This is a genomic window from Mycolicibacterium sp. XJ879, from assembly GCF_053483935.1.
Window position 1 is genome coordinate 399623 of sequence record NZ_JBEFTH010000001.1, and the last position, 54064, is coordinate 453686.

At 66.5% G+C, this 54064-nt stretch carries 63 protein-coding genes (1 of these 63 only partly in view); 28 read left to right on the forward strand and 35 right to left on the reverse strand.

The features are described 5' to 3' along the window. The 3 genes in view from ABQF13_RS01975 to bla are tightly spaced (at most 49 nt apart) and all read left to right on the forward strand, a layout consistent with a single transcriptional unit that may run on beyond the window. Nucleotides 1-312: the 3' end of an MCE family protein gene (locus ABQF13_RS01975; protein ID WP_448390999.1), read on the forward strand. The gene continues 828 nt to the left of window position 1, outside the view; 312 of the gene's 1140 nt are visible here — the last part of the coding sequence; its start codon lies beyond the left edge, outside the window; it ends in the stop codon at nt 310-312. Between the two features lies 1 nt (nt 313). Further along, nucleotides 314-1735 carry an MCE family protein gene (locus tag ABQF13_RS01980; RefSeq protein ID WP_448391000.1) on the forward strand — a complete coding sequence of 474 codons (1422 nt, stop codon included), beginning with the start codon at nt 314-316 and terminating at the stop codon, nt 1733-1735. A gap of 49 nt (nt 1736-1784) precedes the next feature. Continuing rightward, nucleotides 1785-2669: a class A beta-lactamase gene (bla, locus tag ABQF13_RS01985; RefSeq protein WP_448391001.1), complete on the forward strand. Its 885-nt coding sequence runs from the start codon at nt 1785-1787 to the stop codon at nt 2667-2669. Between the two features lie 228 nt (nt 2670-2897). On the opposite strand, the gene ABQF13_RS01990 is transcribed toward bla, so the two are convergent. Further along, nucleotides 2898-3803 carry an NAD-dependent epimerase/dehydratase family protein gene (locus ABQF13_RS01990; protein ID WP_448391003.1) on the reverse strand — a complete coding sequence of 302 codons (906 nt, stop codon included), beginning with the start codon at nt 3801-3803 and terminating at the stop codon, nt 2898-2900. A gap of 58 nt (nt 3804-3861) precedes the next feature. Further along, nucleotides 3862-5313, reverse strand: coding sequence for a PE family protein (locus ABQF13_RS01995; RefSeq protein WP_448391004.1), 1452 nt, complete (start codon nt 5311-5313; stop codon nt 3862-3864). Nucleotides 5314-5679: 366 nt separating this feature from the next. On the opposite strand from ABQF13_RS01995, the gene dapB reads away from it, so the two are divergent. The 4 genes from dapB to ABQF13_RS02015 are packed head-to-tail and all read left to right on the forward strand — an operon-like array spanning nt 5680 to nt 7811. Further along, the gene (gene dapB, locus ABQF13_RS02000; protein WP_448391005.1) at nt 5680-6417 is read left to right on the forward strand and encodes a 4-hydroxy-tetrahydrodipicolinate reductase; all 738 of its coding nucleotides are present in this window, start codon (nt 5680-5682) and stop codon (nt 6415-6417) included. Beyond that, nucleotides 6414-6881, forward strand: coding sequence for a tetratricopeptide repeat protein (locus ABQF13_RS02005; protein ID WP_448391006.1), 468 nt, complete (start codon nt 6414-6416; stop codon nt 6879-6881). Before dapB ends, ABQF13_RS02005 begins: the two co-directional genes overlap by 4 nt. Continuing rightward, nucleotides 6878-7333: a flavodoxin family protein gene (locus ABQF13_RS02010; protein WP_448391007.1), complete on the forward strand. Its 456-nt coding sequence runs from the start codon at nt 6878-6880 to the stop codon at nt 7331-7333. The genes ABQF13_RS02005 and ABQF13_RS02010 overlap by 4 nt, the downstream gene beginning before the upstream one ends. A gap of 16 nt (nt 7334-7349) precedes the next feature. Beyond that, nucleotides 7350-7811 carry a hypothetical protein gene (locus ABQF13_RS02015; protein ID WP_448391008.1) on the forward strand — a complete coding sequence of 154 codons (462 nt, stop codon included), beginning with the start codon at nt 7350-7352 and terminating at the stop codon, nt 7809-7811. Here the strand turns inward: ABQF13_RS02015 and ABQF13_RS02020 are convergent. Both ABQF13_RS02020 and ABQF13_RS02025 read right to left on the reverse strand, forming a co-directional pair. Beyond that, a complete protein-coding gene (locus ABQF13_RS02020; RefSeq protein ID WP_448391010.1) occupies nt 7808-8731 on the reverse strand; it encodes an HpcH/HpaI aldolase/citrate lyase family protein in 924 nt (307 codons plus the stop codon). The genes ABQF13_RS02015 and ABQF13_RS02020 overlap by 4 nt on opposite strands. Before the next feature lie 43 nt (nt 8732-8774). After that, nucleotides 8775-9515: a dienelactone hydrolase family protein gene (locus tag ABQF13_RS02025; RefSeq protein WP_448391011.1), complete on the reverse strand. Its 741-nt coding sequence runs from the start codon at nt 9513-9515 to the stop codon at nt 8775-8777. Nucleotides 9516-9558: 43 nt separating this feature from the next. On the opposite strand from ABQF13_RS02025, the gene ABQF13_RS02030 reads away from it, so the two are divergent. The 3 genes from ABQF13_RS02030 to ABQF13_RS02040 all read left to right on the forward strand — a co-directional run bounded on the left by ABQF13_RS02030 (nt 9559) and on the right by ABQF13_RS02040 (nt 12213). After that, the gene (locus tag ABQF13_RS02030) at nt 9559-10359 is read left to right on the forward strand and encodes a thymidylate synthase (protein ID WP_448391012.1); all 801 of its coding nucleotides are present in this window, start codon (nt 9559-9561) and stop codon (nt 10357-10359) included. A 22-nt stretch (nt 10360-10381) separates the two neighbouring features. Beyond that, nucleotides 10382-10873 (forward strand): dihydrofolate reductase, encoded by a 492-nt coding sequence (locus ABQF13_RS02035; protein WP_448391013.1) that lies wholly within the window; start codon nt 10382-10384, stop codon nt 10871-10873. Between the two features lie 110 nt (nt 10874-10983). Next, nucleotides 10984-12213, forward strand: coding sequence for a winged helix-turn-helix domain-containing protein (locus ABQF13_RS02040; RefSeq protein ID WP_448391014.1), 1230 nt, complete (start codon nt 10984-10986; stop codon nt 12211-12213). Between the two features lie 3 nt (nt 12214-12216). Here the strand turns inward: ABQF13_RS02040 and ABQF13_RS02045 are convergent, their stop codons facing one another. Continuing rightward, on the reverse strand, nt 12217-12516 hold the full coding sequence (locus ABQF13_RS02045; RefSeq protein WP_448391015.1) for a DUF4193 domain-containing protein: 300 nt from the start codon (nt 12514-12516) through the stop codon (nt 12217-12219). A 144-nt stretch (nt 12517-12660) separates the two neighbouring features. Between ABQF13_RS02045 and thyX the strand changes: the two genes are divergently transcribed. From thyX to ABQF13_RS02060, 3 genes are read left to right on the forward strand one after another with little or no spacing between them, the layout of a single operon-like run. Beyond that, nucleotides 12661-13425 (forward strand): FAD-dependent thymidylate synthase, encoded by a 765-nt coding sequence (gene thyX, locus ABQF13_RS02050; protein ID WP_448391016.1) that lies wholly within the window; start codon nt 12661-12663, stop codon nt 13423-13425. Nucleotides 13426-13449: 24 nt separating this feature from the next. After that, the gene (dapA, locus tag ABQF13_RS02055) at nt 13450-14352 is read left to right on the forward strand and encodes a 4-hydroxy-tetrahydrodipicolinate synthase (RefSeq protein WP_448391017.1); all 903 of its coding nucleotides are present in this window, start codon (nt 13450-13452) and stop codon (nt 14350-14352) included. Beyond that, nucleotides 14352-16031 (forward strand): ribonuclease J, encoded by a 1680-nt coding sequence (locus tag ABQF13_RS02060; RefSeq protein ID WP_448391019.1) that lies wholly within the window; start codon nt 14352-14354, stop codon nt 16029-16031. The genes dapA and ABQF13_RS02060 overlap by 1 nt, the downstream gene beginning before the upstream one ends. A gap of 85 nt (nt 16032-16116) precedes the next feature. Here the strand turns inward: ABQF13_RS02060 and ABQF13_RS02065 are convergent, their stop codons facing one another. Together ABQF13_RS02065 and ABQF13_RS02070 are read right to left on the reverse strand one after the other, a co-directional pair. Next, nucleotides 16117-16929, reverse strand: a complete 813-nt coding sequence (locus ABQF13_RS02065; RefSeq protein WP_448391021.1) for a mycofactocin-coupled SDR family oxidoreductase — start codon at nt 16927-16929, stop codon at nt 16117-16119. Further along, complete coding sequence (locus tag ABQF13_RS02070) at nt 16929-17243, reverse strand: putative quinol monooxygenase (protein ID WP_448391022.1); 315 nt, start codon at nt 17241-17243, stop codon at nt 16929-16931. The genes ABQF13_RS02065 and ABQF13_RS02070 overlap by 1 nt, the downstream gene beginning before the upstream one ends. Before the next feature lie 228 nt (nt 17244-17471). Between ABQF13_RS02070 and ABQF13_RS02075 the strand changes: the two genes are divergently transcribed. Then, on the forward strand, nt 17472-19955 hold the full coding sequence (locus ABQF13_RS02075; RefSeq protein ID WP_448391023.1) for an FtsK/SpoIIIE family DNA translocase: 2484 nt from the start codon (nt 17472-17474) through the stop codon (nt 19953-19955). Nucleotides 19956-19991: 36 nt separating this feature from the next. Here the strand turns inward: ABQF13_RS02075 and ABQF13_RS02080 are convergent, their stop codons facing one another. Next, nucleotides 19992-20507 carry an amino-acid N-acetyltransferase gene (locus ABQF13_RS02080; protein WP_448391377.1) on the reverse strand — a complete coding sequence of 172 codons (516 nt, stop codon included), beginning with the start codon at nt 20505-20507 and terminating at the stop codon, nt 19992-19994. A 68-nt stretch (nt 20508-20575) separates the two neighbouring features. Between ABQF13_RS02080 and pgsA the strand changes: the two genes are divergently transcribed. The 4 genes from pgsA (at nt 20576) to pspM (ending at nt 23361) form a co-directional block, all read left to right on the forward strand. Further along, entirely contained in the window at nt 20576-21163 is a 588-nt protein-coding gene (gene pgsA / locus ABQF13_RS02085) for a CDP-diacylglycerol--glycerol-3-phosphate 3-phosphatidyltransferase (RefSeq protein WP_448391024.1), read from the forward strand. Nucleotides 21164-21264: 101 nt separating this feature from the next. Then, nucleotides 21265-21591, forward strand: a complete 327-nt coding sequence (gene clgR / locus ABQF13_RS02090) for a transcriptional regulator ClgR (protein ID WP_448391025.1) — start codon at nt 21265-21267, stop codon at nt 21589-21591. 108 nt (nt 21592-21699) lie between these two features. Next, complete coding sequence (pspA, locus tag ABQF13_RS02095; protein ID WP_448391026.1) at nt 21700-22512, forward strand: phage shock protein PspA; 813 nt, start codon at nt 21700-21702, stop codon at nt 22510-22512. A gap of 18 nt (nt 22513-22530) precedes the next feature. Continuing rightward, the gene (gene pspM, locus ABQF13_RS02100) at nt 22531-23361 is read left to right on the forward strand and encodes a phage shock envelope stress response protein PspM (protein WP_448391027.1); all 831 of its coding nucleotides are present in this window, start codon (nt 22531-22533) and stop codon (nt 23359-23361) included. 2 nt (nt 23362-23363) lie between these two features. On the opposite strand, the gene ABQF13_RS02105 is transcribed toward pspM, so the two are convergent. After that, nucleotides 23364-23780 (reverse strand): DUF5313 domain-containing protein, encoded by a 417-nt coding sequence (locus tag ABQF13_RS02105; RefSeq protein WP_448391028.1) that lies wholly within the window; start codon nt 23778-23780, stop codon nt 23364-23366. A 28-nt stretch (nt 23781-23808) separates the two neighbouring features. After that, the gene (locus ABQF13_RS02110) at nt 23809-24249 is read right to left on the reverse strand and encodes a limonene-1,2-epoxide hydrolase family protein (RefSeq protein ID WP_448391029.1); all 441 of its coding nucleotides are present in this window, start codon (nt 24247-24249) and stop codon (nt 23809-23811) included. A gap of 42 nt (nt 24250-24291) precedes the next feature. On the opposite strand from ABQF13_RS02110, the gene ABQF13_RS02115 reads away from it, so the two are divergent. Both ABQF13_RS02115 and ABQF13_RS02120 read left to right on the forward strand, forming a co-directional pair. Continuing rightward, nucleotides 24292-25455 carry a glycosyltransferase gene (locus ABQF13_RS02115; RefSeq protein WP_448391030.1) on the forward strand — a complete coding sequence of 388 codons (1164 nt, stop codon included), beginning with the start codon at nt 24292-24294 and terminating at the stop codon, nt 25453-25455. 9 nt (nt 25456-25464) lie between these two features. Beyond that, nucleotides 25465-25659 (forward strand): DUF3046 domain-containing protein, encoded by a 195-nt coding sequence (locus ABQF13_RS02120; RefSeq protein WP_448391031.1) that lies wholly within the window; start codon nt 25465-25467, stop codon nt 25657-25659. A gap of 1 nt (nt 25660) precedes the next feature. On the opposite strand, the gene ABQF13_RS02125 is transcribed toward ABQF13_RS02120, so the two are convergent. The 19 genes from ABQF13_RS02125 to ABQF13_RS02215 all read right to left on the reverse strand — a co-directional run bounded on the left by ABQF13_RS02125 (nt 25661) and on the right by ABQF13_RS02215 (nt 41420). Beyond that, nucleotides 25661-25906 (reverse strand): hypothetical protein, encoded by a 246-nt coding sequence (locus ABQF13_RS02125; RefSeq protein WP_448391032.1) that lies wholly within the window; start codon nt 25904-25906, stop codon nt 25661-25663. Between the two features lie 26 nt (nt 25907-25932). Next, nucleotides 25933-27060 (reverse strand): hydrogenase formation protein HypD, encoded by a 1128-nt coding sequence (gene hypD, locus ABQF13_RS02130; protein WP_448391034.1) that lies wholly within the window; start codon nt 27058-27060, stop codon nt 25933-25935. Between the two features lies 1 nt (nt 27061). Then, entirely contained in the window at nt 27062-27343 is a 282-nt protein-coding gene (locus tag ABQF13_RS02135) for a HypC/HybG/HupF family hydrogenase formation chaperone (protein WP_448391036.1), read from the reverse strand. Between the two features lie 24 nt (nt 27344-27367). Further along, nucleotides 27368-28474, reverse strand: coding sequence for a hydrogenase expression/formation protein HypE (gene hypE, locus ABQF13_RS02140; protein ID WP_448391038.1), 1107 nt, complete (start codon nt 28472-28474; stop codon nt 27368-27370). Next, the gene (locus ABQF13_RS02145) at nt 28471-29145 is read right to left on the reverse strand and encodes a D-sedoheptulose-7-phosphate isomerase (protein ID WP_448391040.1); all 675 of its coding nucleotides are present in this window, start codon (nt 29143-29145) and stop codon (nt 28471-28473) included. The genes hypE and ABQF13_RS02145 overlap by 4 nt, the downstream gene beginning before the upstream one ends. After that, entirely contained in the window at nt 29142-29885 is a 744-nt protein-coding gene (locus ABQF13_RS02150) for a hydrogenase assembly protein HupF (RefSeq protein WP_448391041.1), read from the reverse strand. Before ABQF13_RS02150 ends, ABQF13_RS02145 begins: the two co-directional genes overlap by 4 nt. Next, a complete protein-coding gene (locus ABQF13_RS02155; protein WP_448391042.1) occupies nt 29882-30601 on the reverse strand; it encodes a DUF6390 family protein in 720 nt (239 codons plus the stop codon). Before ABQF13_RS02155 ends, ABQF13_RS02150 begins: the two co-directional genes overlap by 4 nt. Next, nucleotides 30598-32874, reverse strand: coding sequence for a carbamoyltransferase HypF (gene hypF, locus ABQF13_RS02160; RefSeq protein ID WP_448391044.1), 2277 nt, complete (start codon nt 32872-32874; stop codon nt 30598-30600). Before hypF ends, ABQF13_RS02155 begins: the two co-directional genes overlap by 4 nt. Next, nucleotides 32871-33125, reverse strand: coding sequence for a HypC/HybG/HupF family hydrogenase formation chaperone (locus ABQF13_RS02165; protein ID WP_448391045.1), 255 nt, complete (start codon nt 33123-33125; stop codon nt 32871-32873). Before ABQF13_RS02165 ends, hypF begins: the two co-directional genes overlap by 4 nt. A 4-nt stretch (nt 33126-33129) precedes the next feature. Then, nucleotides 33130-33624, reverse strand: a complete 495-nt coding sequence (locus tag ABQF13_RS02170; RefSeq protein WP_448391046.1) for a hydrogenase maturation protease — start codon at nt 33622-33624, stop codon at nt 33130-33132. A 4-nt stretch (nt 33625-33628) separates the two neighbouring features. Then, nucleotides 33629-33748 (reverse strand): DUF6893 family small protein, encoded by a 120-nt coding sequence (locus ABQF13_RS02175; RefSeq protein WP_448391047.1) that lies wholly within the window; start codon nt 33746-33748, stop codon nt 33629-33631. Continuing rightward, the gene (locus ABQF13_RS02180; protein ID WP_448391048.1) at nt 33739-35058 is read right to left on the reverse strand and encodes a hypothetical protein; all 1320 of its coding nucleotides are present in this window, start codon (nt 35056-35058) and stop codon (nt 33739-33741) included. Before ABQF13_RS02180 ends, ABQF13_RS02175 begins: the two co-directional genes overlap by 10 nt. Then, on the reverse strand, nt 35055-35699 hold the full coding sequence (locus tag ABQF13_RS02185) for a DUF6084 family protein (RefSeq protein WP_448391049.1): 645 nt from the start codon (nt 35697-35699) through the stop codon (nt 35055-35057). The genes ABQF13_RS02180 and ABQF13_RS02185 overlap by 4 nt, the downstream gene beginning before the upstream one ends. Further along, a complete protein-coding gene (locus ABQF13_RS02190; RefSeq protein WP_448391050.1) occupies nt 35696-36340 on the reverse strand; it encodes a DUF5947 family protein in 645 nt (214 codons plus the stop codon). The genes ABQF13_RS02185 and ABQF13_RS02190 overlap by 4 nt, the downstream gene beginning before the upstream one ends. Beyond that, nucleotides 36341-37228: a NifU family protein gene (locus tag ABQF13_RS02195; protein WP_448391051.1), complete on the reverse strand. Its 888-nt coding sequence runs from the start codon at nt 37226-37228 to the stop codon at nt 36341-36343. A 3-nt stretch (nt 37229-37231) separates the two neighbouring features. Beyond that, nucleotides 37232-39028: a nickel-dependent hydrogenase large subunit gene (locus ABQF13_RS02200; protein WP_448391053.1), complete on the reverse strand. Its 1797-nt coding sequence runs from the start codon at nt 39026-39028 to the stop codon at nt 37232-37234. An 87-nt stretch (nt 39029-39115) separates the two neighbouring features. After that, on the reverse strand, nt 39116-40171 hold the full coding sequence (locus tag ABQF13_RS02205; RefSeq protein WP_448391054.1) for an NADH-quinone oxidoreductase subunit B family protein: 1056 nt from the start codon (nt 40169-40171) through the stop codon (nt 39116-39118). A 110-nt stretch (nt 40172-40281) separates the two neighbouring features. Next, nucleotides 40282-41088, reverse strand: a complete 807-nt coding sequence (hypB, locus tag ABQF13_RS02210) for a hydrogenase nickel incorporation protein HypB (protein WP_448391055.1) — start codon at nt 41086-41088, stop codon at nt 40282-40284. A gap of 2 nt (nt 41089-41090) precedes the next feature. Next, complete coding sequence (locus ABQF13_RS02215) at nt 41091-41420, reverse strand: hydrogenase maturation nickel metallochaperone HypA/HybF (RefSeq protein ID WP_448391056.1); 330 nt, start codon at nt 41418-41420, stop codon at nt 41091-41093. Nucleotides 41421-41679: 259 nt separating this feature from the next. Between ABQF13_RS02215 and recA the strand changes: the two genes are divergently transcribed. From recA to ABQF13_RS02235, 4 genes are all read left to right on the forward strand, one after another. Continuing rightward, entirely contained in the window at nt 41680-42732 is a 1053-nt protein-coding gene (gene recA, locus ABQF13_RS02220; protein ID WP_448391057.1) for a recombinase RecA, read from the forward strand. Next, nucleotides 42701-43222 (forward strand): recombination regulator RecX, encoded by a 522-nt coding sequence (gene recX, locus ABQF13_RS02225; RefSeq protein ID WP_448391058.1) that lies wholly within the window; start codon nt 42701-42703, stop codon nt 43220-43222. Before recA ends, recX begins: the two co-directional genes overlap by 32 nt. Before the next feature lie 186 nt (nt 43223-43408). Continuing rightward, nucleotides 43409-44503, forward strand: coding sequence for a transporter substrate-binding domain-containing protein (locus ABQF13_RS02230; RefSeq protein ID WP_448391059.1), 1095 nt, complete (start codon nt 43409-43411; stop codon nt 44501-44503). 74 nt (nt 44504-44577) lie between these two features. Continuing rightward, a complete protein-coding gene (locus ABQF13_RS02235; RefSeq protein ID WP_448391060.1) occupies nt 44578-45399 on the forward strand; it encodes a TIGR03560 family F420-dependent LLM class oxidoreductase in 822 nt (273 codons plus the stop codon). A 34-nt stretch (nt 45400-45433) separates the two neighbouring features. Here ABQF13_RS02235 and ABQF13_RS02240 read toward each other — a convergent pair whose 3' ends face one another. The 4 genes from ABQF13_RS02240 to ABQF13_RS02255 are packed head-to-tail and all read right to left on the reverse strand — an operon-like array spanning nt 45434 to nt 48623. Beyond that, nucleotides 45434-46312 (reverse strand): amino acid ABC transporter permease, encoded by an 879-nt coding sequence (locus tag ABQF13_RS02240; RefSeq protein WP_448391061.1) that lies wholly within the window; start codon nt 46310-46312, stop codon nt 45434-45436. 60 nt (nt 46313-46372) lie between these two features. Next, nucleotides 46373-47053: an amino acid ABC transporter permease gene (locus ABQF13_RS02245; protein WP_448391062.1), complete on the reverse strand. Its 681-nt coding sequence runs from the start codon at nt 47051-47053 to the stop codon at nt 46373-46375. Between the two features lie 15 nt (nt 47054-47068). Next, nucleotides 47069-47878: a glutamate ABC transporter substrate-binding protein gene (locus tag ABQF13_RS02250; protein ID WP_448391063.1), complete on the reverse strand. Its 810-nt coding sequence runs from the start codon at nt 47876-47878 to the stop codon at nt 47069-47071. A gap of 16 nt (nt 47879-47894) precedes the next feature. Further along, nucleotides 47895-48623, reverse strand: coding sequence for an amino acid ABC transporter ATP-binding protein (locus ABQF13_RS02255; protein ID WP_448391378.1), 729 nt, complete (start codon nt 48621-48623; stop codon nt 47895-47897). A gap of 223 nt (nt 48624-48846) precedes the next feature. On the opposite strand from ABQF13_RS02255, the gene miaB reads away from it, so the two are divergent. Continuing rightward, entirely contained in the window at nt 48847-50322 is a 1476-nt protein-coding gene (gene miaB, locus ABQF13_RS02260; protein ID WP_448391379.1) for a tRNA (N6-isopentenyl adenosine(37)-C2)-methylthiotransferase MiaB, read from the forward strand. Beyond that, nucleotides 50319-50909 carry an Rv2732c family membrane protein gene (locus ABQF13_RS02265; RefSeq protein WP_448391064.1) on the forward strand — a complete coding sequence of 197 codons (591 nt, stop codon included), beginning with the start codon at nt 50319-50321 and terminating at the stop codon, nt 50907-50909. Before miaB ends, ABQF13_RS02265 begins: the two co-directional genes overlap by 4 nt. Nucleotides 50910-50913: 4 nt before the next feature. Here the strand turns inward: ABQF13_RS02265 and ABQF13_RS02270 are convergent, their stop codons facing one another. Further along, a complete protein-coding gene (locus ABQF13_RS02270; protein ID WP_448391065.1) occupies nt 50914-51405 on the reverse strand; it encodes a copper chaperone PCu(A)C domain-containing protein in 492 nt (163 codons plus the stop codon). Between the two features lie 236 nt (nt 51406-51641). Between ABQF13_RS02270 and ABQF13_RS02275 the strand changes: the two genes are divergently transcribed. Together ABQF13_RS02275 and ABQF13_RS02280 are read left to right on the forward strand one after the other, a co-directional pair. Then, a complete protein-coding gene (locus ABQF13_RS02275) occupies nt 51642-52460 on the forward strand; it encodes a SigB/SigF/SigG family RNA polymerase sigma factor (protein ID WP_448391066.1) in 819 nt (272 codons plus the stop codon). 60 nt (nt 52461-52520) lie between these two features. Continuing rightward, nucleotides 52521-53570, forward strand: coding sequence for a S1C family serine protease (locus ABQF13_RS02280; protein WP_448391067.1), 1050 nt, complete (start codon nt 52521-52523; stop codon nt 53568-53570). A gap of 18 nt (nt 53571-53588) precedes the next feature. Here ABQF13_RS02280 and ABQF13_RS02285 read toward each other — a convergent pair whose 3' ends face one another. Next, nucleotides 53589-53930 carry a lipoprotein LpqH gene (locus ABQF13_RS02285; RefSeq protein ID WP_448391068.1) on the reverse strand — a complete coding sequence of 114 codons (342 nt, stop codon included), beginning with the start codon at nt 53928-53930 and terminating at the stop codon, nt 53589-53591. Nucleotides 53931-54064: the final 134 nt, after the last annotated feature.

Here is a 54064-nt window from a genome sequence, read left to right on the forward strand (position 1 = left end):
CATATTGGGCTGCTGGCAGAGTCGTTGGCCAACGCCGGGCCAGCGTTGACCCGGTCGTTGAGCTTCTTCACGACCTACCCGTTCGCCAAGGAAACGCTCACCAACTGGTTCCGCGGGGATTACGCCAACCTGACCGCCGTGATTGACCTGACACTGAGCCGTATCGACTCGGCATTGTTCACCGGCACCCGGTTCGAGGGCGATCTCACCGAACTCGAGATCCAGTGGGGGCGAACCATCGGTCAACTGCCCAGCCCGTACACCGCCGCCAATCCGTTGGTGGCGCCGTACCGGTTCGATCAGGGACGGTGACATGCGGCCCAACCGTCGAATTTTGACTCAGCTGGCACTTTTCGTGGTGATCACCGTATCCGGAGGCGCCATCATGACGCTGAACTACATGCGCCTGCCCGAACTGCTGTTCGGTGTCGGGCACTACCGGGTGATCGTCGAACTCCCCGCCGCGGCGGGTTTGTACAAAAACGGCAACGTCACCTACCGAGGCACCGAGGTGGGTCGTGTGCACGACATCCGATTGAGCGGTGACATAGTGGTGGCTGAGTTGTCGTTGACATCGGGAATCCCCATCCCAGCTGACCTTGACGCCAGCGTGCACAGCCAGTCCGCCATCGGTGAGCAGTACGTGGCGCTTTCGCCGCGGGTGGACCACGGCCCCATGTTGCAGGAGGGCTACGTGATTCCGCTCAATCGGACTTCGGTGCCCCCCGACATCAACGCGCTCTTGAATGCGACCAACACCGGGCTGGAGGCGATTCCGCGCGGTAACTTGCGAACCGCCGTCGACGAGGCGTACCTGGCGTTCGGTGGACTGGGACCCGAGCTGTCTCGGTTGGTCCGCGGATCCATCACGCTGGCCACCGATGCGCGCGCCGACCTGCCCGCACTCACCGGCTTGATCGAGGATGCGCCTCCGGTGCTCGAAACTCAAACCCGCACCGCCGGTTCGGTCCGCGCATGGTCGACCCATCTCGCCGACATCACCGACCAAGTCCGGGCACATGACGCCGAGCTGACTCGGTTACTCGAACGAGGCCCCGGCGCGGCCGACGAGTTGCGCCAAGCGGTGGACCTTGTTCAGCCCACGCTTCCCGTCTTGCTGGCGAACCTGGTCAGCGTCGGAGAAGTCGCACTGACCTACCAGAACAGCATCGAGCAGCTTCTGGTGCTCTTACCGCAGAACACCGCTGTGGTGCAGGGAGCGGGCCTGGCCAACCGGAATGTCAAGGGGCCTTACAAGGGGGGATACCTGAGTTTCAATCTGAATGTCAATCTGCCGCCGGTTTGCGCCACCGGATATCTGCCTGCGCAACAGCGAAGATCACCCAGCGAGACCGATTATCCGGCCCGCCCGGCTGGCGACATCTACTGCCGGATCCCTCAGGACGCTCCGTTCAACGTCCGTGGCGCACGCAACCTTCCGTGTCAAACCCGCCCGGGTAAGCGGGCGCCCACGGTGCGGATGTGTGAAAGTGAGGAGAACTACGTCGCGCTCAACGACGGCTTCAACTGGAAAGGTGATCCCAACGCCACGTTGTCCGGACAGCCGATTCCGCAGCTGGCACCGCCGATGTCTCCGATTGCGACCGCGGACTACGACCCCGCAACCGGGGCGTACCGAGGTCCCGACGGGCAACTGTTCACCCAGTCCGACCTCGGGCGGAGTGCGCAGGGGCAAACGTGGCAATCAATGCTCGTTCCGCCACAACCGAATTGACCCCGGGCGTGCTGAAACCAGCGCGGACGGATCATCTACGCTGGGGCCGATGATTTCACTGTCCCGGCGGCACCTGCTGATCGGCGGGCTCACGCTCGCAGCGGCCGCAAGCACCCAGAGAATCGCCCTCGCCGACCCGGCTCCCACCCTCGAGGCCCAGATCGCCGACTTGGAGCGCAAGCATGCCGCGTTGATCGGGATCTTCGCGGCGAACCCGGATTCCGGGACCACGGTGGCGCACCGGGCACAGGAGCGGTTCGCGATGTGCTCGACGTTCAAGACCTACGCGGCCGCGCGGGTGCTGCAGTTGGCCCAACGCGGCGAATTGTCGTTGGACCAACGGATGTTCGTCGACCCCACCGACATCGTGATCAACTCGCCGGTCACCGAAGCGCATGCCGGCGGCGAGATGACGCTGGCCGAACTGTGTCAGGCGGCGTTGCAGCGCAGCGATAACACCGCAGCCAACCTGCTGCTGGTTAGGCTCGGCGGACCGCAGGCCATCACGGAGTTCGCGCGCAGCATCGGCGACCAGGAGTCGCGGTTGGACCGTTGGGAACCGGCGTTGAACGCGGCGATCCCCGGCGACCCGCGCGACACCAGCACCCCGGAGGCGCTGGGCGGCGGCTACCGCAACCTGCTGGCCGGCGACGTCCTCGCCTTACCGCAGCGCAGCCGGCTCGAGGAGTGGATGCGCGCGAACCAGACGTCGAGCATGCGGGCCGGGCTACCGCCGGGGTGGACCAGCGCGGACAAGACCGGCAGCGGCGACTACGCCAGCACGAACGACGTCGGCATCGCGTACGGCCCCGACGGCCAGCAGATTCTTCTCGCGCTGATGCTCCGCACGCAGACAAGCGATCCGAACGCCCAGGGCTTGCGCCCGCTGATCGGTGAGGTCACGGGCCTGGTCCTGCCGGCTCTGTTGGCATAACCACAACCAGCGCCGCCCGACCTCCCCTCATGGCCGGGGGCGATCTGGTTTGAGCGGCTGTCCCCCCCGCGTGTGATACGCCAGCCGCTGAAGACAACGCTATGACATACCGCCCGGGGAGGAATCGGGCAAAACCCTATACTTCCCAGCCACCGCCCCCCTATGTCATTTTCCGCACAGCTGCTGGATTAGCGCTCGGAGCAGGACAGATGCCGGATCGGTGTGTGGCTATGGCGCCGCGAGTTCCGGGTGAAACGACGCCACCATTCGGCGCATGCCGTCGCGCCAGTCGACCGTGGTGCTAGTGCCGACGAGCTCGCGTAACTGCGTGATGTCGACCGGATTGCCGCGCAGCGCCTGCTGGCTCACCTCGAAGACCGGCGTACGGTCGATCAGCGAGCCGAGATAAGCGCACCACTGCTGGAGGCTGACGATCTGCTCGCCGGCCCAGTTGACCGTGGTGGCCGGGACCGACGCCGCCTCGAGCATTTTCGGGAGGGTGGCGATGATGTCGTCCTCGTGGATCGGGTTGTATTGCGCCTCGTCACCGGGCGGAACGGGGATCGGCATGCCCGCCAGCATCATCTCCATGTGGAAGTACGGCCAGCCGCCGTTGTCGCCGTAGGGAACGTTGAGGCGCGCGATCGTGGTCGGCACGCCCAGCGCGCGGGCCATCGAGCGCGCGACCACTTCCCCGGCGATCTTGGAAATGGAATACGTTGGGAACAGCCACTTGTGGTTGTCCCCGAGCGCGGTCCGCTCGGTGCGCGGCTGATCGTCGGGCGGATCGTAGACCGCCGCCGAGGAGCAGTGCAGGAACGCCTCGGCGTCGGCGCAGTGCGCCATGAGCAGGCCCACCGACTCCGCGTTGGCGGCCAGGTCCTTGTCCCATCTGCCGCTCTTGGCGACGGCGAAGTTGAGGACGTAGTCGAAGTCCGATGGGAGCGAGGTGAAATCGCCTGCGGCCAGGTTGACCGTCACACAGCGCACACCGGCCAGCTCAAGGCGGTCCCGCGCGGTCGGGTCGGTGAAGCGGGCGATGCCCCACACTTCGTTGTCGGCCGAAAGCGCTTGGGCCACGGGCGACGCCACCTGACCCGTCACACCCGAGATCAGGATCTTGGCGTCATGCATGCGGTGATGGTAGGCCCCCGCCGGGGCTTACCGTCGCCACTTTGCCGTCGTCGGCCGGTTAGCCGTCGGACCCGCTGCCGCCGCCGAGGCCGCCGGAACCACCGTCGCCGCCGGCTCCGCCGGTACCGGTCCCGGTGCCTGTGCTGCCGCTGCCGCCCGTCGCGCCGTCACCGCCGTTGCTCAGCAGTCCGCCGCCGTCTCCGCCGTTGCCCCCATCGCCGCCGGCGCTGTCGCCCGCGTTGCCCGAGGACGCGTCGCCACCGATGCCGCCGCTGCCGCCACCGCCGATCACGCTGCCGCCTGAGCCGCCGTCGCCGCCGTCACCTGCGGTGGAGTCGCTGGCGGCGCCAGTTCCAGAGCTGATCGCGTCGCCGCCCTCACCGCCGTCGCCACCGGTGCCGAGCAGCCCGGTGTGCCCGGCATCGCCGCCGTCGCCTCCGTTGGTGGCGCCTATCGACGTTGCGTCACCGCCGTCGCCACCATCCCCGCCGCTGCCCAACACCCCGGTGTCCGCGCCGTCTCCGCCCTCGCCGCCGGTGGCCGTGCCGGTGGTGCTGGTCGCGTCGCCGCCGCCGCCGCCGTTGCCCGCCGGCCCGAGCACGATCGAACCGTCGCCCGCGGCGCCGCCGTCGCCGCCGGTGGCGTTGTTGAAGTTGGTTCCCGCATCGCCGCCGTCCCCGCCGTCACCACCGGTGCCGAGCAGCACGGTGTGCCCACCGTCGCCGCCGTTGCCGCCGGTCGCGGGCCCCACGATCACGCCGTTGCTGTCGCCGCCGTCGCCGCCGTCGCCCGCGTTGCCGAAGACGATGCCGGAGGCACCACCATCGCCGCCGTCGCCACCCGGACCCAGCAACCCGGTGCTGCCCGCGCCGCCGTCGCCGCCGGTGCCGAGCAGGATGCCACCGTTGCCGCCGTCGCCGCCGTCGACGCCGGGTGCAAGCGGGTTACCGGTTCCGCCGTCGCCACCGTTGCCGATCAGGCCCGCGTTACCGCCGTCGCCGTCGAACAGCGACGTGCCGCCGCTGCCGAGGACCAGGCCGCCGTTGCCGCCGTCGCCGGTGAGCGAGATACCACCATTGCCGATCAACACGGCGCCGTTGCCGCCGGTTCCGGTGCCCGACGCGCCGCCCTGCCCGATCACCAGGCCGCCGTTGCCGCCGTCGCCGTTGACCGATGAACCGCCGCTGCCGAACAGCAGACCGCCGTTGCCGCCGTCGCCGTTGACCGACGATCCGCCGCTGCCGATCAGCAGGCCCGCGTTGCCCCCGTCACCGTCGACCGACGAGGCGCCGTTACCGATCAACGGCTTGAGCAGGTTCTTGAGCAGGCTGCCCAGGAAGACCAGTTGGACGTCACCTTGTGCGGTCGCGATCGTGGCGGGCGCTGCGACCGACGTCACCGCGGGCGCGCTCAGCGTGACGGTCAAACCCGCGGCGCCACCACCGGCGAGCACACCGGCGGCGAGCGTAGCCGTCAGCATCGTCTTCTTGGAGTTTGTTGCGCTGGCCATCGCACGGTCCCTTCGCTGTTGCGGTCAATCAGCTAACTATGTTCAGAATCTCAGCAATATAATGGCATGTTTATAACAAAGTCAGCGGAGAACCTCCCACAATGATGAATGTCGAACTACACATTGACATGGATCGCGCTTGAATGCCCTGTGTACTGGCATGACACTCTCTTTATTAACGATCGACGTCAATTTCTGGTCCGAAGGGTGTTTCGCTATCCGTCTATATGGAGACATCATTAGGCCGATTAAACACCAGCGTCAGTTAACTAGCGATAGATATATGGCAACGTTGATCACAGCGGGTGCGCGGGTCAGCGTACTTGCCGCCCCTATCGTCATTCGGCACGTCGATAAGGTGTCTGCATGCGCGTCGGAGTGCTGGGAGCCAAGGGCAAGGTCGGTGCCACGATGGTGCAGGCGGTGCAGGCGGCAGAGAACCTGACTTTCACTGCCGGCGTCGACGCCGGTGACCCGCTGGGTCAATTGGTGGAAACCGACACCGACGTGGTGATCGACTTCACCCATCCCGACGTGGTGATGGACAACCTGAAGTTTCTGGTAGACAACGGTATTCACGCCGTCGTCGGCACTACCGGCTTCACCGACGAACGGTTGGCCCAGGTGCGGACCTGGTTGGCCGACAAACCGGACGTTGCGGTGCTGATCGCGCCGAACTTCGCGATCGGCGCCGTGCTGTGCATGCACTTCGCCCGCCAGGCGGCCCGCCACTTCGAGTCCGTCGAGGTCATCGAACTGCACCATCCGCACAAGGCCGACGCACCTTCGGGCACGGCGACACGGACTGCGCAGTTGATCGCCGAGGCGCGGAAAGATCTGCCGCCCAATCCCGATGCCACCAGCACCGCACTCGACGGGGCGCGCGGCGCCGATGTCGGCGGCGTCCCGGTGCACTCCGTGCGGCTGGCCGGGCTGGTCGCGCACCAGGAAGTGCTGTTCGGCACGCAGGGGGAGACGCTCACGATCCGGCACGACAGCATCGACCGGACCTCCTTCGTGCCCGGTGTGCTGCTGGCGGTGCGCCGGGTGTCCGAGCGACCCGGGCTCACGATAGGTATCGAGCCGCTGCTCGAACTCGAATGACCGAGAGCGGCCGCGCACTGCGCATCCAACTGCTGATCGGCTTCATGTGCGTCGCGCTGGTCGTCTACTTCCTGCTGCTCGGCCGCATCGCGATGGCGTTCATCGGCACCGGGGAGGGCGCCGCCATCGGCCTCGGGCTCGCGTTGATGGCCTTTCCGATGATCGGGGCATGGGCGATGGTCAGCACGCTGCGCAGCGGGCTCACCCATCAGCGGCTGGCGCGCATCGCCACCGAGGAAGGGATGGAACTCGACGTCAGCGCGCTGCCGCGGATGGCATCGGGCCGCATCCAACGCGAGGCGGCCGACGCGTTGTTCGTCACCGTGCGCCAGGAACTGGAGAACGACCCGGATAACTGGCGGCGCTGGTATCGGCTCGCGCGCGCCTATGACTATGCCGGCGACCGCAGCCGCGCGCGGGAGGCAATGAGGAAGGCAGTCGAAATGGAGGCGCGCTCACCATGAGCAAGACGCTGCTCGTCGTGCACCACACCCCGTCCCCGGGAACCCGGGAACTCCTGGAGGCCGTCCTGGACGGTGCCAAGGATCCCGAGATCACCGGCGTCGACGTCGAGGTGCGGCCGGCGTTGGCCGCGACCCTGCCCGATGTGCTCGACGCCGACGGCTACCTGTTCGGCACCACCGCCAACTTCGGCTACATGAGCGGCGCCCTCAAACACTTTTTCGACACCGTGTACTACCCCAGCCTCGATCACGTCGCCGGCCGGCCCTACGGGCTTTGGGTGCACGGCAACAACGACACCGCAGGCGCGGTCAACGCGGTAGAAAAGCTTGCGACCGGGCTGGCGCTCGCCAAGTCCGCCGATGCGCTCGAGATCGTCGGCGGTATCGACAGTGGCGTTCGCGAGCGCGCCTATGAACTCGGCGGCACTTTGGCTGCCATGCTGATGGAATGACGGAGGGGACGCAGTAATGCCGGGTATCGCCGAATTGGCCTTGGGCGCAGCACCTATCGCCGGCGGTGCCATGCTGGGCGTCATCGCAGGTAACCTCAAACCGCCCGACGTGCGCGGCCAGATCGTCAAGGATATCGATCTGCTGGAACGCATTCCGCCCGATCAGACGGAGCGCCGCGCGCGGCTACAGGCCAGCATCGACCAGCGCATCGACGACCTGATCGCGGCCGGCGAACGCAGTCGCCAACTGCGCGCGGCTGCGTTGTCATACACGGGCAACTGGCGTGACATCGTGGTGTTTTTGTGCGCGGTGCTGTTCACGATCGTGTGGTGGAACGTCAGCCACGACCGCTCCAACTGGCTGGTGATGTTCATCGCGATGATCGTGCTCTCGGTCGCCGCCGGAATCTACGCCGGACGCGGCGCCCTGCGCGCGGTCAAGACGTTCCTGGGCAAGCAGGACGACGACAAACCCTAGTAGTGGTAGGTGTCCGACGGCGCCGGGATGTGTGCGGGATCGTCGACGTCGTCGTACTCGGGCACCTCGATGCCGTACGCGCGCGCCAGGTCGAGGATCTTGTTCGCCCGCGCGATGCGCGGCAGGTCCGAGCCGTTGCGGATCTCGCCGCCGTCACGGTCGAACTCGACGAAAAACTCTTTGGCCCAGGCGATTTCATCAGGGGACGGAGAAAGGCCCTCGTTCACCGTCGGGCACTGTTCCGGGGTGAGGCAGATCTTGCCGGTCATGCCGAACTCGGCTGACACCGCGGTCGCTTCGCTGAGCACCAGCGCACTGTGCCCGACGGTCGGCCCGTCGATCGCGCTCGGCAGGCGGGCCGCCTTGGCTGCGATCGTGAAGCGCGACCGCGCATAGGCCAGCGTCGTCGGGTTGTCGCCAAAACCGGTGTCGCGGCGGAAGTCGCCGATGCCGAAGGCGAGCCGGAACGTGCCCTTGGTGGCGGCGATCTGCGTGATGCGTTCCAACCCGCGCGCGGTTTCCACCAGCGCCACGATCGGAACGTTGGGTAGCCGATTGGCGGTTTCGGTGACGTGGTCGACGGACTCGACCATCGCCAGCATCACACCGCCGACCGAGGTGTCGGCCAGCATCGCCAGGTCGTCTGCCCACCACGGGGTGCCGAAGCCGTTGACGCGTACCCAGTCGCTGTTGCCCTCGGCCAGCCACCGGATCACGTTGTCGCGGGCGGTGGCCTTGTCCTTCGGGGCGACGGCGTCTTCGATGTCGAGGACGACGATGTCGGCGCGCGACCGCGCCGCGGGTGCGAAACGCTCGTACTGCGCGCCGTTGACCAGAAGCCAGCTGCGGGCGAGCACCGGATCGATACGGAATCCGGCGTCGCTGGCGGCCGGTTGGTCAGCCTGCTGCTGGTCGTGCATCTGATAATCGTCGCGTATCGCTCGGTGGCGCTCGGTCGCAGGGTCAGTTCGGCAGCGCGGTCTCGAACAGGTCCTGCAGTGCGACCCAGTGCCGTTCGGCGGCTTCCTCGTCGTACGGCGCGTTGTCGGGAACCGCGAAACCGTGTCCGGCGGGATAGAACTCGACGGTGTGGTTGACGCCAGCGGCGGTCAGCGCCTTCTCCAGCGTCTCGGCGTCACGGCGGGTGAAGCCCTGGTCGTCTTTGGCTCCCGCGACGTACACGGTGGCCTGGATCTGATCGGCGAGCAGATGCGGGCTGGTGGGCTCGTCGGTGACCAGACCGCTGGCGTGAAACGAGCCCGCCGCGGCGACCCGGTCGGGCACCCGCCCGGCCACGATCACCGAGGTGCGCCCGCCCATGCAGTATCCGCATACGCCGAACGCGTCGCCCTTGACCTCGGGGCGTGCGGCCAGAAAGTCGAAGAACGCCGTCGCGTCCGTGGCCATCATTTCCGGAGTAATGCTCTGGATCATGCGGAACAGCCGCGAGCGTTGCTTACCGTCGGTGAAGACCGTCGCCATGTCGAACGGCGCCCAGTCGCCGTGGCGGTAGTAGACGTCGGGCAGCAACACCGCGTGGCCGAAGCCGGCGAGGCGGGCCGCCATGTCCTGGAAGAGGTCGCGCACACCGCCGGCGTCGACGTACATGACCACGCCGGTCCACGGGCCGCTGCCGTTGGGGGTGTGCAGAGTGACGGGGCAGGTGCCGTCGGGGGTGGTGATGGTGGTGGAGATACTCGGCATGGCTTCCGTTCTACCCGTCCGGTCTCGGACTAGGCTTAGCGGCGTGCCGATCGCCACACCGTATGAGGACCTTCTGCGCCTGGTGCTCGAGTCCGGCACGCCGAAATCCGACCGGACCGGCACCGGCACCCGCAGCGTGTTCGGCCATCAGATGCGCTATGACCTGACGGTCGGCTTCCCGTTGATCACCACCAAGAAGGTGCACACCAAGTCCATCGTCTACGAGCTGCTGTGGTTCTTGCGCGGCGACTCCAATGTGCGGTGGCTACAGGAGCGCGGTGTCACCATTTGGGACGAATGGGCAAGTGACACAGGTGAGCTCGGGCCGGTCTACGGTGTGCAGTGGCGGTCGTGGCCCACCCCGTCGGGGGAGCGCATCGACCAGATCAGCGCCGCGCTCGAACTGCTCAAGACCGACCCGGATTCGCGGCGCATCATCGTCTCGGCGTGGAACGTCGGCGAGATCGCGCAGATGGCGCTGCCGCCGTGTCATGCGTTCTTCCAGTTCTACGTCGCCGAGGGGCGGCTGAGCTGCCAGCTGTACCAGCGCAGTGCCGACCTGTTTCTCGGCGTGCCGTTCAACATCGCCAGCTATGCGCTGCTCACCCACATGATGGCCGCGCAGGCCGGGCTGGACGTCGGCGACTTCATCTGGACCGGCGGCGACTGCCACATCTACGACAACCATGTCGAACAGGTCACCGAACAGCTCAGCCGGGATCCCCGCCCGTACCCAGAACTCGTTCTGGCGCCGCGAGATTCGATCTTCGACTACACCTACGAAGACATCGCGATCCTCAACTACGACCCGCATCCGGCGATCAAGGCCCCCGTGGCCGTATGAGGCCTGCTCGCAGGGCCGAATCATGACCAAGAGGCTGGTCGGGCTGATCTGGGCTCAGTCGACCTCGGGGGTCATCGGCCGCGACGGCACCATCCCGTGGCGCCTGCCGGAGGACCAGGCCAGGTTCAAACAGATCACCATGGGCCACACCGTGGTGATGGGGCGGCTGACGTGGGAGTCGCTGCCGGGCAAGGTGCGTCCGCTGCCAAAGCGGCGAAACATCGTCCTGACCCGCCGCGCCGACTACGTGGCCGACGGCGCCGAGGTGGTCAGCGGACTCGACGATGCGCTCACCGACGACACGACCTGGGTGATCGGCGGCGCGGAGGTGTACGCGGCGGCGCTGGCCGTCGCGACGCACTGTGAGGTCACCGAGGTCGACATCGAGCTGCCGCGCCGAGACGGGGATGCGGTGGCGCCGATGCTCGACGAATCCTGGGTCGGCGAAGCGGGGGAGTGGCAGACCAGCAGTTCGGGGCTGCGCTACCGGTTCTACAGCTACCGGCGCGCATAACAGGTCGCCGTCGCGAGCGCTCAGCTAGGTACGCTTTCGACCGCGATTTGCGTACGTAACTGAGCGCTCGGCGAAGGGGATGTCGGTGGCGTGCGGCAGGATGGCTTCCCGTGGCGACCAGACTTTCGGCGGCCCAGGCGCGCCGGATCGCCGTCGCGGCCCAAGGCCTCGCCGAACCCCGGCCGACGGGCCCGGTAACCCGCGCCCACCTGCGGCGGCTGATTTCGCGGATCCAGGTGCTGCAGCTGGACTCTGTGTCGGTGGCGGTGCGGGCGCATTACGCGCCGGTGTTCAGCCGGCTCGGGCCCTACGACCGCGATGTGCTCGACCGGGCGGCGTGGAGCCACACCGCGCGCTCACCGCGGCTGCTCGTCGAGTACTGGGCGCACGAAGCCGCGTTGATGGCCGTGGACGACTGGCCGCTGCTGCGCTGGCGCATGCGCGAATACACCCATGGGCGGTGGGGCACCCACATCGTCAAGAAGAACCCGCGGCTGGCCGAGAAGATCCTCGCGGCAGTGCACGAACTCGGGCCCTCGACGGCCGGGCAGATCGAGGCGCATCTGGGCGCCGAACAACGTGGCCGCAAGGGCCCAGCCAAAAAGGGGATGTGGGACCGCAGCGACACCAAATGGGTGACCGAGGCGCTGTTCGCGTCCGGGCAGTTGACGACGGCCACCCGCGTCGGCTTCGCGCGTCACTACGACCTGACCGAGCGGGTGCTGCCTGCGGAGGTCGTCGGGCGGGAGGTGGCCGACGACGACGCGATCCGGCAGCTGACGTTGCGTGCCGCAGGTGCGCTGGGGGTGGCCACCGAGGCCGATATCCGCGACTATTTCCGGTTGTCGCCGCGCCAGTCCAAACCCGCCGTGGCCGACCTGGTGGCCGACGGCGAGCTGGAAGCCGTCGAGGTGGACGGTTGGCAGGCGCCCGCCTATCTGCGGGCTGGTCAGAAGGTGCTGCGCCGCGAGCGCGGGACGGCGCTGTTGTGCCCGTTTGATCCGCTGATCTTCTTCCGGCCGCGCGTCGAGCGGCTGTTCGGCGGGTTTCACTACCGCATCGAGATCTACACGCCCGCGGCCAAGCGCCGCTACGGGTACTACGTATGGCCGTTTCTGCTCGACGGCATGCTGGTCGGGCGCGTCGACCTGAAAGCCGACCGGGCCAACGACGCGCTGCACGTCGTCGGCGCCTTCGCCGAGCCGGAGCAGACGCCGTCGCGGATCGCCGGACCGTTGGCCCGAGAGCTGCGCACGATGGCGTCGTGGCTGAACCTGTCGCAGGTCACCGTGGGGACCCGAGGCGAGCTGGCGGTGCCGCTCGCCGCGGCCCTACGGTGAACCTCAAGCGCAGTCGGCGCAGAGCGTCTGGCCGCCCGTCTCCCGGGCGATCCGGCTTCGGTGCTGCACCAAAAAGCAGCTCGAGCAGGTGAACTCGTCGGCCTGCTTCGGCACCACCCGCACGGTCAGCTCTTCACCGGAGAGGTCGGCGCCGGGCAGGTCGAGCGAATCGACGGCGTCGCCGTCGTCGACATCCAGCACTGCGACATCGACCTGACGGCGCCGTGCGGCGATTTCCTGAACCGACTCATCGGCGATGTCGTCGGTGTCTTTGACGCGAGGTGCGTCGTAATCGGTGGACATTCGTCACGCTCCCTATCGCTAGTGCGAACAGTGCTTGTTAACACCTGCCGGGACCCGCTTTGTTCCCCGTCCGGGCCGGATGCAAACCCACCACGGCATAACCGCCGCCCGAGCAGGTCAGCGCGGCCGCGTTAGGGTGAGCGCGTGGCCGAGACCGCGCCGCTGCGCGTGCAGTTGATCGCCAGGACGGAGTTCCTGGCGCCCGCCGACGTGCCCTGGAGCACCGACGCCGAGGGCGGACCGGCCCTCGTGGAGTTCGCCGGACGGGCCTGCTATCAGAGTTGGTCCAAGCCAAACCCGCGCACCGCGACCAACGCCGCGTACGTGCGACACATCATCGACGTCGGGCATTTCTCGGTGCTCGAGCATGCGTCGGTGTCGTTCTACATCACCGGCATCTCCCGGTCGTGCACCCACGAGCTGATCCGACACCGGCACTTCTCCTATTCGCAGCTGTCTCAGCGTTTCGTCCCCGAGCACGACGCTCAGGTGGTGGTGCCGCCGGGCATGGAGGACGACGCCGAGTTGCAGGAGATCTTCACCGAGGCCGCCGACGCCAGCCGGGCGGCCTATGTGGAGCTGCTGACCAAGCTGGAGGCCAAGTTCAAGGGCGGTAAGCCCGCAGACAAACTGGGCGTGCTGCGGCGCAAGCAGGCCCGGCAGGCGGCCCGCTCGGTGTTGCCGAACGCCACCGAGACGCGCATCGTCGTCACCGGCAACTACCGCGCCTGGCGGCATTTCATCGCCGCCCGGGCCAGCGAGCAGGCCGATCTGGAGATCCGGCAGTTGGCCATCGAATGCCTGCGCCAACTGACCGCAGTCGCCCCTGCGGTGTTCGCCGACTTCGAGATCGCGACGCTCGCGGATGGCACCGAGGTGGCCACCAGCCCACTCGCTACGGAATCGTGAGGTCCAGCGGGTAATCTAGGCGCCGTGACGACCAGTGGATTCGACGCATCTGCCCGCTTTGGCACGGTGCTGACTGCGATGGCGACGCCGTACGGATCCGACGGCTCTATCGACACCGACGCTGCAATACAACTGGCCACCCACCTCATCGATGCCGGCTGTGACGGGTTGGTGCTGTCGGGCACCACTGGTGAGTCGCCGACCACGGCCGACTACGAGAAGGTCACCATGCTGCGTGCGGTGGTCGACGCGGTGGGCGACCGGGCGCGCATCATCGCCGGGGCGGGCAGCAACGACACCGAGCACAGCGTGCGGCTGGCCGAGACGTGCGCGGGTGTGGGCGCCCACGGGCTGCTGGTGGTGACGCCGTATTACTCGCGGCCTTCGCAGGCCGGTCTCATCGCGCATTTCACCGCTGTCGCCGACGCCACCACGCTGCCGGTGTTGCTCTACGACATTCCGCCCCGGTCGGTGGTCCCGATCCAACCCGACACTCTGCGCACGCTTGCCGAGCACCCCAACATCGTCGGGGTCAAGGACGCCAAGGGTGACCTGCACGCCGGGGCGCAGGTCATGGCCGAGACGGGGTTGGCCTACTACTCCGGCGATGACGCGCTCAACCTACCCTGGCTGGCGATGGGCGCCACCGGGTTCATCAGCGTAATCGCGCACTTCGCGGCGAGCCAGCTGCGCGAGTTGATCACCGCTTTCCAGGCCGGCGACATCGCCACCGCCCGCAAGGTCAACGCCTCGATCGCGCCGCTCTGCAACGCGATGTCGCGGCTGGGCGGTGTGCCGATGGTCAAGGCCGGTCTGCGGCTACAGGGCATCGAGACCGGTGATCCACGCCTGCCGCTGGTGGCGCCGAGCCCCGACGAGGTCGACGCGCTGGCCGCCGATATGCGGGCTGCTGCGGTGTTGCAATAGTGGACGAACAACTCAAGCCCCCGGGACCGTTGGCCCCAGGTGCACTGCGGGTCACCGCGCTGGGCGGGATCAGCGAAATCGGCCGCAACATGACCGTTTTCGAGCACCTGGGTCGGCTGCTGATCATCGACTGCGGGGTGTTGTTTCCGACCCATGACGAACCGGGCGTCGACCTGATCCTGCCCGATCTGCGCCTCATCGAGAACCGCCTCGACGAGGTGGAGGCGCTGGTCCTGACCCACGCGCACGAGGACCACATCGGCGCGATCCCGTTTCTGCTCAAAATGCGCCCCGACATCCCGGTCGTCGGGTCGAAGTTCACCCTTGCGCTGGTCGCCGAGAAGTGCCGGGAGCACCGCATCAAACCGGCGTTCATCGAGGTCGACGCAGATCAGAGCTCAACGCACGGGGTATTCGAATGTGAATATTTCGCGGTCAACCACTCGATCCCCGGCTGCCTGGCCATCGCGGTCCACACCGGCGCAGGCACGGTGCTGCACACCGGTGACATCAAGCTCGACCAGTCTCCGCCCGACGGCAAACCGACCGATCTGCCCGGGATGTCGCGGCTCGGCGACGCCGGGGTGGATCTGTTCCTGTGCGATTCGACGAACGCCGAGCTGCCCGGCGTCGGCCCGTCGGAAAGTGAGATCGGGCCGAACATGCACCGGCTGATACGCAGTGCGCAGGGCCGGGTCATCGTGGCGTGCTTCGCCTCGAACGTCGGTCGCGTGCAACAGATCATCGATGCCTCCGTCGCGCTCGGTCGCAAGGTGTCGTTCGTCGGCCGGTCGATGGTGCGCAACATGGGGATCGCCAAGGAACTCGGCTATCTCAGCGTCGCCAACGACGACGACATCATCGACATCGGCGTAGCGGAGATGTTGCCGCCCGAGCAGGTGGTCCTGCTCACCACGGGCACACAGGGCGAACCGATGGCCGCCCTCTCGCGGATGTCGCGCGGTGAGCATCGCAGCATCACGCTGACTTCGGGTGACCTCATCATCATGTCGTCCTCGCAGATTCCCGGCAACGAGGAAGCGATCTTCGGCGTGCTAGATGCCCTGGCGAAGATCGGTGCGCGCGTCGTGACCAACCAGCATGTGCGCGTGCATGTATCCGGTCATGCGTACGCCGGCGAACTGCTGTTCCTCTACAACGGAGTACGGCCGCGCAATGTCATGCCGGTGCACGGTACGTGGCGGATGATGCGCGCGAACGCGGCGCTGGCCGCGCGCACCGGAGTACCGCAGGAACACATCGTGCTGGCGGAGAACGGTGTCAGCGTGGATCTCGCGGCCGGCCGGGCGTCGATCGCCGGCGCGGTGCCGACCGGCAAGATTTTCGTCGACGGGATGATCACGGGCGACGTCGGTGAAACGGTGGTCGGCGAACGCCTCACGCTCTCTTCGGGTTTCATCGCGGTGACGGTGGTGGTGCGGCGCGGAACCGGACGTGCGGCCGCACCCGCGCATCTGCACTCGCGCGGATTCTCCGAGGATCCGAAGTCGCTGGAACCCGCCACACGCAAGGTCGAGGAAGCGTTGGAAGCCCTTGCCGCCGAGAACGTCACCGACGTCACGCGCATCGCCCAGGCAGTGCGCCGCGCGGTCGGCAAGTGGGTGGGGGAGACCTACCGTCGTCAGCCGATGATCGTGCCGACGGTCATCGAGGTCTGAGGCCCTTGCCGCGAAACTGTATTCCCGCAGGGCTCCACTCGACCTTTCTCTGCGGATTTACAGTTTCGACGAATCGTGAGCCGTCTCAGCGCTTGTTGGCCGATCCGGCGTCCACCGGCAGCGCCACCCCGGTGATGTAGCGCGCATCGTCGGACACCAGCCAGGCCACCGCGTCGGCGATGTCCTCGGCTGAGAGCACCTGCACCGGCAACGCGTTGCCCATCTCCTGCGGTGTCTTCTCCTCGATGCTGCCCAGCCATTGCCGCGTGGCGTCGTTGTTGATCATCGGGGTGTCGACACCGGCCGGATGAATGGAGTTGACCCGGATGCTGTGCTGGGCAAGCAGATTGGCGTAGAGTCGCATCAAACCGACGATGCCGTGTTTGGCGGCGACATAGCCGATGGCGCCGGCGTCGTCGCTGCCGACACCGATCAACCCGGCCACCGAACTGGTGAGCACAATCGAGCCGCCCTGGCCCTGCTGCACCACCGTCGGGATCGCGACCTCGACGGTGTGATGCACGCCGGTGAGATTGACGTCGATGACGTCGCGCCAGCCGTCGGCGCCGGACTGCATGGGCGCGATGCCGGCGTTGGCGATAACGATGTCGAGCCGCCCGAGCTGATCGATTCCGGCCTGCAGCGCCGAGGCCAACGCATCCTGATCGCGAACGTCGGCCTGGCGGGCCACAATTCGCGCCCCGGTGTCTTCGACGAGCTTGACAGTCGTCGCGAGATCCTCGGCGGTGGCCAGCGGGTAGGGCACCGATGCGATCTGGGCGCAGATGTCGACAGCGATGATGTCGGCGCCTTCGGAGGCCAGCCGGACCGCCTCCGCGCGGCCCTGCCCGCGAGCGGCGCCCGTGATGAACGCAACCTTGCCGTCGAGGCCGCCCATCAGCTGCGGAGCTGACCCTTGCTCGGATCACCGGCGACCACCGGTTGCAGCATCTTGATGTCCGGCGCGCCGTCTAGATGCTCACCGACCGTGCCGAACAGGTTCGCGACCGCGGGTGCGGCGCTGTGGGCCTGCAGGGCTTCGGCATCGGCCCACTGCTCGACGAACACGAACGTGCCGTCGGCTTCGTGCAGCGCATACAGCTCGCAGCCGGGTTCCTGGTGCACTGCCTCGACGGCCTGCTGGCAGGCCGCCCGCACGGTGTCCACGGACTCGGGCTTGGCGGTCATGGTTGCGACGACGACGATCGGCATGGGCGATGAGCTCCTCGATGAGTGCCTGCTGGACGAGTGCACAGCCTACTGCTCGTCGTCCACACCACGTTGACCTAGGTCGCGATCGGCGCGGCCACCGCAATAGCGGTATACGCAGCGAAAACAATGTTTCGGCACGGGGATGCCAGCTCGGAGCCGAAGTGATACCTTTCTGTGACCAGTGTGGCAGATGTTGTTTCTGGGGCGGTTGCGACTACGCTGACAGGTATGGCTAGCAAGACCGTCGCGCGCTCTGGAACCCGTTCGAACAGGTCAAAGGCCGGTTCACGGGGCGGCTCGCGCTCCACGCCACGGCGCAAGCCAGCACCGCGGCGGCACCCGTCGCCGGTGGCCACCGCCGGCGCCACTGTGGGCCGCGGCATGCGGGCAGGCTGGCTGATGCTCGCCAAGGGCGCGGGGTCGACGGCCCGTTCGGTTGGTCGCGCCCGCGACCTCGAACCGGGACACCGCCGCGACGGTATCGCGCTGGCGCTGCTGGGCATCGCGGTGGTGATCGTCGCGAGTTCCTGGTTCGACGCGGCCCGACCCGTCGGGGAGTGGATCGACACGTTCCTGCGGGTGCTCATCGGTTCCGCGGTGGTGCTGCTGCCGATCGTGCTGGTCGCCGTGGCGCTGGTGCTGATGCGCACCGAACCCGATCCCGACGCCCGGCCACGCCTGGTCCTCGGCGCGGCGATGATCGCGCTGCCGGCGCTGGGCCTGTGGCATCTGTGGGCCGGCTCGCCCGTCGATCCGGCCGCCCGCCAGCACGCCGCCGGGTTCCTCGGGTTCGCGATCGGCGGTCCGCTCTCTGACGGCCTCACCGCGTGGATCGCGGCGCCGCTGCTGTTCATGGGGGTGCTCTTCGGTGTTCTGCTGGTCACCGGGACGACGATTCGTGAGGTGCCGTCGACGCTGCAGATGATGTTTTCCACGCGCGGCTTCGGTGGCGAGCACGACGACGAGGACTACGACGACGAGGACGACGCCGTCGCCGCGCAGGCCGACGATTTCTCCGACGGCTACTACGACGATCCCGCCGGATACGGCGACGACGGGGCGCAGGCGTGGCCGACCGGCTCGCCGATGGACAACTACCCGATCGACGACGAGGCTCCCACCGTTCCGGAGCCGACCGCTCGGCCCCGAAAGAAGAAACCCACCAAGAAGCAGGCGCTCTCACTGGACCGCGTGGTCGAGGGTCCCTACACGCTGCCGCCGCTGGACCTGTTGATCGTGGGCGATCCGCCCAAGCTGCGCAGCGCGGCCAACGACCGGATGGTCGACGCCATCAACGAGGTGCTCCAGCAGTTCAAGGTCAACGCATCGGTCACCGGTTGCACCCGCGGCCCGACCGTCACCCGCTACGAAGTCGAGTTGGGCCCGGGCGTAAAGGTCGAGAAAATCACAGCGCTGCACCGCAATATCGCCTACGCGGTGGCCACCGAGAGCGTGCGGATGCTGGCGCCGATCCCCGGCAAGTCGGCGGTGGGTATCGAGGTACCCAACACCGACCGGGAGATGGTGCGCCTCGCCGACGTGCTGACCGATCCGTCCACCCGCGGCGACCACCACCCGTTGGTCATCGGGCTCGGCAAAGACATTGAGGGCGAATATATCTCGGCCAACCTCGCGAAGATGCCGCACCTGCTGGTGGCCGGCTCTACCGGCTCGGGTAAGTCGAGCTTCGTCAACTCGATGCTGATCTCGCTGCTGGCGCGGGCCACCCCGGAAGAGGTCAGGATGATCCTGATCGACCCGAAGATGGTGGAACTCACCCCGTACGAAGGCATTCCGCACCTGATCACGCCGATCATCACGCAGCCCAAGAAAGCGGCCGCCGCGCTGGCGTGGCTGGTCGAGGAGATGGAGCAGCGATACCAGGACATGCAGGCCTCCAAGGTGCGCCACATCGACGACTTCAACAAGAAGGTGCGCTCCGGAGAGATCACCACGCCGCTGGGCAGCCAGCGCGAGTACAGGCCGTACCCGTACGTGGTGGCGATCGTTGACGAGTTGGCCGACCTGATGATGACCGCTCCGCGCGACGTCGAAGACGCGATCGTGCGTATCACGCAGAAGGCCCGCGCCGCGGGGATCCACCTCGTGCTGGCGACCCAGCGGCCCTCGGTCGACGTGGTCACCGGCCTGATCAAGACCAACGTGCCGTCCCGGTTGGCGTTCGCGACGTCGTCGCTGACCGACAGCCGCGTGATCCTCGACCAGCAGGGCGCCGAGAAGCTGATCGGCATGGGCGACGGGCTGTTTCTGCCGATGGGCGCCAACAAGCCGATCCGCCTACAGGGCGCGTTCATCACCGACGACGAGATCCACGCCGTCGTCGAGGCCACCAAGGCCCAGGCCGAGCCCGAGTACACCGAGGGCGTCACCACCGCCAAGACCACCAGCGAACGTACCGACGTCGACCCCGACATCGGCGACGATATGGACGTCTTCCTGCAGGCCGTGGAGCTGGTGGTGTCCAGCCAATTCGGCTCGACGTCGATGCTGCAGCGCAAACTGCGGGTGGGCTTCGCCAAGGCCGGCCGGTTGATGGACCTGATGGAGACCCGCAACATCGTCGGCCCCAGCGAAGGCTCCAAGGCGCGCGAGGTGCTGGTCAAGCCCGACGAGCTGGCGGCCACGCTGGCGTCGATCCGCGGTACCGGCGACAACGGTGACGACGACGAGGGCGCCGACGACACGGAGTGAGCATGTCTGGCGCTGAGATCGACGTATTGGCGGGTTTCACTCGCACTTTGGCGCCCGTTTGTCCCTTTCGGCGAGGGTGAGGAGCATGCGGGTGTTGCCGAGGATGTTGGGCTTGACGAAGGACAGGTCGAGGAACTCCGCGACACCGGTGTCATAAGAGCGGCACATCTCTTCGTAGACCTCCGCGGTCACCGGTGTGCCGTCGATCTCGACGAACCCGTGTGCGGTGAAAAACTCCACCTCGAAGGTGAGCACGAAGATACGCTCCAGGCGCAGTTCCTCGGCCACCGCCAGCAGCTGGTCGACGATCGCGTGCCCGATGCCGCGGCTGCGAACCTTCGGATGCACCGCCACGGTGCGCACCTCGCCGAGGTCGGACCACAACACGTGCAGCGCGCCGCAGCCGATCAGCTCGCCGTCCAACTCGGCCACCCAGAATTCCTGGACCGCCTCGTAGAGGTTCACCAGGTTCTTCTCCAGCAGAATCTTGCCGGCGTAGATGTCCACCAACGCTTTTATCGCAGGCACGTCCGAGGTCCGGGCTCGCCGCACGACGACCCGATCGGGATCTGTGCTCACACGTGGAGGGTATCGGTTTGAGCAACCGATATTCTGTGGCGGTGCCGGGCCAACCTCATACTGATCCGCTGGTTCCGCGCGCCCGGGTGGCGAATATCGCGAACATGCTCACCGGCGTGCGGATGGCGTTGGTTCCGGTGTTCGTGGCTTTTTTGTTCGTCGGCGACGGACATGAAACCTTCTGGCGGATAGCCGCATTCGTGGTGTTCGCAGTCGCGGTCATCACCGACCGGTTCGATGGGGCGTTGGCGCGCAGCTACGGCATGGTCACCGAGTTCGGCGCCCTCGCCGATCCGATTGCCGACAAGGCGCTGATCGGGGCCGCGCTGATCGGGCTATCGGTCCTCGGCGATCTGCCGTGGTGGATTACCGCGGTGATCCTGGTGCGGGAGGTCGGGATCACCGTGCTGCGGTTCGCGGTGCTGCGCCACGGCGTCATCCCGGCCAGCCGCGGCGGCAAACTCAAAACGTTGGTGCAGGCCGTGGCGATCGGCCTGTTCATCCTGCCCCTCTCGGGCACCTGGCTGGCCGGCGCGTGGGTGGTCATGTGGGCTGCGATCGCGTTGACCGTGCTCACCGGCATCGACTACGTCATCTCGGCGGCCAGGGATTCCCGAGCCCGGGCCTGAGCGCCTTTTTGCAGTTGATCTGCGCCATCCGGGAACCATCGCCGTGGTGCACAGCGTTGCCTAGTAGGAACCCCTCGACCCGAGTTCGTAAGGAGAGCACGATGACGGCATTGCTGCGCGAGGTGATCGGCGACGTGCTGCGTCGTGCCCGTATCGAGCAGGGTCGTACGTTGCGCGAAGTGTCCGACTCCGCGCGCGTCAGCCTCGGCTATCTGTCCGAGGTGGAGCGCGGCCGCAAGGAAGCCTCAAGTGAGCTGCTCAACGCCATCTGCGGCGCGCTGGACGTCCCGTTGTCGCGGGTGCTGTCGCACGCCGGCGAGGAGATGGAGCGCGAGGAGCACGTCGCGTTCACCGGCGCGGGGGCGGCCAACATCGACGCCAGCACCAAAGTCGTCATTCCGCAGGCCGTGTCGATGGCTGTGGCCTGAACCGGTTCTGGGTGTGGCGATCGGTGCCGAACCGATAGATTGGGCAGGACGGTGACCCGGGGCGCCGGCGAGCCCGAGAAAACCTCAGACACGAAGGCGGAATGATCCATGGCCAATCCGTTCGTCAAGGCGTGGCGCTACCTGATGGCGCTGTTCAGCTCCAAGGTCGACGAGTACGCCGACCCGAAGGTGCAGATTCAGCAGGCCATCGAGGAGGCGCAGCGCCAGCACCAGACGCTGACCCAGCAGGCCGCCCAGGTCATCGGTAATCAGCGGCAGCTGGAGATGCGGCTCAACCGCCAGCTTGCCGATATCGAGAAGCTGCAGGTCAACGTCCGTCAGGCGCTGACCCTGGCCGATCAGGCTACCGAGGCCGGCGACGCCGCCAAGGCCACCGAATACAACAACGCCGCCGAGGCGTTCGCCGCGCAGCTGGTGACCGCCGAGCAGAGCGTCGAAGACCTCAAGGGCCTGCACGACCAGGCACTTCAGGCAGCCGGTCAGGCCAAGAAGGCCGTCGAGCAAAACGCGATGATGCTGCAGCAGAAGATCGGCGAGCGCACCAAGCTGCTCTCGCAGCTCGAGCAGGCCAAGATGCAGGAGCAGGTCAGCGCGTCGCTGCAGTCGATGAGCGAGCTCGCCGCGCCGGGCGCCACGCCGAGCCTCGACGAGGTGCGGCAGAAGATCGAGCGCCGCTACGCCAACGCGATGGGTTCGGCCGAGTTGGCCCAGAACTCGGTGCAGGGCCGGATGCTCGAAGTACAGCAGGCCAGCGTGCAGATGGCCGGCCATTCCCGGCTGGAGCAGATCCGGGCCTCGATGCGCGGCGAGCAGCTGCCGGCCGGTGGCACCGCGACGCCCGCTCCGGCCAAGCCGGCCACCGACCAGCAGGCGGCACCGGAAAACCCGTTGTCCCAATAGTTTTTGTTTGGAAGCGCGATGAACCCACGCTCGAGTCGACCGGAGGCCTGGCGGTCGTTGCTGCAGCGTGGGTTGCAAAGTGGTATTGACACCGCCGCCGAGTGGTCCGACGTGCTGGCCGAGAAGCTCAACGCCGCATCCGATCCGCGCGCCAAGCTGTTGCGAAAGCGACGCTGGGCGCTGCGGCTGACGCTGTTCTTTGCCGTGTCGTCGGTGTTCTGGATCGCAGTCACCGCGGTGGTGGCGTCCTGGAGCACCCCGGCGTGGGTGCTGTTCATCCCGATTCCCATCGCTGCGGGTGCGGCGTTCCTGGCGACCCTGACGTTCCTGCGGTACCGATGGCTACGACGCGAGCCCTTGCCGCCGCAACGTTCCCGCGCCGCGCGCCGGCTGCCGCCGTGGGGTTCGGCGGCGCGGCAACCCATGGCCGCGCTGGCGTCCTCGGAGCGGGGACTGTTCTCGCTGCTGGGCGTCATGGAGCGAGGCCGGATGCTGCCGCGCGATGAACTGCGCGAACTGACCGTCGCGGCCAATCAGACGGCCACCACGATGGCGGCGACCGCGACCGAGGTGGTGTCGATGGAGCGCGCGGTCCGATCGGCGCCGCAGTCGCGGGTGCACCTGGGGCCCACCATCAACGCCTACACCGCCCAACTTCACCAGGGCGCGCGACAGTACAACGAAATGGTCGACGCCGCAGCGCAACTGGTTTCCGCGGTCAATGCCGGGCCGATGTCGCGTTCGCCGATGTCGCAGCAGCGCTACCGCGAGCAACTGTCCAACGCCACCGACCGGCTGTCCGGATGGGCGCAGGCGTTCGACGAGTTGGGTCAACTGCGCGGCGCGTAGCTTTAGATGTCGTGTGAGCTCGGCGGGCCCGAGCGCGGACCGTAGCGTTCGGCGTACGCCTGGTGCACATGGGCCTTTTTGCGGCGTGAGATCTCGTCGACCAGGGCCGGGTCCAGGCCGTGTTTGGCCAGCATGTGCCGGCGCCACACCTTGTTGAGGGCGTGCGAGAAGTAGACGAACGGGATCAGGATCGGCAGTGTCATCGTCAGGTGCACGTCCAGGGTCGTCGGGATGAACCAGAACGGTGCCATCACCAAGAACGCGGGAATGAAGACGCGGATCATCATTCTGCGCGTCGCGCCCTCGCCGGCCAGGTCGTTTCGCACCCAGTCGCGCATCGAGTCGGGCAGGCGACGGCCGTAGCTGTATCCGATGTACTCCCAGACGTTGGGTCGGGTGGGTGGTTTCTCGGTAGTCATATCGACTGTCTATGTTACCGACGCGCGGTTACATTCCCGGCCGCAGCGACGGGAACACCGTGGCGATCAGGCCGCGCGCCGTGCCCTTGAGGAAGTCCAGCGTGTCGAAGTAGTCGCGCCACAAGGTGATGCGCCCGCCGTGGACTTCGAACGTGCCGCACACCCAGAACTGGATCCGGACCGGGCCGAACACCAGCGCGTCGGTGCGCTCGGTCAGCACTGCGCTGCCTTCGCCGGCGATGCGGTGGATCTTGACCTCGAATCCCATGCGGCCTTGACCGCGCCGCATCAGGTCTACGATCCGCTGGCGGCCGTGGATGGTGGGAAGCCCGACGTTCTGCCACTCGATCCCGTCGGCGAGTGATTTGTCGACGGTGTCGAAGTCCTCGTCCTGCAGCGCGTAGAGGAAGGTCTCCACCGTGCGCACGTTGTCGAGGTTAGATCTCAGTGCGGCAGCCTGGTCGGTCATGGCAGTCAGCCTAGTGCGCTGGCCCTGTGGCACGGTAGGCCAATGCGCGTCGCGATAGTTGCCGGACCCGATCCCGGGCACACCTTTCCGGCGCTCGCGCTGTGCCTTCGATTTGTGGACGCCGGGGATGCACCGACGCTGGTGACCGGCAAGGAATGGCTGGACACCGCCCGCGCTGTCGGGGTGGACGCCGTCGAACTCCTTGGGCTTGACGCGACCGATCTCGACGACGACGCGGACGCCGGCGCCAAGATCAACCAGCGCGCGGCCCGCATGGCCGTGCAGAACGCGCCGCAGCTGCGGGCGCTGGCGCCGGATCTGGTGGTGTCGGATGCGATCACGGTCGCCGGCGCGTTCTGCGCCGAGTTGCTGGGTCTGCCGTGGATCGAGTTGAACCCGCACCCGCTGTACCGGCCGTCGAAGGGGCTGCCGCCGGTGGGTAGCGGGCTGGCGCCGGGCCTCGGGATGCGGGGGCGGCTGCGTGACGCGGTGATGCGCGCGCTGAGCGCCCGGTCGTGGCGCGAAGGACTGCGGCAGCGCGCAGCGGCCCGCGTCGAAATCGGTTTGCCGCCAACCGATCCGGGACCCCTGCGGCGGCTGATCGCGACGCTGCCCGCGTTGGAGGTGCCACGCCCCGACTGGCCTGCCGAGGCCGTGGTGGTCGGGCCGCTGCACTTCGAGCCGACGTCCTCGGTGCTGACGGTGCCGCCCGGTGCGGGCCCCCTGGTGATGGTCGCCCCGTCGACGGCGACGACGGGGACCGGCGGGCTGGCGGAGGTGGCGCTGGAGGGGTTGAGGCCGGGGGAGACGCTGCCCGAGGGCTCGCGCCTGGTGGTGTCGCGGCTGTCCGGCCCCGACGGGCCGGCGCCGCCGTGGGCGGTCGTCGGCCTGGGCCGCCAGGATGACCTGCTGGCCCACGCCGACGTGGTGGTCTGCGGCGGCGGACACGGCATGGTGTCCAAGGCGCTGCTGGCCGGGGTGCCGCTGGTGGTGGTGCCCGGCGGCGGTGATCAGTGGGAGATCGCCAACCGCGTTGTGCGCCAAGGCAGCGGACAGCTGGTGCGGCCGTTGACCGCGGACGGGTTGGCGTCGGCGGTGAGCGAGGTGTTGTCGGCACCGCGCTACCGCGATGCCGCGTGCCGGGCCGGCGCGTCGGTGTCCGACGTCGAGGATCCGGTACGCGCGTGCCATAACGCGCTCACGTAAGTTTGAGTGGTGCGCTTGACCGAATTCCGTGAACTCGTCGAGGGACAGTTCGGCCCCGTCCGCGGCGCGTCGATCATCGTCGACCATGTGCTGACCGGGTTAGGCGGTCGCACGGCGACGCAGGCCATCGAGGACGGCGTCGACCCGCGCGACGTCTGGCGCGCGCTGTGCGCAGACTTCGACGTCCCGCGCGATCAGTGGTGAGTCAACGCTTGTCTTCGCCGCCGGCCGGCTTCGCAGAGGCTTGCCGCCCTTCGTAGGGTGGGGTGGCGGACTCGACGTCCTTCGGCGGCTCATTCGTGAAGCTGGTTTCGAAATCGGGCTTTTCGTCACTTCCGTATGCGGGGACGGACTCGTCGCCCTGGTATTCACCCGACGGGCGATCCGCGGGTCCTCCGGATGGCACGTCCGAACCGGTGTCTCGGGTCTCGTTGTCTTCCGGCTCTGTCATGGCAACTCCTCTCGATGGGTTTCTCGCTATTCGCGGCGGCCGAGCACCAGCGCGGTTTCCCGGTGCAGCCGGCCGAAGTTGTAGTACGCGGCGCAGGCGCCCTCGGCGGACACCATGCACGTCCCGATCGGGGTCTCAGGAGTGCAGGCGGTGCCGAACACCTTGCATTCCCACGGTTTGATCACGCCCTTGAGGACCTCGCCGCACTGGCACGCCTTGGGGTCGGCGACCCGCAGGCCGGGCATGTCGAAGGTGGCCTCGGCGTCGAACTCGGCGTAGTCGCGGTGAACCTTGAGCGCGCTCTGCGAGATGAACCCCAGACCGCGCCATTCGAAGTGTGGACGCAGCTCGAACGTCTCGGCCATCAGCTTCAACGCCTGGGTGTTGCCTTCGGCGCGAACCACCCGGGTGTACTGGTTTTCGACCTCACAACGTCCCTGCCGGATCTGCGCCAGCAGCATGTGCACCGAGGCCAGGATGTCCAGTGGCTCGAATCCGGCCACCACCATCGGCTTGCCGTACACGTCGGGTACGAAGCGGTATGGGCGCAGGCCCACCACCGTCGACACGTGGCCGGGCCCGAGAAACCCCGCCAGTCGCAGATCGGGCGATTCGAGAATGGCCTTGATCGGCGGAACGATCGTGACGTGGTTGCAGAACACGCTGAAGTTCTTCACGCCCCGCGCGCGTGCGCGTACCAGCGTCACAGCGGTCGACGGGGCGGTGGTTTCGAAGCCGACGGCGAAGAACACCACGTGCCGGTCGGGATTGTCGACGGCCACCTTGAGCGCGTCGAGCGGGGAGTAGACGAACCGCACGTCGGCGCCCCGCGCCTTGGCAGCGATCAGGGTGCCGTTGGATCCCGGCACGCGCATCATGTCGCCGAAGGTCGTGAAGATGATGCCGGGCTGTTCGGCCAGCCACATCGCGTCGTCGATCCGGCCCATCGGGATGACACACACCGGACATCCCGGTCCGTGCACCAGCTCTACGGACTCGGGCAGCAGGTGCTCGATGCCGTGCCGGTAGATGGTGTGGGTATGGCCGCCGCACACCTCCATGAACTTGAAGTCGTCGCCACCGGCGAGCTCGGTGATCGAGCGGACCAGGGCGCGCGCCGCTGCCGGGTCCCGAAATTCGTCGACGAATCTCATATCAAGCCTCCCAGGCGATTTCGGATGAGGTGAACGCTTCCATCTCGGTCACGTAGTCGGCGCCCATCTTCTGCACCTGGTCGAGGGTCATCGCGGCCTCGCGTTCGTCGATCTTGGCCATCGCGAATCCGACGTGCACCAGCACCCAGTCGCCGACGCGCAAGTTGTCGTCGGCCAGCAGCCGCACGCTGATGTTGCGACGCACGCCGTTGACGTCGACCTTGGCCAGGGACTGTTCGGCGTCGACGATGTCGACCACCTGACCGGGAATGCCCAAACACATGAGCTTCTCCCTTTCGTTGTCCGTTCAGCAGATTCGCGGCAGTGGGTCGCCGACGAGCATGTCGACGATCCGGCTGCCGCCGAAAGATGTTCGCAGCGCCACGATTCCGGGCGGCTCGGGGATGATCTCGCCGACGACTGCAGCCTCGGCGCCCTGCGGGTGGGCGCGTAGTGCCGAGACGGCCGGCTCGGCTTCCCGAGCGGGTACGACGGCGACGAACTTGCCCTCGTTGGCCACGTACAGCGGGTCGATGCCGAGCATGTCGCACGCGCCGAGCACCTGCGGCGCGACGGGAATCCTGTCCTCGTCGAGGATCAGCGCGAACGGGCGGTCCTTGACCAGTTCGTTGGCCACCGTGCCGACACCGCCGCGGGTGGCGTCGCGCATCCACCGCGTCGACGGCGCCGCCGCCAACAGGATCTCCACCAGCTCGTGTACGGGTGCGGTGTCGGAGGTGATGTCGGCGTCGATGGCCAGATCACCGCGCGCCAGCATGACCGCCATGCCGTGCTCGCCGATGGTTCCGGACAGCAGCACCTTGTCGCCGGGTTGCACGAGCTCGCGGGAGAGCCTTCTGTGCGCGGGGATCGCGCCGACACCGGCCGTGCACACGTACACGCCGTCGGCGGCGCCCCTGCCGACCACCTTGGTGTCGCCGGTGACGATCTGCACACCGGCCGCCGCCGCCGCAACGCTCATGTCGGCGACGATCTCGCGCAGTTCGGCGATCGCAAAGCCTTCCTCGATGACGAAGGCCGCGGACAGCCATTGCGGCTGCGCGCCCGACACGGCGAGGTCGTTGATTGTGCCGTGCACCGCGACGTGGCCGATGGAGCCGCCCGGAAAGCGCCGCGGCGAAACGACATACGAATCGGTGGAGAACGCCAACCGCTCACCGGAGGCGGTACGCAGGGTGGCCGCGTCACCGAGCTGTTCGAGTTCGTCATTGCGGAACGCCTCGAGGAACACCGCATCCACCAGTGCCGCCGAGGACTTGCCGCCTGCGCCGTGCGCGAGCGTCACCACATCGTCGAGCAGGCGCGGTCGGCGCTGCCGTTGTCTGTCGATGCGTTCGAGCGCCCGGTCTTCGCGCTCGGCCGCGCTCATTGCCCTGTCGACGGTGCCGGTCATCGTGTCTGCGCTCCATTGCGGGGACGGGCCAGGTTTTCCTGGGCGACGGACCAGAGCCGGTAACCGAGCATGGCGTGGCTCTCCTGGATGCGGTGGATGCTCTGTGAATGCACGGTGAAGCAGTAGTCCAGGTCCTCGGCGCCGGCCATCCGCCCGCCGTCGTGGCCGGAGAACCCGATCGTCAACAGATCGCGGCGCTTGGCCTCGCTGATGGCCGTCATCAGGTCCTCCGAATTACCCGACGTCGACAACGCGATCGCGATGTCCCGCTCGCGGGCGTGGGCGATGATCTGGCGCTTGAAGATCAGCTCGAACCCGACATCGTTGCCCAGCGCGGTGACCACGGCGTTGTCGGCGGCCAGCGACCACGCCGCCACCGGGCGCCCACGGGCAGGCCGGCTGAACAGCGACGCCAGCGTCGCGGCATCGGTGGAGCTGCCACCGTTTCCGAAGGTGTAGAGCCGTCCGCCGCGGCCAAATCGATCGGCCATCTCGGTGCCTGCCGCGGTCAACGCTGCGTCGTATTCGGCCAGCGATTCGCCTTGCAGCCGCGCGCTTTCGGCGGCCTTACCGCGCGCCGAGGAACTCAGATCGTCCAGGAGGCTGGTGGCGTCGGACTCTTCGGATTCGATGAACGGATACAGGAAGCCGGTGCTTTCAGGCTCGGTCATCGGGTCATCTCCCTTCCGATGTCGTCGAGGCGTGAAATGGCCGCGCCGGCGTGGACGAGCACCAGGTCGTTGGTCGCGACGCCGCCGAGCAGCGTGACGTCCACCCATTCCTCGCCCTCGGCGGTGCGCACAAGCGCCAGGTCGGTTGCGGCGGTGGGTTCCAGCAGCACCTCGGCCACCCGGCCCTGGTCACTGCAGGTGATACAGATGTCATCGGTGCGGTCGGCGGACTTAAGCAGGCCGGGATGTTCGAAACAGACGTGGGTGAGTTCCCAGAGCAGGTGGTACATCAACACAAACGTTCCGGTGGCCGGCAGCATCGGATCGTCGGAGTCGACCCACAGGATATGGTTGGCACCACCAGTTTTCGGGCGCGGACCAGAACCGATCCACAGGGTCAGGACACCCCATGCCTGCGCGCGGCGCATCGCGTCGACGACGGCCGGCTCGTCGGCGGACGCGACCGCGATCAGCAGGTCGCCGGGTTGGCTGGCCACCCGAGCCTGCGCCACCGGATCGGGTTCGACGAGGGCGACCGACGGCAGCGCCCGCTTGCCCATGATCACTGGGTGGACGAACTCGACGGCGACGTGGTGGGCATGCGGTTCCCATTGCGGCGAGATGACCCACAGCGTGGCGCCGTCGTGAAATCGTCGAGCCATGTCCAGTGCGGCCGCGGCAAGGTCGGCTGACAGCGCGGCGTCGACGTATGACCCGCCCGGTCGCGTGGTGACGGTCATCGATCAACCCCCTTCTCCACGAGTGAATTGACAAGCTTCAGCGTGGCGCCGGTGGCGGCTTCCAGTGCTGCGCATTCGGTTTCGGTCAGGGTTGCGCACACCCAGTCCCAGTGCGCCGAGACGACGGTGCCCGGCATCGGCGCGGGGGTCAGCGACACGGCGCCCTTGGCCCAGTGCACGGTTTCGGTCTCCAGAGCGCCGAGCGCCAGGCTGCCGTTTTTGAACTGCAGTGGGTGCGACGAGATCACCGCGCGCTGGCCGTCGATGGATTCGACGGTGCCCCACCGGATGCGGCAGTTCTGCATGACGCGCACGGCGGTGGCCGCGTCGCGGCCGAGGAAGCGCACCCAGGGATAGACCACAAAGACGTGGAAGCTGTGATGCGCCAACACGTCGGAGCTGGGGGAGACCTCGTCGAGCAGGCCGGTGAGCTGGCCCGTGAACGCCGAACGCAGCCGGGCGAGCAGGTCGGCGGGATCCACCTTGGACAGCGCCGGACCGCCGACCCAGTAGCTGTCGACCACCTCCTCGTCAAGCGCATCGGAGCCGAGCGCTTCGGCGACGGCCCGCAAATACGGCCAGGCGCCGTCGAACTCCGCGGCGTGCGACGCGAGACCGGAGCTACCGCCAGCCTCTGCCGGACCGCAATAGCCCAATTCATTCGGCGGGTAGGCATACCGACCGAACAGTGTCTGACCCGTCGTCAACCCAGTCATCCGGAATTCCCCACCAGCAATTGGCCCAGCGCGATGCCACCATCATTCGACGGCACCCGGTGCGGCGTGATGACATCGAATCCGTTGTCTTGCAATCGCGTCAGCGCAAGTGTCAGCAGCATCGCGTTCTGGAACACCCCACCCGACAGCGCCACTGTCGAAGACATCTCCCGTTCGGCACACGCGATCCGCACGATCACCTCCGCGACGGCACGATGGAACCGGGCGCCGATGGTTCCGGTCGCTACCCCGGCGCGTCGGTCGGCAATCACCGCCCGAAGTACCGGCGCCGGATCGATCACGCCGTCATACACGGTGAACGCGTAAGCGCCTGTGTCGCCGTCGTCGCCGCGGGACAGGCCCTCCAGCTCGATCGCCGCTTGCGCCTCGTAGGCGACCACCTGGCGCACCCCGGCCAGCGCAGACACCGCGTCGAACAGGCGGCCCATGCTCGACGTGGAGGTGCAGCCGAAGCCCGTTTCGAGTTGGCGGCCCAGTACTTTTCGTTCGTCGGGCGGGCAGCTGGCGACGGGCGCCAGGTCGGCATCCCACGCGATACCAGCGGCCCACAGGTGCGAGAGCGCCATTCGGTACGGGCGCAGCACGCTGACGTCGCCGCCGGCCATCGGCACGTACTTCAGGTGCGCCAGGCGCTGAAAGCCCTTGTATCCGGCGAGCAGTACCTCGCCGCCCCATACCGCGCCGTCGGTGCCGTAACCCGTTCCGTCGAACGCGAAGCCGAGCACCTGCGCGGAGTCACCCAGACCGTGTTCGGCCATCACCGCGGCGATATGCGCGTGGTGGTGTTGGACTGTGCGGACCGGTCGGTGTGCGGCGTTGCGGTTGGCCCACTGCGTCGACCGGTACATCGGGTGGGCGTCGGCGACCAACACCTGTGGGGTGACCGCGGTGAGAGCCTGTAGGTGCTGCTGGGCCGAATCGAACGCGCACAACGTCGCCAAATCGTCCATGTCGCCGATGTGCTGGCTGAGCCACGCGTATTTGCCGTCGGCGACCGCCATCGTGTTCTTCAGGTCGGCGCCGACGGCCAGGGTCGGCGGTACCGGCACGGGCAATGCGATCGGTAGCGGCGCATATCCGCGCGAACGCCGGATCGGCACCTCGCGGCCGGCCACCGCGCGGATGACAGAATCGTCGCACGGCACCAGGATCGCGCGGTCGTGCATCAGCCAACCGTCGGCGAGGTGCGAAAGCCGCTCGAGGGCATCATCGTCGGCGAAACAGATCGGCTCGCCGGCCAGGTTCCCTGAGGTCATCACCAGTACCGCCGGCCCCGGCACGTCGCCGGGCAGACCGAACAACAACGGGTGCAACGGCGCATAAGCGAGCAGCACGCCCAGGTCCGGGTTGTGCGGTGCGACAGCCTCGGCCACGGGCGCTTTGGGCCGTCGCGGCATCAGCACGATCGGGCGCTGGGGACCCGAGAGCATCCGCGCCGACGCGTCGTCCACCTCGGCGATGTCCCGGGCGGTGGCCAGGTCGGGCACCATGACGGCGAACGGCTTGTCGCCGCGATGTTTTCGCAACCGCAGCTCGGCCACGGCGCGGGCGTTTCCCGCGTCGCAGGCGAGGTGGTAGCCGCCGATGCCCTTGACCGCCAGCACGCCGCCGTCGCGCAGCACTTCCCGGGCCGCCCGCAGCCCGTTTTCGCCGGTCGACGACCGGCCGGAGCCGTTCCGGTAGGTCAGCGCGGGTCCGCAGTCCGGGCAGCAGATCGGTTGGGCGTGGAACCTGCGGTCGCCGGGATCGTGGTATTCGCGGGCACATTCCGGACACATTTCGAACGCCGCCATCGTGGTGGACGCGCGGTCGTACGGCAGCGAGCCGATGATCGTGAAACGCGGGCCGCAGTTGGTGCAGTTGATGAACGGGTGCCGGTAGCGCCGGTCGCAAGGGTCGGCCTGCTCGGCGGCGCACTGTGCGCACATGGCGACGTCGGGCGACGTCAAGGTGCGGGCCCCGTCGGTGCGCAACGTATCGGCGATGACGAACCCGGTGCCACCGACCAGCGGAACCGGCTGGATTTCAACGGATTCGATCACCGCCAGCGGCGGAGGTTGGTCGCACAGTCGGCTCAGGAATGCTTCGACGTCGCCGGCGTCGCCCTCGACTTCGATGACGGCACCGGAACTGTCGTTGCGCACACAGCCGGCCAGGCTCAGCGCTGCCGCGCACGAGTACACGAACGGCCGAAAGCCCACACCCTGCACCGCGCCGTGCACGTCGACACGCAACCTGACCCTGCCGGTCATGGCGGATCCTCGACGTCCTGACCCCTGCCCATCAGCTCCAGGCCCGACATCGCCGCGTCGGCGCCGGCCTTGTCGGTCTTCTCGACGACAAAACCCATGTGAATGATCACCCAATCCCCAGGGCCGAAGGTTACTTCCGGCAGCATTCCGACGTTGACCTTGCGCTGCTCGCCTGCGACGTCGACGAGGGCCAGTTGATCGCCGTAGCCGTCCAGCATGTGCACCACCTGCCCCGGTATTCCCAGGCACATCGGTTCAGCCTCCCCTCACGACGCAGCGCGCGGAGAGCTCGGCGACGGCGTCGACGACGGCCTGTACCGCACCAGGAACCGCTGCCTCCACCATTGCGGACAGGCCGATGCCCTCGTCGACATTGGCGGCCTCGCAGCCGATCACCACGGTCTCGGGCGGGGTGCCGCCAAGCGCGGTCAGGCTGGCGAATACCGCTTGCGGATCCATCGCGTGCCCGTCCAGACCCGTGGCGGCGGTAACGGTTTCGTGGTCAGCCTTCAAGACGTGCAACGTCCCCGGCGCGCCCTGGTTCGGGATGGCGTCGACGAGCACCAGCGCCTGGCATCCGTCCAGTAGGTCATAGGCCAGGTGCACGCCGCGGATCCCGTAGTCCACGATCCGGACCCGCGGCGCGGCGAGGCTCTCGGGAAGGCGGCGGATCACCTCGGAGCCGAACCCGTCGTCGCCGAGGAAGATGTTGCCGATCCCGGCAACCAGAATCCCCAGGGGTGTCGGCACCTGGCTACATCCGGCGCATCTTGAGGTAACGCTTCGCATCCGGGACCGACCTCAGGCCGAGCACCGCCGCGGCGAGCACGACGACGGCGGCAATACCGACGGCGACCCAACCCACTACTTCCATTTCGAACTCCCTTCCAGCGGTTCGACTTCATCGGGGGCGAAGTACAGGTACCTGCCGTACCAGTCGTGCATGTCGGCAGCCGGGTCGTCCTCGAGCACCACGCCGATGTGGTGATCGCCGTCGACGTCTTCATGCACCGAGGTGACGTGCGCGATCCGGTTGGCATAGAAGAGATCCTGGGCATCTGCCCGACGTGACGGGCGCAGCCGCACCCGGCTACCCCGCGCCACTGCTACGCCGTTCACCAGCACCGCATCGGTTTCCGGGCGCACCGCGGTGTCTGCGGTCGGGTCCCACCAGTCGACACCCGCGGGCACCTCGGGAACCAAGTCGGCATGCGGATTGCGCAGCACGCCATGCAGGTTGAGCATCGCCTCGGGGGACATCGAATCGCAGCGGTCGATGAGCTGGGCGGCCAGGGGATCGGTGGCGCGGGCCTGTGCCTTCTCCTCGTCGGTCATCGTCATGACCCGAAGCGTGAGGATCTCGTCGATCTCGGTGGAGTCGTAGAGCGCCCCCGTGCTCTGTTCGGCGATCTGAGGGTGGTCGTAGAGGATGATCGGCGACGCGAGCACGAGTTCGCCGCTGCCCGGGGGACCGGCAAGGACAGGGAAGCACCGGTGCTGGCGCAGCCGCGCCACCGCGTCGGCCGCCGCATCCGGTGGATCCAGCAGCGATACGAACTCGCCGTCGGTGACTTCGATGAGCAGGTGCGTGCCGATCAGCGAGGTAGCGATCGCCTGGTTCTTGTCGGCGGCGGGAGATGCGGTGTTGCGCACCTCGAAAGTGAGCCCCAGCAGGTCGCCGTAGGGTTCTGCGGATATCGAGAGCAGACCGTGCAGCTGCTGTCGGGTGCGGACCAGCCTGCCGCCGTCGACGGATTCCACCTCACGTCCTGCGGGTACCGCTATGTCGATCGTGCGGGGCAGGCTGGGGACCGGGAAGCGTTCGACGGTGATCTCGCGCTCGACGGCCTCGTCCCAGCGCAGCCACGTCTGCGTGCCAGCGACGAGTTCCTCGACCGGCGCGAAACGGCCGTCACCGAGAGCGCGTTCGGTGCCGCGGTGTTGCAGTTGCAGGAAGCGGACCGCCCCCGAGATCCACGGGACGCCGTGCGGATGCAACAGCACCTGGGCGGACAGCGAACTGTCCTCGCCGATGCCGGCGTCGGCGGCACCTGTTGGTCCGAGCACGCCGAACTGCCAGCGCGACTGGTTCTTTCGCGAATTGGCCCGATACGGGTAGAGCAGGTAGCCCTCGTAGAGCACCGCCTCGGCGACGGCGCGGGCGTGATCCCAGTCGACCGTCATGGGAGCTCCCCGGTGGCGGGCACTGTCAGCAGCGACATGATCGCGTCGTCGAACCCGAGCAGGCCCCGCGCGTTACGGTACGCGATCAGTGCGTCGATGGTGTCGCGGTCGAGGCGTAGCCAGTCGGTGTTCGGAAAGTGCTGCCGGATCAGGTTCCGCCACACGGTCGCCGGCATGTCGTAGCGTTCGTCGCGGTCCCAGGGCACCTGCTGGACGGTGAAACCGCGAGCGCCGGCGGCGAAAACAGTGCCACTGAACAGGAACTGCAGCGGGATGGCGCCCTCGCGCAGCGCGTGTAGGTACTTGGCGGCCGCCACCTCGAAGTCATACGTGCACTCGAGCGGCATCTGTATCTGGGTGGTGCCGGTGAATCCCGGCACCATCGCGACGGCGTGCTGCCACAGGAAGGAATGCTGGGTGGCGGCCCAACGCTCCCGCGGTCCGAACAGATCGGTCAGCCCGGCGGCCTCATCGTCGGTATACGCTCTACGCGACGGCTCGATGCGTACCTGGCATTTCAGTGCAATGGCATGTACCGGTTCCTCGGACCCCGAGGCGATGCCGATGCGCGCCATGAGGATCGGTGTTACTGCGTAGCGTTCCGGTGCGACGTCGAGGACGGCGAACGTGACGTCATTCATGCCGGGTCCACCATTTTGCTCCGGGCGTCGAGCAAATCGAAGTACTGGTCGATGTAGACGCGGACGTCTTGACCGCCGTCGAAGCCTCGCCACATCATGCGCAGCCGGCCGACGAACTCATAGCAGGCGTCGATCGGTATCAGATATGCCAGTGGCGGGCTGCTTTCGTCGTCGGGCACCCGGACGAGAAGCGCCTCGGTGTCGGCGACGAGTGTTTCCACCCGAGGATCGGTGGTCCGAATGTCATCCCACGCCTGCAGATCGAGCTCGGATTCGGTGGCGCCTGCCGGCCCCGGGTAGCACGCGACCGTGCGGTCGAGCGCCGAGTTGTGGAAAAAGAATGCCAGCCCGACGGGAATCTGCAAGGCATCCCACCCACGGCGGTCGAGCGCAAAATCGCCGAATGCAAGGTAGCGGTCGGGAACAGCCCGATAACGCAGGTCGGCATCGGTATCGGTGAACAGCAGATAGCAGCCGCGACAGACACACATGAGTTGGCGACCTTCCAGGTTCACCACATGCTGGTGTTCGTCGGCGATGGTTTCCGCGCACATCTCACACCGCTCGCCCGCCGGTTGTGGCGTAGCTCGGCTGGCGCGGATGCGAGCCAGTACATCTGTGACATTGCCGACGCTGGCCATCTACGCCACCTCCTGCGGGATGGCCATCGCCAGCACGCCGTCGCGCACGAGCACGGGAATCGGCTCAAGGTGACCGTCTCCACCGACACCGGCGCCGGCGCGGACGACGTCGAAGCCGGCGCCACATCCCGCGCACTTCAGCAGGGTGCCGAACAGTTGTGCACCTGCCAGCGTGTCTGTGCAACTTGGACATCGGTCCAGGTACGCGTAAAAGGTGTCACCCAGCCGGCAGACCAGTGCGGTCGCACCCATCACCTGGAACCCGCCGACTTCCCCGTCGGACAACTCGGCCAGTTCGGGAACCGGCTGCCATGTAGTCGGTTGGTGCAGGCGGGCCATCAACGTTTCGGTGGGAATGACATGCCGGTCGGAGTCGTCCTCGGCGGCAATGACTTCGATCGAGGCGATCTCCGGCGCCGCCGCGCGCACGGCATCCTCAACAGCCAACTCCAGGGTGACCGCGGAGGAGGGGCAACTCTTGCAGCTGCCTTGAAACCGCAGCCGGACCACCCCGTCATCGACGCCGACCAAAGCCACGTCGCCGCCATGCGATCCTAGGTAGGGCCGCACGCTGTCCAAGGCTTGGCCCACGCGGCGCTCGACGTCGTGCGGGTGTAGTCCGTGCACCAACAAGAGGCTGGCGACGAGGTCGTCGGCTGCCAACTGGCCAGCGAGCTCGGGCTGTGCGGCCATCACCACGTCCATCATCCGTTCGAGCGCGGCCCCGTAGAGATCGGTCACCTCACGGACCAACTGCTCGGCGCGTGCTCGCGCAGCCGCACCGCCCGAAGACGATGCATCGAGCAAGTTTTGGATACGATCGCCCGCCATGCGCCACTGCGTGTCGTCCTGGATTTCGTCCGGGCCTGGCAGTGTCGGCGGGGCCATATCCTATTCCCCGGTGACGGACTGGGTGGGGGAGTGCAGGAGGTCCAGGCTCTTCCCTGCGCCCAGATACATGTGCACGCCGCACGGCAGACACGGGTCGAAACTGCGGACCGTGCGCATGATGTCGATGCCCTTGAAGTGCTCCCTGTCGTTCTCCTCGAAGATGGGCTGGCCCTGCACCGCATCCTCATACGGTCCCGGCGTGCCGTAGGTGTCGCGTGGGCTGGCGTTCCACGGGGTGGGCGGATACGGGTGGTAGTTGGCCATCTTCCCGTCCCGAATAACCATGTGATGGCTCAGCACGCCGCGCACCGCTTCGGTGAATCCGCAGCCGATACCTTCCTCGGGCACCTCGAACTTCTCCCATGTCTTGGTTCGGCCGGCCCGGATCTCCACCAACGCCTTTTCCGCGAAATGCAGTGCGCACGCGGCCGCGTAGGCTTGGAAGTAGGTTCTGGCACGGTTGCGCTCAATGGTGTTGCTGCCGTATTGGGGCACTTTCCACTCGAGTTCGACCGGGCCCATCAATGCGGTCTTCGGCAGGTTGATCTGGACGCTGTTACCCGTCGCTTTCACATAGCCGATGTCGACGAAGCCGGCCAGTGCCGTCGCCCACAGCCTGGCCAATGGACCTCCGCCGGTATCGAGTGCCAGGTGGTCCGCGCCGTCGAACCAGCGGGGCGACATCACCCAGGTGTACTTGTCCTCGAAATCTCGCTTCTGTGGCTTGGGGTTGGTGTGCTGATTCCATGGGTGGCGTCGGTCCACCGGGTTTCCCAGCGGGTCGTTCTTGACGAACATCTCCTGATCGGTCCAGTCGTCGTAATACGAACTGCCCAACAGGATCCGGATGCCGAGGTTGATGTCGACCAGCGACGTCGTCACGAGCTTCCCATCGACCACGACGCCGGGGGTGACGAACATCTTGCGGCCCCAGGCCTCCATATCCCGGTAGGCGAAGTTGCAGACCTCGGGATCCTGGAACGAGCCCCAGCAGCCAAGTAAGGTGCGTCGCAGTCCCACCTGGTCGTAACCTGGCAACGCCTCGTAGAAGAAGTCGAAGAGGTCGTCGTGCATTGGCACGACCTTCTTCATGAATTCCACGTAACGCATCAGCCGGGTCATGTAGTCGGTCATCAGCTGAACCGTTGCGGTCGTGCCGATCCCGCCGGGATACAGGGTTGACGGATGGACATGCCGGCCCTCCATGAGGCAGAACATTTCCCGTGTCGTTCGGCTCACCTGCAACGCTTCGCGATAGAACTCGCCGGTGAACGGGTTGAGCGTCCGCATGATGTCGGCGATCGTGCGGTACCCGTGCATGTCGGCGTGCGGCGCTTGGGTGTTCTCGGCTTTGGCCAGCACGCCCGGGTTGGTCTCGGCGACCATCTTCTCGCAGTAGTCCACGCCGACCAGATTTTCTTGGAAGATGTTGTGGTCGAACATGTATTCCGCGGCTTCGCCCAAGTTGATCAGCCATTCGCCGAGATGCGGTGGCTTGACGCCGTAGGCCATGTTTTGCGCGTAGCACGAGCATGTGGCGTGATTGTCGCCGCAGATCCCGCAGATGCGACTCGTGATGAAATGCGCATCACGAGGGTCCTTGCCCTTCATGAAGATCGAATAACCGCGAAAGATCGATGACGTGCTGTGACACTCGACAACTTCCCTGTTGTCAAAATCGATCTTGGTATAAATGCCGAGGCTGCCCACGATTCGGGTGATGGGATCCCACGCCATCTCCACGAGTTGGCCGGGATCGCGCTTCACGTGTGACGGTTCGGGGATGATCGTTGTCATCGAACTCTTCTCTTTCGTCTCATGAGCTGACCTGCTGTGCTTTTCGACGCGAATAGGGGCATGCCGGCTACCCGGCATGCCCCGCATCTACCAGGTGCGGGTTGCCCCGGTCGTGAGTTTCGTGCCCGGATGCCGCCACTTCGGTTCCTTGTCGACCGTGCGGCCGGTGATTTGGCGCAAGTTCTTGATCACGGAGCCGTACAGACCCGATGCCGCTGTGGACACCTTGCCGCCCGGCGGTTCGTCCATGAAGGGCATGAACTTGTCCGGGAAGCCGGGCATTGTGCAGGCGATGCAAATGCCGCCGACGTTTGGACAGCCGCCGACACCGTTGATCCAGCCCCGCTTGGGCACGTTGCACTTGACGACCGGTCCCCAACAGCCGAGTTTGACAATGCATTTCGGCGAGCCGTACTCGGTCGCGAAATCACCCTGTTCGTAGTAGCCGCCGCGGTCGCACCCCTCGTGCACGGTGGCGCCGAACAGCCACTTGGGCCGAAGCGCATCATCCAATGGGATCATCGGTGCCTGGTCGGTGGCCATGTAGAGGAGATACGTGAGTGTCTCGGCGAAATTGTCCGGATGAATCGGGCAACCCGGTACACAGACGATCGGGATGTCGGCCTTGCTCTTCCAGTCCCACCCGAGATAGTCGGGTACGCCCATGGCTCCGGTCGGGTTACCCGCCATCGCATGGATGCCTCCGTAGGTGGCGCAGGTTCCCGCCGCCACGATCGCCGTCGCTTTCGGGGCGAGCCGGTCCAGCCATTCGCTTGTCGTCATCGGTTGTCCGGTCGCCGGGTCGTTGCCGAACCCGCACCAGTAACCTTCGTTCTTGATTTTCTCGTTTGGGATCGACCCTTCGACGACGAGGACGAACGGTTCCAACTCGCCTCTGTCGGCCTTGAAGAACCACTCGAGAAAATCGTCGGCGCCCCCGTTCGGTCCGCACTCGAAATCGATCAAGGGCCAGTGAACGGCGACCTTGGGTAGACCGGGGAGGGCGCCGAGAGCGATCTCCTCGATGGTCGGTTGTGTGGCGGCAGTCAGCGCCACGGAATCGCCGTCACAACTCAAACCGGCATTGATCCACAGGATATGAATTAATGCCTCTTCGGCTTTGACTGCTGCCTCGATTGGCATGTGTCACAGCTTCCTGGGGGCCGGGCTGGGGCCCTCACGACCGGGAGCCAGGCTGTGGCTCCCTACGTCACCGGGACGTAGCGCCCGCTTCTTGACCGCTGATTCTGGGTCTACTCCCGGGGATATGTCTTGTCAACGGGTCGGCGGGACTTCGCGGAGTTTGCGCGATTATTGATCCATTCGTACCACCGTGCGCTACCATCACCGGTCGTAGCCGAAATCGGCAATATCTCCGCGCCCCGGTTCACGGATCGCACGTAGGCGCAACAATTTTCAAGATCAAAGTCGACGTACGGCATCAGATCGATCTTGTTGATCACCACGAGTCCGGCTGCGGCGAACATGTGCGGATACTTCAGCGGCTTGTCGGTGCCTTCGGTCACGGAGATGACGACGACTTTGCTGTGCTCACCCAGATCGAACAGTGCCGGGCAAACGAGGTTGCCGACGTTTTCGATGAAGAGGATCGACTCGGGCTCGGGGTCGAGGGTCTGCAGGGCCCGGCGCACCATCGCGGCATCGAGGTGACAGCCGGCGCCGGTGTTCACCTGAACGGCGCGCGCCCCTGCCGTTCTGATGCGCTCGGCGTCGAGCAGTGTCTCTTGGTCGCCTTCGATGACGGCCACCGGGCGATCGCGGCTGAGATCTCGGATGGTGCGCTCGAGTAGCGTCGTCTTGCCCGCGCCCGGCGAGCTGGTCAGGTTGAGCGCAAGGATGTTGCGTTCGGCCATCCAGTTGCGGTTGTCCTCGGCCAGCAGGTCGTTCTTCGCGAGCACCTTCTCCGCCAGGGAGACCGTCTCGGTGTGAACGTGACCGTCGTGGTCGTGGTCGTGCTGATGGGGGTGCTCGTGCGGGTGGGGGTGACCCGCCAAGGTGATGGTCGGACCGTCATCGCCGCAGCCACATGTTGCGCACATGCTCAGCTCACTTCCATCGACAGGATCTTCAGGTCACGGCCCGCGACCACCTCGACATCCGCACTGCCGCAAGGGCACAGCAGGATCAAGTCGGGCAGCACGAAGTTCTCACCGCACGCGCGACAGCGCGCCGAGCCAGGTGCGACGTCGAGGTCCAGTCGGGCGCCGTCGGCGACGGTGCCCTCGGTGGCCAGTTCGAAGCAGAACTGCATCGAGTCGGGTACCACCGCACACAGCGCGCCGACTTCCAACCGGACGCTGTGCACTCGGCGACCCGCGGCGTGTTCACACACCGCGTCGACGACACTCTGTGTTATCGCCATTTCGTGCATGCGGGCCCCGTCCGGCCGGGATGACCCCACGATAGGCCGCGGGTACCGCCCGGGGCGAGTCGTTGACCACGGGGGCCCCTCTTGCGGCACGGAGTCAACGCGCACGGCGTGTCACGCTTGAGTCGAACAGGTGTTCGTCTATCGTGGGCTGTGTTCGACGGCTAGATGCTGGTCAGGCCGACTTGTCGGTGGCCGCCTCTAACGTCATGGCCAACTGATCGAAACCGATCATCGAACACCGACCAGGATGGAGACCACCATGGCACCGCAGGCCCCTGACCGCGAAAAAGCCCTCGAACTCGCGCTGGCCCAGATCGAGAAGAACCACGGCAAAGGCTCGGTGATGCGCCTCGGCGACGAGGTGCGTCAGCCGATCTCCGTCATTCCCACCGGGTCGATCGCCCTGGACGTGGCGCTCGGCATCGGCGGACTACCGCGTGGCCGGGTCATCGAGATCTACGGTCCGGAATCCTCGGGTAAGACCACGGTCGCGCTGCACGCCGTGGCCAATGCCCAGGCGGCCGGCGGCATCGCGGCCTTCATCGACGCCGAGCATGCGCTGGACCCGGAGTACGCCAAGAAACTCGGCGTGGATACCGATTCGCTGCTGGTATCTCAGCCCGACACCGGTGAGCAGGCGCTGGAAATCGCCGACATGCTGATCCGATCGGGCGCGCTGGACATCCTGGTCATTGACTCGGTGGCCGCGTTGGTGCCGCGTGCCGAGATCGAGGGCGAGATGGGGGACAGTCACGTCGGTCTGCAGGCCCGTCTGATGAGCCAGGCGCTGCGGAAAATCACTGGCGCTATGAATAATTCGGGCACCACGGCGATCTTCATCAACCAGCTCCGCGAAAAAATCGGCGTCATGTTCGGCTCTCCCGAAACAACAACGGGTGGAAAGGCTTTGAAGTTCTACGCCTCAGTTCGGTTGGATGTCAGGAGGATCGAGACCCTCAAGGACGGTACCGATGCGGTGGGCAACCGCACTCGTGTCAAGGTCGTCAAGAACAAAGTGGCTAGCCCCTTCAAACAAGCCGAGTTCGACATCCTTTACGGCAAGGGCATCAGCCGCGAAGGTTCGCTCATCGACATGGGTGTGGAACAGGGCTTCATCCGCAAGTCCGGCTCCTGGTTCACCTACGAGGGCGAGCAGCTGGGCCAGGGCAAGGAGAACGCCCGCAACTTCCTGCTGGAGAACGTCGACGTGGCCAACGAGATCGAGAAGAAGATCAAGGAAAAACTGGGCATTGGTGCCGTGATGACCGATGACTTGAACGATGACGTCCTGCCCGCCCCCGTCGACTTCTGAGGCCTCCCGCGAGGAGCAGGCGCACAACGTATGTCTGCGCCTGCTCACCGTGCGGGCCCGCACCCGCGCCGAGCTGGCGGAACAGCTGACCAAGCGGGGTTATCCCGAGGATGTCAGTGACCGGGTGCTGGACCGGCTCGCCGACGTCGGTCTTGTCGACGACGCCGACTTCGCCGACCAGTGGGTCCGGTCGCGGCAGCGCAACGCCGGAAAAGGCAAGCGCGCGTTGGCCGCCGAACTGCGCAACAAGGGTGTGGACAACGAGGTGATTACCGCCGCGTTGGCCGACATCGACGCCGGAGCGGAACGGACGCGGGCCGAGGAATTGGTGCGGGCCAAGCTGCGCCGGGAAAGGCTCGCCGACGGCGATGACATCAAGGTGGCGCGCAGGCTCGTCGGCATGCTGGCGCGGCGCGGCTATCACCAGACCATGGCCCTTGACGTCGTCAACGCGGAGCTGGCCGCCGAACACGAACGACGCCGGGTCTAGCCAGCTCTATTCGTCTCGCTGTACATCCTTGCGCCCCATCGATCGGTAGATAGTCAATCTCGACTGCCGCCGACGGGTCTCCGGGCTGTAGGTATGGTGCCAAACAGCCACGAAACGAAATGGGGTCGGTGAGGAATGGGTTTGCGGTGGTGCGCGCTGACGGCGGTCTTCATTTGCGTCTCCCTGTTGGGCATCGCGCCCAACGTCGTCCCACACGCTTCAGCACAACCTGAACCGCAACCTGAGGAACAGTCGGTCACCGTCGCGATTCACCCGCTCGAGCCGTTCGTCATGCCAACCAGTAGCGGCGAGCTGACAGGTTTCAGCGTCGACCTGTGGAACGAGATCACCAAAGACTTGGGCTGGTCTACCGAGTACCTCGATACTGGCGACGTGCGGGGACAGCTGGCCGCCGTCGCCGAAGGACGTGCCGACCTGGCGATCGGCGGCATCTCGTTGACGGCCGAGCGCGAGCAGGCATTCGACTTCACCCAACCGACGCTCGGTTCCGGGTTGCAGATCATCGTGCCCGTGCACAACACCCGCCCCTCCGTACCCGGCTTGGGTGGCTATCTTGATTTGTTGTTCTCGCGAACCATGCTGATCTGGTTGGCCGCCGCCGTGGTAGTCAGCGTCATTCCGGCTCATATCTTTTGGCTCATAGAGCGGCGCAGCGCCAAGCCGGTTGTAGCGCGATCCTATTTCCCCGGCATCATTCAATCTTTCGGATGGGGCATCGGATCACTGGTCGGTAGAAACAGCACCTCCGCAACCAAAGCGCTGACGAAATCCTTGGCCATTCTGTGGGGATTTGCCGGTATCGTGTTCATCGCGTTTTACTCAGCGAACCTGAGCGCCACTTTGACCGTGGCCAAACTCGACGCCAAGATCAACGGACCGGCGGATCTCTACGGCAAGTCGGTGGCCACCGTCGAGGGCACCACCGCAGCCAACTTCCTTCGCGGCATGGGAATTGACGCCACTGAGACGAAAACGATCGACGATTCATACCATCTGTTGCGCGAAGAGGGATACGAGGCGGTGGTCTTCGATGCGCCCGTCCTGCGCTACTACGTCGCCCACCGGGGCGAGGGAGTAGCGGTCACGGCGGGACCGGTGTTCCAAGAAGAAGACCAGGGTTTTGTGCTCGATATCCACAGTCCGCTTCGCAAGCCAGTGAACCAAGCGCTCTATCGCCTGCGCGAAAACGGCACCTACAACCTCATCAGGGAAAAGTGGTTCGGCGACGACGCAGCCACCAGCGCCGAAGATCTCAACTGAACACATGGGCTCGCTCCTCGCTATGCGACCGTCGTGCCAGGTCCGCCTGCGGCAACAGCATTAAGGTTGCGGCCATGCACGTATCGGTAAAGCTCGCGCCGACGTTCGACTACGCCACGCTCGAGCAGTTCTGGCGTGCCGCAGATGACCTCGGATTCCCGGCAGTGTGGAACTACGACCACTTCTACGGTCTGGTCGACCATGCCGACCCCACGTTGGAAGGCTGGACCACGCTGGCGGCGATGGCGGTGTTGGTCCGGCGTGCGCGGGTCGGCTGTATGGTCAGCGGCGTCACATACCGCCATCCCGCGGTGCTGGCCAAGATGGCGGCGACGGTCGACCACATCGCCGGCGGGCGAATGGATTTCGGTCTCGGCGCGGGTTGGCATGAGGGCGAACACCGCGGCTACGGAATCGATTTCCCGTCCCCGGGCGTGCGGGTGGCGATGCTCGACGAAGCGCTCACCGTCATCCGGCGGCTCTGGACCGAAGAGTCGGTCACCTTCGCGGGACGGTTCTACACGCTCACCGACGCATTGTGCGAACCGAAGCCGATACAGCGGCCTGGCCCGCCGATGATCGTGGGTGCCGCGCAGCCGAAGATGCTGCGTGTGGCCGCACGCCACGCCGATGAATGGAACATGCCGTCGACCTCTCTGCAGGAATGGCGTACGGCCAGCGGTCATCTCGACGCCGCCTGCGCCGAACTGGGCCGCGATCCGTCGTCGATCCGTCGAGGCGTGCAGTTGTTCTTGCATCCGACCCGTCCCGATCAGGTCGACGCTCAACTGGACAGCGTCGCCGACTACGTCGACGCCGGCTGCCAGCACGCGGTGCTGTCGTTCTATCAGCCGCCGGGCGATGCGTTGTTGCGCCGCTGCGCGGAGTTGCTGTAGCCGCGCGTCGGCGCCGCGCGCTGGCAAACCTGGGCTAACCGATCTTCGCGCCGGGCGCGCCTTCCTCCTCGACAGCTTCGGCCTCCATCGGCACCGGCCCGCGCCGCGAGCGCCGCATCCGGGCCTCCACCCACGTCGCGAACCACGACAGCGTGAAGTTGACGGTGATCATGATCACCGCGACGACCATCAACGCGGGAATGTAGTTGCCGTACGCCGCGCCGACCTGGGTGCCCTGGCGCACCAGCTCAACGAAGGTGATCACGAACCCGATCGAGGAGTCCTTGAGCACCACCACCAACTGCGAGATCAACACCGGCAGCATCGACGTGATCGCCTGGGGCAACAACACCGAGCGCATCGTCTGACCCCAGCTCAGCCCCAGCGCCCACGCGGCTTCCGTCTGCCCGCGCGGCAACGCCGCGACACCGGCCCGCACGATTTCGGCGATCACCGCGGCGTTGTACAGCGTCAGACCGGTGATCACACCGGCCAGTGCCAGGTATTCGCCAGGGAACACGCCGTAGAGCGCATACAGGAAGTACGCGAAGATCATCATGATCAGCACCGGCACTGCACGGAAGAACTCCACGACCACCGAGCACAGCCACCGCACCGGGAGTACCCGTGACAACCGGCCCACACCGAGCACTAGGCCAAGGGCCAGCGCAAGCACGATCGAGACGCCGGCAGCGGTCAGCGTGCCTTCGACGCCGGGCATGATGTAGGTGGTCCACAGATTCGCCGTCAGGAACGGCTCCCACTTCTCCGCGGTCAGCTGACCCTTGGCCTGCAACTGCGAATACACCACCCACAGCGCCAACAGCGCGATCACGACGGTGATCACCGTGATGATGTGGTTGCGTATCCGCGCCCGCGGGCCGGGGGCGTCGAACAGCACCGATCCGCTCATAGTGCCCCGTTCTTCGTGTAAGCGCTCATCGGGGCCTTCTGTTCTTCGCGCAAGCGCTCATCACCGCGCCACCGCCATTCGCTTACCAAGCCACCCGAACAACAGCCCCAGCGGCAACGTCAAGATGACGAACCCTGCGGCGAAAATGCTGCCGATGACCAGCAGCGCGGCCTCGTTCTCGATCATCTCCTTCATCAACAGCGCCGCTTCGGCCACACCGATCGCCGAAGCGATGGTGGTGTTCTTGGTCAACGCGATCAGCACCGAACCCAACGGGATGATCACGGCCCGAAACGCCTGTGGCAGCAGGATGATCCGCAGGTTCTGGCCGAATGACAGCCCAAGCGACCGGGCCGCCTCGGCCTGGCCGAGCGGCACGGTGTTGACGCCCGAACGCAACGTCTCGCAGACGAAAGAGGCGGTGTAGACGGTCAATCCGAGCACCGCCAGCCGAAAGTTACTGTCTTCGATCGACGTGAGCGATTGGGGATCCACCAGGGTGATGCCCAACGTCTGGGCTATCCCGAACGAACAGAACAGGATGATCAGCGTCAGCGGGGTGTTGCGCACCACGTTGACATAGGCCGCACCCAACCATTTGAGCACCGGCACCGGCGCCAGCCGCATCGCGGCCAACACCGTGCCGAGCACGAGCGCCCCGACGGCGGAGTAGATCGTCAGCTGGATCGTGGTCCAGAACGCCTCGAAGATCTGGGCCTGGTATCTGGTGAAGATCTCCACGTGCGGCGGTCGGCCCTAGGTCTGGTCGATCGTCGGCGGGTTGGGAGCCGGCAGTCCCGATGCGCCAAGGTTGTTGTCCCAGGCCGCCTTCCAGGCGCCGTCCTGCTCCATCTTCACCAGCGCGTCGTTGATCTGCGTCTGCAGTTCAGTGTCGTCCTTCTTCAGGCCGATGCCGTAACGCTCCTCAGAGAAGGTGTCTCCGACGATCTTGAACACCCCGGGGCTCTGGGCGGCGTAGCCCGCCAGAATGACCTCGTCGGTGGTCACGGCGTCGACCGCGCCGTTCTTGAGTGCCTCGATACACGCCGAATACGTGTCATACTGCTGCAACTGCACACCGGGGTACTGGTCCTTGATGCGTTGCGCCGGTGTCGAACCCGTCACCGAGCACAGCTTTTTGTTGTTCTCCAGCGACTCCGCGCCGACGATGTCGGTGTTGTCGCTGCGCACCAGCAGGCTCTGACCCGTGATGAGGTACGGCCCCGCGAACGACACCCGCTCCTTGCGCGAGTCGGTGATCGAATATGTCGCGACGATGAAATCGACCTGGCCGTTGGCGATCAGCGTCTCGCGTTGCGGCGACGGCGCTTCCTTCCACTCGATCTGGTCCTCGGTGTAACCGAGTTGCTGGGCCACATACCTGGCCACGTCCACGTCGAACCCGCTCATCGTGCCGTCGGGGTTCTTCAGACCGAGACCGGGCTGGTCGAACTTCGTCCCGATGACGACCTTGTCCCCGTCGCCACCACCGCCGCCACAAGCCGCCAGCGGTAACGCCACGGCGAGCGCGAGAGCGGCGACTACACGCCTCGGAATGGATCGCATTGGGGGTTCCTTTCCACTAGTGGTGCAGGATCTTGCCTAGGAAGTCTTTGGCCCGGTCGGTGGTGGGGTTGGTGAAGAACTCCGACGGCGGGGCCGACTCGACGATGGCCCCGTCGCACATGAATACCACTTTGTCGGCCGCGCCCCTGGCGAACCCCATCTCGTGGGTGACCACCAACATCGTCATGCCGTCGGCAGCCAGCGACGTCATCACGTTGAGCACCTCGGTGATCATCTCGGGGTCCAACGCGCTGGTCGGCTCGTCGAACAGCATCACCTTCGGGTTCATCGCCAACGAACGGGCGATCGCCACCCGCTGTTGCTGGCCGCCGGAGAGCTGAGCCGGAAACTTGTCGGCCTGGTTGGCCACGCCGACGCGCTCGAGCAGCGCCATCGCCTTCTCGCGCGCCGCATCCTTGGATGCCTTGCGCACTTTGCGGGGCGCCAGAGTCACGTTCTCCAGGATCGTCTTGTGCGCGAACAGGTTGAACGACTGGAAGACCATGCCGACATCGGAGCGCAGCTGGGCCAGCTTGCGGCCCTCCTCCGGGAGCACCTCACCGTCGATCGCGATGGTCCCCGAATCGATCGACTCCAGCCGGTTGATGGTGCGGCACAACGTCGACTTGCCCGAGCCCGACGGGCCGAGCACGACGATCACCTGGCCGCGGGCCACCTCAAGGTCGATGTCCTTGAGCACGTGCAGGTCGCCGAAGTACTTGTTGACCGCCTGCATCGAGATCATCGGTGCGTCGGATCGGGCCGGATCGACGTCTTTGACCTCCGACCCGGTGATTGCCATGGGAGCAGACCTTACCGAGGGATGGCCCAGCATGCCCGGAAGTCGTTAATCCACCCATGTCGCCACATTGGCCGGTCCGTACCATGGGGCCGTGACTCCGGTGGTAACGCAGCAGGCGCAGGCAACCGCGTCGACGCGCACGCGCACGGCGAACGCCGACCGCGACGTGCGCAGCTACCAGGTCCGCACCTACGGCTGTCAGATGAACGTGCACGATTCCGAGCGGCTCGCTGGTCTGCTGGAGGCCGCGGGCTACCGCAAGGCCGGCGACGGTGAGGACGCCGACGTTGTGGTGTTCAACACCTGTGCGGTCCGCGAGAACGCCGACAACAAGTTGTACGGAAACCTCAGCCACCTGGCCCCGCGCAAACAGTCCGATCCCAACATGCAGATCGCGGTCGGCGGGTGTCTGGCGCAAAAGGACCGCGACACGGTGCTGCAGCGGGCGCCGTGGGTTGACGTGGTGTTCGGCACCCACAACATCGGGTCGCTGCCGGCGCTGCTCGACCGGGCCCGCCACAACAGGGCCGCCCAGGTCGAGATCGTCGAGGCGCTCGAGGAGTTTCCCTCGGCGCTGCCGGCCGCACGCGAATCCGCCTACGCCGCTTGGGTATCGGTGAGCGTCGGGTGCAACAACACCTGCACGTTCTGCATCGTGCCCGCGTTGCGCGGTAAGGAGGTCGACCGCCGACCCGGCGACGTGCTCGCCGAGGTGCAGTCGCTGGTGGACCAGGGCGTGCTGGAGGTGACGCTGCTCGGGCAGAACGTCAACGCCTACGGTGTGTCGTTTGTTGACCCGGAACAACCGCGTGACCGCGGCGCATTCGCCAAGTTGCTGCGGGCGTGCGGACGCATCGACGGCCTGGAACGGGTGCGGTTCACCTCGCCGCACCCCGCCGAGTTCACCGACGACGTCATCGAGGCGATGGCGGAGACGCCCAACGTGTGCCCCACCTTGCACATGCCGTTGCAGTCCGGTTCGGACCGCGTGCTGCGCGCGATGCGCCGGTCCTACCGCGCCGAGCGGTATCTGGGCATCATCGACCGGGTCCGCGCGGCCATCCCGCACGCCGCGATCACCACCGACCTCATCGTCGGCTTCCCCGGCGAGACCGAGGACGACTTCCAGGCCACCCTCGACGTGGTGACGCAGGCCAGGTTCGCCAGCGCGTTCACCTTCCAGTACTCCAAACGACCCGGTACGCCCGCGGCGCAGTTCGACGATCAGATCCCGAAAGCCGTTGTCGGCGAACGCTATCAGCGGCTGATCGACCTTCAGGAGAAGATCTCACTCGAGGCGAACCGGGCGCAGGTGGGCCGTACCGTCGAGTTGCTGGTCGCCACCGGAGAGGGGCGCAAGGACGCCAGCACAGCGCGCATGTCCGGGCGGGCCCGCGACGGCCGGTTGGTGCACTTCAACCCGTCCGGCCGCGAGATTCGCCCCGGCGACGTCATCACCACGACGGTCACCGGCGCCGCGCCGCATCATCTGATCGCCGATGCGCCCGTCGGCACCCATCGGCGTACCAGGGCCGGCGACGCCCACGCCGCCGGGCAACGGCCCCGCACCGGCGTCGGCCTCGGGATGCCGGGGATCGGCGCGCCAACACAGCACGAAACGTCGACCGGGTGCGATCGATGAACGCCCCCGGCAACGGCAACTTCGACCAGTTCAAGGAAGAACTCGAAGCCGCCGAACGCCGCGTCGCCGGTGAAATCGATCCCGGCGCACGAGCTTTGATCATCGCCATCGGCGTTTTCGTGTTGTTGTTGTCCTTCTTGTTGCCGCACACCGGCGCCGCCAACGGCTGGGATGTGCTCGTCCACAGCCAGGACGCCACCGGCGCCGCCGTGTCGCTGCCGTCGCGGTTGTTCATCTGGCTCGCGCTCGTGTTCACCGTCGGGGTCTCGATGTTGGCGCTGTTGACGCGGCGCTGGGCGCTGGCCTGGATCGCGCTGGCAGGTTCCTCGGTAACGTGCGTGCTGGGGCTGCTGGCGGTGTGGTCCCGGCAGACGGCGGCCGAGCCGTACCCGGGACCCGGGATCGGGCTCATCCTCGCGTGGCTGACGGTGATCGTGGTGACCTACCACTGGGCGCGCGCGGTGTGGGCGCGCACCGCTGTGCAGCTCGCCGCCGAGGAGGCGCGTCGCCAGGAGGCCGCCAAGCGCCAGCGGCGGGGTTTGTTGGAGCGGTTCGACGACGACGATCCCGACAAGCCGACGGACTAGCCGCTCAGGACTGGGTCGGACACGCTTCAACCGGGACTTTCATCGTCAGATCGCCCTGCTTTTCGAAGCGGAAAGTGACATCCACCGATGTGCCCGGGCGTGCGGATTCGCGGAGCCCCTCGACACGCACCGATGTCGGTTCGTCGGGGCCGGCGTATCGGCCGACGTCCTCGATCGGTTGGCCCGCGGCGATCGACGTGCGGGGCGGAATCTCCAGCGTTGCGTTCGGAGCGATGCGGATGGCCTCGGCCGCGTCGGATTCGATGGCGAGCAGTGTCTCCGACTCGCCGGACCGGTTGTTGGTCGCGGTGAACGTGAGCGCTGCGTCCTCGCCGACCTGTATGGCACAGGATCCAGGTAGGAAACGCGGCACGATGTAGGCGTTCTCGACCGACGTCTGCGCTGTCTGCGTGTTGGCGCCGCGGTTGGACGAACCGATCTCCGAGCCGCCCCCGCAGCCCGCCGCCAGCAGCGCCAACACCGCTCCGGCCGTCACGCCGCGGTGGCGTATGGAAGCGAGTCGTTGCATATTGCGGGAGTTCCCAGTCGCCGTCGCGTTACACGCCGTAGTCCTGCTGACATCACTGCGAGTGTTCACGGCGCTTTATCAGGAGCAGCTCAGGTAATCGTCCGCGCGCGTCGATAACGTGAATGACAGACCGGTCTGCAGCCCTTGGACATGGGGGATTGCCGACCGGTCTTTGTCATAAGCGATACAGGGAGGTGGCTGTTTTGTCCGCCCTGCTGCAAACAGGCGAACGGATCGACCCCGCACAGCGCGACGACGACTACGCCGACGTGAGCCCCATGTGCAACGAACTGCGCAACACCTCAGACCACGCGAAGCGACGGCGGTTGCGCGCCCGCATCATTTCCCGATGTCTGCCCTTGGCCGACCATATTGCGCTGCGCTTTGCAGGACGCGGTGAATCGGCCGAGGACCTGGCACAAGTGGCCCGGCTGGGTCTGATCAAAGCTGTCGACCGCTACGAACCCGACCGCGGGCCGTTCCTGCCCTATGCCGTGCCGACCATCATGGGCGAGGTTCGACGCCACTTTCGCGACCACACCTGGGGCGTGCACGTTCCCCGCTCGATCAAGGATTTGCACCAGCGCGTGTCTGCCTCCATCGGCTTGCTCTCACAGCGGCTGGGTCGCGCGCCGACGGCCAGCGAGGTCGCTGCCGACCTCGACGTGGACCGCGAAGACGTCGTGCGGGCCGTGGACATGTCCGACGCGTATCGGCCACAGTCGCTGGATGCCGCACCGTCGGGCAGCCGCAAAGACCGACCGGCCGGGGCGGCTCACGGCGCCACCGACCCCCGCTACGACAGCGTGGAAGACGCGCTCACCGTCGCCGACCTAGTGGGCCGGCTGACTGAGCGGCAACGGTTGATTCTGAGGTTGCGGTTCTGTGATGATCTGCCGCAGAGCAAAATCGGAGAACGTCTCGGCGTCTCCCAGGTACAGGTCTCTCGACTGCTTGCCGCGACGTTGGAGCGGCTGCGCGAGTACATCCACGAGGACGACGCGGTGCCCCCTGCGCGCTGATCGCCGTTCGGGCCTGCACAACATGTATGAGTGCCCGCCGAGCCGGGTAGATTGCCGGATGTGAAACGCATCGGTGTCGCTGCGGCATTCGCAACTGTGCTCATCGCCGCATCCGGATGTTCCAATCAGGCCGATCAACCGTCGGAGGCGTCACCGCCGCCTGCGAGCCCCACCACCACAGCCGCACCGGCCAACGCTCCCAACGCGACACCTGACGTCGGCGCCGGCTTCGCCGATCTGGTCGAACGCGTCAGCCCCAGCGTGGTGACCGTTCAGCGCGACGGCGGCGCGGGCAGCGGGGTGGTGCTGCGGCCCGACGTCGTGGTGACGAACGCACATGTGGTCGGTGAATCCCGCGATGTGACAATACTTTTCGCTGACGGTGAGAGTTCTCCCGGCCAGGTGGTCGGCACCGACACGGTGACCGATCTGGCGGTGGTGCGCACCGAACGCCAAGACCTTCCGGTGCCCGAGTTCCGCACGGATCTGCCGCGCGCGGGGGAGATCGCGATGGCCATCGGCAGCCCGCTGGGGTTCCAGAACTCCGTCACCGCCGGCATCATCTCCGGGCTGCACCGCGACATCCCCGGCTCGGCGGCGCAGACCCAGTCGTTGGTCGATCTGATCCAGACCGACGCGCCGATCTCACCGGGCAACTCCGGCGGGGCCCTGCTCGACGCCAGCGGCCGCGTCGTCGGCATCAACGAGGCCTACATCCCACCCGCGGTGGGGGCGGTGTCGCTGGGCTTTGCGATCCCGGCGGCCACCGTGCTCGATGTCACCGAGCAGCTGCTCGCCGACGGCCAGGCCACCCACCCGTACCTGGGCATCTCCACCGGTCAGGTCACCGCCGCCATTCAGCGCATGCTCGGCGTCGATGCCGAACAGGGAGCGTTGGTCGTCGGCGTCGACCCCGGCGCGCCCGCGGCCACCGCCGGGTTACGGCCCGGCGACGTGATCGTCGAACTCGGCGGCGAGCCGGTCGAGACCGTGGAGGACCTGCTGAGCGTGCTGCGTCAGACCCAACCGGGCGCCGAGGAGAAGGTGGTATTTGTGCGCGGCAGCGACCGCCAGGAGACGACCGTGACGATCGGATCCCGCACCGGCTGAGCGACGTTCAGCAGGCCGTCAGCAGGCTATGGCGATCCGGAACCCCGTGGTCGTTGGTTCGTTCGGGGACTCGGCGAAATACCCGTAGGCCGTGCCGGTGAAGTTGAGCACCGAACCGTCGCGGCTGACATCCAGTTTCCCGCTGCCGCCTTGCCAGGCGCTGCCGGTGAACCCGCCCAAGTTGGCGATCTTGACGAACTTGGCCTCGGGGGTACCGCCCTTGCCGACCATCGCGGTGAAACCGCTCGCCTCGTCACCGCCGTCGATGGTCAGCAGCCACTGAATCTGGTTGCACCGCACGTACAGGCGCCCGCCGGTGTCTTTTCCGTCGATGGCGGCCGTCGCGGTGTTGGGCGGCATTGCCGGTGGCTCCGACGGCGGCGACCCTGTTGAGCAGCCCGAGACCACGCCCCCCAGTAATGCGGCGATTACGACGAGTCGAATCATGATCTGTCCTGCGCGGTCGGTGGGCCACGAGATACCCCTGACGTCTC

What these genes read in the sequence shown, in the direction of transcription:
- ABQF13_RS02065 (WP_448391021.1), bottom strand. Translation starts at nt 16,929, where the DNA reads ATGGGCGGCCTCGACGGCAAGGTTGCGTTCATCACGGGCGCCGCTCGC.
- ABQF13_RS02215 (WP_448391056.1), bottom strand. Translation starts at nt 41,420, where the DNA reads ATGCACGAAATGGCGATAACACAGAGTGTCGTCGACGCGGTGTGTGAA.
- ABQF13_RS02155 (WP_448391042.1), bottom strand. Translation starts at nt 30,601, where the DNA reads ATGACTGGGTTGACGACGGGTCAGACACTGTTCGGTCGGTATGCCTAC.
- ABQF13_RS02240 (WP_448391061.1), bottom strand. Translation starts at nt 46,312, where the DNA reads ATGAGCGGATCGGTGCTGTTCGACGCCCCCGGCCCGCGGGCGCGGATA.
- bla (WP_448391001.1), top strand. Translation starts at nt 1,785, where the DNA reads ATGATTTCACTGTCCCGGCGGCACCTGCTGATCGGCGGGCTCACGCTC.
- pspM (WP_448391027.1), top strand. Translation starts at nt 22,531, where the DNA reads ATGAACCCACGCTCGAGTCGACCGGAGGCCTGGCGGTCGTTGCTGCAG.
- ABQF13_RS02125 (WP_448391032.1), bottom strand. Translation starts at nt 25,906, where the DNA reads ATGACAGAGCCGGAAGACAACGAGACCCGAGACACCGGTTCGGACGTG.
- recA (WP_448391057.1), top strand. Translation starts at nt 41,680, where the DNA reads ATGGCACCGCAGGCCCCTGACCGCGAAAAAGCCCTCGAACTCGCGCTG.
- ABQF13_RS02035 (WP_448391013.1), top strand. Translation starts at nt 10,382, where the DNA reads ATGACCAAGAGGCTGGTCGGGCTGATCTGGGCTCAGTCGACCTCGGGG.
- recX (WP_448391058.1), top strand. Translation starts at nt 42,701, where the DNA reads ATGACGTCCTGCCCGCCCCCGTCGACTTCTGAGGCCTCCCGCGAGGAG.
- ABQF13_RS02110 (WP_448391029.1), bottom strand. Translation starts at nt 24,249, where the DNA reads ATGACCGACCAGGCTGCCGCACTGAGATCTAACCTCGACAACGTGCGC.
- ABQF13_RS02205 (WP_448391054.1), bottom strand. Translation starts at nt 40,171, where the DNA reads ATGCCAATCGAGGCAGCAGTCAAAGCCGAAGAGGCATTAATTCATATC.
- ABQF13_RS02185 (WP_448391049.1), bottom strand. Translation starts at nt 35,699, where the DNA reads ATGAATGACGTCACGTTCGCCGTCCTCGACGTCGCACCGGAACGCTAC.
- hypE (WP_448391038.1), bottom strand. Translation starts at nt 28,474, where the DNA reads ATGACCGGCACCGTCGACAGGGCAATGAGCGCGGCCGAGCGCGAAGAC.
- ABQF13_RS02235 (WP_448391060.1), top strand. Translation starts at nt 44,578, where the DNA reads ATGCACGTATCGGTAAAGCTCGCGCCGACGTTCGACTACGCCACGCTC.
- hypB (WP_448391055.1), bottom strand. Translation starts at nt 41,088, where the DNA reads ATGTGCGCAACATGTGGCTGCGGCGATGACGGTCCGACCATCACCTTG.
- ABQF13_RS02255 (WP_448391378.1), bottom strand. Translation starts at nt 48,623, where the DNA reads ATGATCTCGATGCAGGCGGTCAACAAGTACTTCGGCGACCTGCACGTG.
- ABQF13_RS02020 (WP_448391010.1), bottom strand. Translation starts at nt 8,731, where the DNA reads ATGCACGACCAGCAGCAGGCTGACCAACCGGCCGCCAGCGACGCCGGA.
- ABQF13_RS02070 (WP_448391022.1), bottom strand. Translation starts at nt 17,243, where the DNA reads ATGCCGATCGTCGTCGTCGCAACCATGACCGCCAAGCCCGAGTCCGTG.
- ABQF13_RS02115 (WP_448391030.1), top strand. Translation starts at nt 24,292, where the DNA reads ATGCGCGTCGCGATAGTTGCCGGACCCGATCCCGGGCACACCTTTCCG.
- ABQF13_RS02250 (WP_448391063.1), bottom strand. Translation starts at nt 47,878, where the DNA reads ATGCGATCCATTCCGAGGCGTGTAGTCGCCGCTCTCGCGCTCGCCGTG.
- ABQF13_RS02045 (WP_448391015.1), bottom strand. Translation starts at nt 12,516, where the DNA reads ATGTCCACCGATTACGACGCACCTCGCGTCAAAGACACCGACGACATC.
- pspA (WP_448391026.1), top strand. Translation starts at nt 21,700, where the DNA reads ATGGCCAATCCGTTCGTCAAGGCGTGGCGCTACCTGATGGCGCTGTTC.
- ABQF13_RS02190 (WP_448391050.1), bottom strand. Translation starts at nt 36,340, where the DNA reads ATGGCCAGCGTCGGCAATGTCACAGATGTACTGGCTCGCATCCGCGCC.
- ABQF13_RS02105 (WP_448391028.1), bottom strand. Translation starts at nt 23,780, where the DNA reads ATGACTACCGAGAAACCACCCACCCGACCCAACGTCTGGGAGTACATC.
- ABQF13_RS01995 (WP_448391004.1), bottom strand. Translation starts at nt 5,313, where the DNA reads ATGGCCAGCGCAACAAACTCCAAGAAGACGATGCTGACGGCTACGCTC.
- ABQF13_RS02015 (WP_448391008.1), top strand. Translation starts at nt 7,350, where the DNA reads ATGCCGGGTATCGCCGAATTGGCCTTGGGCGCAGCACCTATCGCCGGC.
- hypF (WP_448391044.1), bottom strand. Translation starts at nt 32,874, where the DNA reads ATGACCGGCAGGGTCAGGTTGCGTGTCGACGTGCACGGCGCGGTGCAG.
- ABQF13_RS02005 (WP_448391006.1), top strand. Translation starts at nt 6,414, where the DNA reads ATGACCGAGAGCGGCCGCGCACTGCGCATCCAACTGCTGATCGGCTTC.
- ABQF13_RS02175 (WP_448391047.1), bottom strand. Translation starts at nt 33,748, where the DNA reads ATGGAAGTAGTGGGTTGGGTCGCCGTCGGTATTGCCGCCGTCGTCGTG.
- ABQF13_RS02075 (WP_448391023.1), top strand. Translation starts at nt 17,472, where the DNA reads ATGGCTAGCAAGACCGTCGCGCGCTCTGGAACCCGTTCGAACAGGTCA.
- ABQF13_RS02195 (WP_448391051.1), bottom strand. Translation starts at nt 37,228, where the DNA reads ATGGCCCCGCCGACACTGCCAGGCCCGGACGAAATCCAGGACGACACG.
- ABQF13_RS02265 (WP_448391064.1), top strand. Translation starts at nt 50,319, where the DNA reads ATGAACGCCCCCGGCAACGGCAACTTCGACCAGTTCAAGGAAGAACTC.
- dapB (WP_448391005.1), top strand. Translation starts at nt 5,680, where the DNA reads ATGCGCGTCGGAGTGCTGGGAGCCAAGGGCAAGGTCGGTGCCACGATG.
- ABQF13_RS02165 (WP_448391045.1), bottom strand. Translation starts at nt 33,125, where the DNA reads ATGTGCCTGGGAATACCGGGGCAGGTGGTGCACATGCTGGACGGCTAC.
- ABQF13_RS02025 (WP_448391011.1), bottom strand. Translation starts at nt 9,515, where the DNA reads ATGCCGAGTATCTCCACCACCATCACCACCCCCGACGGCACCTGCCCC.
- hypD (WP_448391034.1), bottom strand. Translation starts at nt 27,060, where the DNA reads ATGAGATTCGTCGACGAATTTCGGGACCCGGCAGCGGCGCGCGCCCTG.
- ABQF13_RS01990 (WP_448391003.1), bottom strand. Translation starts at nt 3,803, where the DNA reads ATGCATGACGCCAAGATCCTGATCTCGGGTGTGACGGGTCAGGTGGCG.
- ABQF13_RS01980 (WP_448391000.1), top strand. Translation starts at nt 314, where the DNA reads ATGCGGCCCAACCGTCGAATTTTGACTCAGCTGGCACTTTTCGTGGTG.
- ABQF13_RS02200 (WP_448391053.1), bottom strand. Translation starts at nt 39,028, where the DNA reads ATGACAACGATCATCCCCGAACCGTCACACGTGAAGCGCGATCCCGGC.
- ABQF13_RS02010 (WP_448391007.1), top strand. Translation starts at nt 6,878, where the DNA reads ATGAGCAAGACGCTGCTCGTCGTGCACCACACCCCGTCCCCGGGAACC.
- ABQF13_RS02135 (WP_448391036.1), bottom strand. Translation starts at nt 27,343, where the DNA reads ATGTGTTTGGGCATTCCCGGTCAGGTGGTCGACATCGTCGACGCCGAA.
- ABQF13_RS02150 (WP_448391041.1), bottom strand. Translation starts at nt 29,885, where the DNA reads ATGACCGTCACCACGCGACCGGGCGGGTCATACGTCGACGCCGCGCTG.
- ABQF13_RS02145 (WP_448391040.1), bottom strand. Translation starts at nt 29,145, where the DNA reads ATGACCGAGCCTGAAAGCACCGGCTTCCTGTATCCGTTCATCGAATCC.
- ABQF13_RS02285 (WP_448391068.1), bottom strand. Translation starts at nt 53,930, where the DNA reads ATGCCGCCCAACACCGCGACGGCCGCCATCGACGGAAAAGACACCGGC.
- ABQF13_RS02180 (WP_448391048.1), bottom strand. Translation starts at nt 35,058, where the DNA reads ATGACGGTCGACTGGGATCACGCCCGCGCCGTCGCCGAGGCGGTGCTC.
- clgR (WP_448391025.1), top strand. Translation starts at nt 21,265, where the DNA reads ATGACGGCATTGCTGCGCGAGGTGATCGGCGACGTGCTGCGTCGTGCC.